General features: G+C 59.8%; 52 protein-coding genes and 1 tRNA gene (1 of these 53 only partly in view). 33 read left to right on the top strand and 20 right to left on the bottom strand.

Features of this window, described 5'->3' with window-relative positions; all coding sequences use genetic code 11:
• Positions 1-149, top strand: partial view of a type II 3-dehydroquinate dehydratase gene (aroQ, locus tag ACP90_RS21405; protein ID WP_055658186.1) — the end only. 295 nt of this gene lie to the left of the window's left edge; the window shows 149 of its 444 coding nt (coding positions 296-444); its start codon lies off the left edge, out of view; it ends in the stop codon at positions 147-149.
• A gap of 45 nt (positions 150-194) precedes the next feature.
• Here the strand turns inward: aroQ and ACP90_RS21400 are convergent, their stop codons facing one another.
• The 8 genes from ACP90_RS21400 to urtA all read right to left on the bottom strand — a co-directional run bounded on the left by ACP90_RS21400 (position 195) and on the right by urtA (position 10270).
• Positions 195-947, bottom strand: coding sequence for a sugar transferase (locus ACP90_RS21400; RefSeq protein WP_023001732.1), 753 nt, complete (start codon positions 945-947; stop codon positions 195-197).
• Positions 948-1226: 279 nt separating this feature from the next.
• Entirely contained in the window at positions 1227-2534 is a 1308-nt protein-coding gene (locus ACP90_RS21395) for a UDP-glucose/GDP-mannose dehydrogenase family protein (RefSeq protein ID WP_055658191.1), read from the bottom strand.
• Between the two features lie 328 nt (positions 2535-2862).
• Complete coding sequence (locus ACP90_RS21390; protein WP_062489928.1) at positions 2863-4149, bottom strand: ArgE/DapE family deacylase; 1287 nt, start codon at positions 4147-4149, stop codon at positions 2863-2865.
• Positions 4150-4324: 175 nt separating this feature from the next.
• The gene (gene urtE, locus ACP90_RS21385) at positions 4325-5020 is read right to left on the bottom strand and encodes an urea ABC transporter ATP-binding subunit UrtE (protein WP_023001729.1); all 696 of its coding nucleotides are present in this window, start codon (positions 5018-5020) and stop codon (positions 4325-4327) included.
• A 114-nt stretch (positions 5021-5134) separates the two neighbouring features.
• Positions 5135-5881: an urea ABC transporter ATP-binding protein UrtD gene (gene urtD, locus ACP90_RS21380; RefSeq protein ID WP_062489926.1), complete on the bottom strand. Its 747-nt coding sequence runs from the start codon at positions 5879-5881 to the stop codon at positions 5135-5137.
• A 4-nt stretch (positions 5882-5885) separates the two neighbouring features.
• Entirely contained in the window at positions 5886-7124 is a 1239-nt protein-coding gene (urtC, locus tag ACP90_RS21375; protein WP_062489924.1) for an urea ABC transporter permease subunit UrtC, read from the bottom strand.
• Positions 7121-8743, bottom strand: coding sequence for an urea ABC transporter permease subunit UrtB (gene urtB / locus ACP90_RS21370; protein WP_062489922.1), 1623 nt, complete (start codon positions 8741-8743; stop codon positions 7121-7123). The genes urtC and urtB overlap by 4 nt, the downstream gene beginning before the upstream one ends.
• A gap of 240 nt (positions 8744-8983) precedes the next feature.
• Positions 8984-10270: an urea ABC transporter substrate-binding protein gene (urtA, locus tag ACP90_RS21365; RefSeq protein ID WP_031269634.1), complete on the bottom strand. Its 1287-nt coding sequence runs from the start codon at positions 10268-10270 to the stop codon at positions 8984-8986.
• Positions 10271-10570: 300 nt separating this feature from the next.
• Between urtA and ACP90_RS21360 the strand changes: the two genes are divergently transcribed.
• The 3 genes from ACP90_RS21360 to ACP90_RS21350 all read left to right on the top strand — a co-directional run bounded on the left by ACP90_RS21360 (position 10571) and on the right by ACP90_RS21350 (position 15785).
• Positions 10571-13960 carry an ATP-binding protein gene (locus tag ACP90_RS21360; protein WP_062489920.1) on the top strand — a complete coding sequence of 1130 codons (3390 nt, stop codon included), beginning with the start codon at positions 10571-10573 and terminating at the stop codon, positions 13958-13960.
• Complete coding sequence (locus ACP90_RS21355; protein ID WP_062489919.1) at positions 13950-14864, top strand: response regulator transcription factor; 915 nt, start codon at positions 13950-13952, stop codon at positions 14862-14864. Before ACP90_RS21360 ends, ACP90_RS21355 begins: the two co-directional genes overlap by 11 nt.
• Before the next feature lie 198 nt (positions 14865-15062).
• Entirely contained in the window at positions 15063-15785 is a 723-nt protein-coding gene (locus ACP90_RS21350) for a FadR/GntR family transcriptional regulator (RefSeq protein ID WP_062489917.1), read from the top strand.
• A 109-nt stretch (positions 15786-15894) separates the two neighbouring features.
• Here the strand turns inward: ACP90_RS21350 and ACP90_RS21345 are convergent, their stop codons facing one another.
• The 8 genes from ACP90_RS21345 to ACP90_RS21310 all read right to left on the bottom strand — a co-directional run bounded on the left by ACP90_RS21345 (position 15895) and on the right by ACP90_RS21310 (position 23806).
• Positions 15895-16665, bottom strand: coding sequence for a sulfotransferase family 2 domain-containing protein (locus tag ACP90_RS21345; RefSeq protein ID WP_158514209.1), 771 nt, complete (start codon positions 16663-16665; stop codon positions 15895-15897).
• A 139-nt stretch (positions 16666-16804) separates the two neighbouring features.
• Entirely contained in the window at positions 16805-17515 is a 711-nt protein-coding gene (locus ACP90_RS21340) for a ThuA domain-containing protein (RefSeq protein ID WP_062489914.1), read from the bottom strand.
• Positions 17512-18387: an NAD(P)-dependent oxidoreductase gene (locus ACP90_RS21335; RefSeq protein ID WP_062489913.1), complete on the bottom strand. Its 876-nt coding sequence runs from the start codon at positions 18385-18387 to the stop codon at positions 17512-17514. Before ACP90_RS21335 ends, ACP90_RS21340 begins: the two co-directional genes overlap by 4 nt.
• A complete protein-coding gene (locus ACP90_RS21330) occupies positions 18387-19898 on the bottom strand; it encodes a sugar ABC transporter ATP-binding protein (RefSeq protein ID WP_023001718.1) in 1512 nt (503 codons plus the stop codon). Before ACP90_RS21330 ends, ACP90_RS21335 begins: the two co-directional genes overlap by 1 nt.
• Positions 19895-20896: an ABC transporter permease gene (locus tag ACP90_RS21325; protein ID WP_023001717.1), complete on the bottom strand. Its 1002-nt coding sequence runs from the start codon at positions 20894-20896 to the stop codon at positions 19895-19897. The genes ACP90_RS21330 and ACP90_RS21325 overlap by 4 nt, the downstream gene beginning before the upstream one ends.
• 11 nt (positions 20897-20907) lie before the next feature.
• The gene (locus ACP90_RS21320) at positions 20908-21939 is read right to left on the bottom strand and encodes an ABC transporter permease (RefSeq protein WP_228869438.1); all 1032 of its coding nucleotides are present in this window, start codon (positions 21937-21939) and stop codon (positions 20908-20910) included.
• A gap of 29 nt (positions 21940-21968) precedes the next feature.
• The gene (locus ACP90_RS21315) at positions 21969-22766 is read right to left on the bottom strand and encodes an SDR family oxidoreductase (protein WP_062489912.1); all 798 of its coding nucleotides are present in this window, start codon (positions 22764-22766) and stop codon (positions 21969-21971) included.
• 80 nt (positions 22767-22846) lie between these two features.
• Complete coding sequence (locus ACP90_RS21310; protein WP_031269629.1) at positions 22847-23806, bottom strand: sugar ABC transporter substrate-binding protein; 960 nt, start codon at positions 23804-23806, stop codon at positions 22847-22849.
• Between the two features lie 300 nt (positions 23807-24106).
• On the opposite strand from ACP90_RS21310, the gene ACP90_RS21305 reads away from it, so the two are divergent.
• The 8 genes from ACP90_RS21305 (at position 24107) to ACP90_RS21270 (ending at position 33800) form a co-directional block, all read left to right on the top strand.
• A complete protein-coding gene (locus ACP90_RS21305) occupies positions 24107-25861 on the top strand; it encodes an extracellular solute-binding protein (RefSeq protein ID WP_228148059.1) in 1755 nt (584 codons plus the stop codon).
• 12 nt (positions 25862-25873) lie between these two features.
• Entirely contained in the window at positions 25874-26680 is an 807-nt protein-coding gene (locus ACP90_RS21300; RefSeq protein ID WP_062489909.1) for an SDR family oxidoreductase, read from the top strand.
• A 66-nt stretch (positions 26681-26746) separates the two neighbouring features.
• Positions 26747-28045, top strand: a complete 1299-nt coding sequence (locus tag ACP90_RS21295; protein WP_006933717.1) for a Xaa-Pro peptidase family protein — start codon at positions 26747-26749, stop codon at positions 28043-28045.
• Positions 28046-28099: 54 nt separating this feature from the next.
• Positions 28100-29095: a thiamine pyrophosphate-dependent dehydrogenase E1 component subunit alpha gene (locus tag ACP90_RS21290; protein WP_062489907.1), complete on the top strand. Its 996-nt coding sequence runs from the start codon at positions 28100-28102 to the stop codon at positions 29093-29095.
• An 11-nt stretch (positions 29096-29106) separates the two neighbouring features.
• The gene (locus ACP90_RS21285) at positions 29107-30105 is read left to right on the top strand and encodes an alpha-ketoacid dehydrogenase subunit beta (protein WP_062489905.1); all 999 of its coding nucleotides are present in this window, start codon (positions 29107-29109) and stop codon (positions 30103-30105) included.
• Positions 30095-31438: a biotin/lipoyl-containing protein gene (locus tag ACP90_RS21280; protein WP_062489903.1), complete on the top strand. Its 1344-nt coding sequence runs from the start codon at positions 30095-30097 to the stop codon at positions 31436-31438. The genes ACP90_RS21285 and ACP90_RS21280 overlap by 11 nt, the downstream gene beginning before the upstream one ends.
• 16 nt (positions 31439-31454) lie before the next feature.
• Positions 31455-32885, top strand: a complete 1431-nt coding sequence (locus ACP90_RS21275; RefSeq protein WP_062489901.1) for an NAD-dependent succinate-semialdehyde dehydrogenase — start codon at positions 31455-31457, stop codon at positions 32883-32885.
• A 9-nt stretch (positions 32886-32894) separates the two neighbouring features.
• On the top strand, positions 32895-33800 hold the full coding sequence (locus ACP90_RS21270; protein ID WP_062489900.1) for a 2-oxo acid dehydrogenase subunit E2: 906 nt from the start codon (positions 32895-32897) through the stop codon (positions 33798-33800).
• A 266-nt stretch (positions 33801-34066) separates the two neighbouring features.
• Here ACP90_RS21270 and ACP90_RS21260 read toward each other — a convergent pair whose 3' ends face one another.
• The gene (locus ACP90_RS21260; RefSeq protein WP_062489896.1) at positions 34067-34705 is read right to left on the bottom strand and encodes a TetR/AcrR family transcriptional regulator; all 639 of its coding nucleotides are present in this window, start codon (positions 34703-34705) and stop codon (positions 34067-34069) included.
• A gap of 145 nt (positions 34706-34850) precedes the next feature.
• Here ACP90_RS21260 and ACP90_RS21255 point away from each other — a divergent pair, with 145 nt between their 5' ends.
• The 6 genes from ACP90_RS21255 to ACP90_RS21230 all read left to right on the top strand — a co-directional run bounded on the left by ACP90_RS21255 (position 34851) and on the right by ACP90_RS21230 (position 41628).
• Entirely contained in the window at positions 34851-35684 is an 834-nt protein-coding gene (locus ACP90_RS21255; protein WP_062489895.1) for a xanthine dehydrogenase family protein subunit M, read from the top strand.
• The gene (locus tag ACP90_RS21250) at positions 35681-36181 is read left to right on the top strand and encodes a (2Fe-2S)-binding protein (protein ID WP_062489893.1); all 501 of its coding nucleotides are present in this window, start codon (positions 35681-35683) and stop codon (positions 36179-36181) included. Before ACP90_RS21255 ends, ACP90_RS21250 begins: the two co-directional genes overlap by 4 nt.
• A complete protein-coding gene (locus ACP90_RS21245; RefSeq protein WP_055658238.1) occupies positions 36178-38559 on the top strand; it encodes a xanthine dehydrogenase family protein molybdopterin-binding subunit in 2382 nt (793 codons plus the stop codon). Before ACP90_RS21250 ends, ACP90_RS21245 begins: the two co-directional genes overlap by 4 nt.
• A gap of 48 nt (positions 38560-38607) precedes the next feature.
• Complete coding sequence (locus ACP90_RS21240; RefSeq protein ID WP_023001700.1) at positions 38608-39663, top strand: C4-dicarboxylate TRAP transporter substrate-binding protein; 1056 nt, start codon at positions 38608-38610, stop codon at positions 39661-39663.
• Positions 39664-39739: 76 nt separating this feature from the next.
• Entirely contained in the window at positions 39740-40303 is a 564-nt protein-coding gene (locus ACP90_RS21235; RefSeq protein WP_062489891.1) for a TRAP transporter small permease, read from the top strand.
• Positions 40300-41628, top strand: a complete 1329-nt coding sequence (locus tag ACP90_RS21230; protein WP_062489890.1) for a TRAP transporter large permease — start codon at positions 40300-40302, stop codon at positions 41626-41628. The genes ACP90_RS21235 and ACP90_RS21230 overlap by 4 nt, the downstream gene beginning before the upstream one ends.
• 151 nt (positions 41629-41779) lie before the next feature.
• Here the strand turns inward: ACP90_RS21230 and ACP90_RS21225 are convergent, their stop codons facing one another.
• Entirely contained in the window at positions 41780-42679 is a 900-nt protein-coding gene (locus ACP90_RS21225) for a LysR family transcriptional regulator (protein ID WP_062489888.1), read from the bottom strand.
• A 179-nt stretch (positions 42680-42858) separates the two neighbouring features.
• Between ACP90_RS21225 and ACP90_RS21220 the strand changes: the two genes are divergently transcribed.
• The 5 genes from ACP90_RS21220 to ACP90_RS21200 are packed head-to-tail and all read left to right on the top strand — an operon-like array spanning position 42859 to position 47567.
• A complete protein-coding gene (locus tag ACP90_RS21220; RefSeq protein ID WP_062489886.1) occupies positions 42859-43869 on the top strand; it encodes a hydroxyacid dehydrogenase in 1011 nt (336 codons plus the stop codon).
• A gap of 2 nt (positions 43870-43871) precedes the next feature.
• Positions 43872-44552 carry an RraA family protein gene (locus ACP90_RS21215; protein WP_173017421.1) on the top strand — a complete coding sequence of 227 codons (681 nt, stop codon included), beginning with the start codon at positions 43872-43874 and terminating at the stop codon, positions 44550-44552.
• A 26-nt stretch (positions 44553-44578) separates the two neighbouring features.
• Entirely contained in the window at positions 44579-45532 is a 954-nt protein-coding gene (locus ACP90_RS21210; protein WP_062489884.1) for a tripartite tricarboxylate transporter substrate binding protein, read from the top strand.
• A 59-nt stretch (positions 45533-45591) separates the two neighbouring features.
• A complete protein-coding gene (locus ACP90_RS21205) occupies positions 45592-46053 on the top strand; it encodes a tripartite tricarboxylate transporter TctB family protein (RefSeq protein WP_023014641.1) in 462 nt (153 codons plus the stop codon).
• Between the two features lie 5 nt (positions 46054-46058).
• Complete coding sequence (locus tag ACP90_RS21200) at positions 46059-47567, top strand: tripartite tricarboxylate transporter permease (RefSeq protein ID WP_023001692.1); 1509 nt, start codon at positions 46059-46061, stop codon at positions 47565-47567.
• 192 nt (positions 47568-47759) lie between these two features.
• On the opposite strand, the gene ACP90_RS21195 is transcribed toward ACP90_RS21200, so the two are convergent.
• Positions 47760-48662: a LysR family transcriptional regulator gene (locus ACP90_RS21195; RefSeq protein WP_062489883.1), complete on the bottom strand. Its 903-nt coding sequence runs from the start codon at positions 48660-48662 to the stop codon at positions 47760-47762.
• A gap of 111 nt (positions 48663-48773) precedes the next feature.
• Between ACP90_RS21195 and ACP90_RS21190 the strand changes: the two genes are divergently transcribed.
• On the top strand, positions 48774-49526 hold the full coding sequence (locus ACP90_RS21190; RefSeq protein ID WP_062491849.1) for a glucose 1-dehydrogenase: 753 nt from the start codon (positions 48774-48776) through the stop codon (positions 49524-49526).
• 91 nt (positions 49527-49617) lie between these two features.
• The gene (locus ACP90_RS21185) at positions 49618-50226 is read left to right on the top strand and encodes an NAD(P)-binding domain-containing protein (RefSeq protein WP_062489881.1); all 609 of its coding nucleotides are present in this window, start codon (positions 49618-49620) and stop codon (positions 50224-50226) included.
• Positions 50227-50389: 163 nt separating this feature from the next.
• Here the strand turns inward: ACP90_RS21185 and ACP90_RS21180 are convergent.
• Positions 50390-50479: transfer RNA gene (locus tag ACP90_RS21180), tRNA-Ser, on the bottom strand.
• Between the two features lie 633 nt (positions 50480-51112).
• Between ACP90_RS21180 and ACP90_RS21175 the strand changes: the two genes are divergently transcribed.
• The 8 genes from ACP90_RS21175 (at position 51113) to ACP90_RS21140 (ending at position 57477) form a co-directional block, all read left to right on the top strand.
• On the top strand, positions 51113-51712 hold the full coding sequence (locus ACP90_RS21175) for a 50S ribosomal protein L21 (RefSeq protein ID WP_023014642.1): 600 nt from the start codon (positions 51113-51115) through the stop codon (positions 51710-51712).
• A 50-nt stretch (positions 51713-51762) separates the two neighbouring features.
• The gene (gene rpmA / locus ACP90_RS21170; protein ID WP_006933726.1) at positions 51763-52032 is read left to right on the top strand and encodes a 50S ribosomal protein L27; all 270 of its coding nucleotides are present in this window, start codon (positions 51763-51765) and stop codon (positions 52030-52032) included.
• A gap of 138 nt (positions 52033-52170) precedes the next feature.
• On the top strand, positions 52171-52776 hold the full coding sequence (locus ACP90_RS21165) for a GNAT family N-acetyltransferase (protein WP_031269624.1): 606 nt from the start codon (positions 52171-52173) through the stop codon (positions 52774-52776).
• Positions 52773-53342 carry a GNAT family N-acetyltransferase gene (locus ACP90_RS21160; RefSeq protein WP_062489879.1) on the top strand — a complete coding sequence of 190 codons (570 nt, stop codon included), beginning with the start codon at positions 52773-52775 and terminating at the stop codon, positions 53340-53342. Before ACP90_RS21165 ends, ACP90_RS21160 begins: the two co-directional genes overlap by 4 nt.
• The gene (locus ACP90_RS21155) at positions 53342-53884 is read left to right on the top strand and encodes a GNAT family N-acetyltransferase (protein ID WP_062489877.1); all 543 of its coding nucleotides are present in this window, start codon (positions 53342-53344) and stop codon (positions 53882-53884) included. The genes ACP90_RS21160 and ACP90_RS21155 overlap by 1 nt, the downstream gene beginning before the upstream one ends.
• A gap of 46 nt (positions 53885-53930) precedes the next feature.
• Positions 53931-54977, top strand: a complete 1047-nt coding sequence (obgE, locus tag ACP90_RS21150; RefSeq protein WP_023001684.1) for a GTPase ObgE — start codon at positions 53931-53933, stop codon at positions 54975-54977.
• Positions 54977-56101, top strand: a complete 1125-nt coding sequence (proB, locus tag ACP90_RS21145) for a glutamate 5-kinase (protein ID WP_023001683.1) — start codon at positions 54977-54979, stop codon at positions 56099-56101. The genes obgE and proB overlap by 1 nt, the downstream gene beginning before the upstream one ends.
• A gap of 95 nt (positions 56102-56196) precedes the next feature.
• On the top strand, positions 56197-57477 hold the full coding sequence (locus ACP90_RS21140; protein WP_062489875.1) for a glutamate-5-semialdehyde dehydrogenase: 1281 nt from the start codon (positions 56197-56199) through the stop codon (positions 57475-57477).
• Positions 57478-57485: the final 8 nt, after the last annotated feature.

Raw genomic sequence — 57485 nt, 5'->3', positions numbered from 1 at the left:
AGGTTCATGTCTCCAACATCCACAAACGGGAAAGCTTCCGGCACCATTCCTACGTTTCAGCCCGGGCGGATGCGGTGATTGCTGGCTGCGGTGTGGAGGGTTACCTGCTTGCCCTGCAGCGCATGGCGACTTTGTGCGCAGACGCATGATCCCGCGTCTCTGCCCATGACACTGTTTGAGGATTTTCCGGCGGTTCAGTAGCCGTTGCCGTTGAAGAATTCCCTGGCGACCGTCGTCGCGAGGATTTTGACATCAAGGATAACCGACTGACGCTCGATGTAGGCAAGATCATAGGCAAGCCGCATGCGGGCCGCATGAGGGTTTTTGGTTTCCCCGCGAAAGCCGTTAACCTGTGCCAGGCCTGTGATGCCCGGAAGCACCTTGTGGCGGTCCATGTACCTGGGGTGGAAGTCTTCATAAGGCATTCCGGCGGCCAGCATGCCGGGCACATGCGGCCGAGGACCTACCAGGGACATTTCTCCCCGCAACACGTTAATGAGCTGCGGCAATTCATCGAAATTGCTCTTGCGCAGGAAGGCGCCGATCAATGTGACGCGCGGATCGTTGGCAACGGTTTGCGAAATCCCGGAGCTGTCGCACTGGTTGGCATGCATCGTCCGGAACTTGAGAACGGCAAACTTCTTGCCATTCAAACCGTAGCGCCACTGACGGAAAAATACCGGTCCGCGGCTTGTCAGTTTTATTGCAACCGCGAGTGCAACAAATAAGGGAAAAAGCAGTAGAAGGCCGGCACTTGCACCGGTCAGGTCAATACATTTCTTCAGTCCGGATTGAATCACTCCGCGTGCCGGGCGGAGGTCGCGGGAGGCACGGTTTGTCGCATCGAGCAGGTCGGGGTGCGGATAGCCCCACGTCGCGAAACCGGCAATATTCATCGCTTCGCGGCCGTGATCATCTGCTTCGTAAGATACTGTTTCGTCTGCCAAGATATGCCAGCCTCAACCCGATTTACGAGACCACTTGATGTGCGCCAGCATCCTGTCTGGAGGCAGTCGCAATCACCATCGTATCGTTAATATTTGGGTAACAAGATCGGGAAAATTGTTATCCATTAAGGGTTTGGTTACCATAGTGACGCGACGGGAGCAATGTTCCGGCGTCAAAAGTGATGTGAAATTTAATTAATTTTTAAAAAATTGAACGCCGGGCTAGGGTTAGCCCGACGTTCGCATAGGATATTAAATTCTGGAGTGGAAACCGGCCGCTTAGTAGCTGCGGCCGACGCTGGTGTACTCGAAGCCACGGGCTTCCATGTAGTCCGGCTTGTAGATATTTCGCAGGTCGACAACCTTGGGTGCAGAGACCAGAGTTTTGACGCGGTCGAGGTCAAGCGCACGGAACTGATCCCACTCCGTAACGATTACAACCACATCTGCGTTCTCGATGGCATGATAGGGGCCATCGCAGAACATCACACCCGACATGACCTTCTCGGCTTCTTCCATGCTGGCCGGGTCGTAGGCACGGATCTTGGCACCAGCAGCCTGCAGTTTTTCCACGATGTCGATGCTCGGAGCTTCGCGCATGTCGTCCGTATTGGGCTTGAAGGCGAGGCCGAGCAGCGCGATCGTCTTGCCGCTTACGTCGCCGCCCATGAATTCGATCACCTTGTCGGCCATCTTCTTCTTGCGGGCTGCGTTCACCTCGATGACGGAATCGACGATCTTCAGATCGGACTGTGCATCCGCGGCAATCCGCGAGAGGGCAAGAGTGTCCTTCGGAAAGCAGGAGCCGCCGTAGCCAGGGCCGGCATGCAGGAACTTGCCGCCGATGCGGTTGTCGAGGCCGATACCACGCGAGACTTCCTGGACGTTTGCCCCGACTTTCTCACACAGGTCTGCAATTTCGTTGATGAAGGTGATCTTGACCGCGAGAAACGCATTGGCCGCATATTTGGTGAGTTCCGATGTGCGGCGGCGGGTCACGATGATCGGGGTTTCGTTGAGATACAGCGGGCGGTAAAGCTCACGCATCACTTCGACCGCGCGCTCGTCATCGGTCCCGACCACCACCCGGTCGGGGCGTTTGAAGTCGCTGATGGCGGCGCCTTCGCGCAGGAATTCCGGATTTGAAACGACGGCGAATTCTGCGTCAGGGTTGGTCTTGCGGATGATCGCTTCCACTTCGTCTCCCGTGCCGACCGGAACGGTCGATTTGGTGACGATCACGGTGAAGCCCTCGATCAGTCGTGCGATTTCCTCTGCCGCGGCATAAACGTAGGAGAGATCGGCATGGCCATCGCCTCGGCGGGTCGGCGTGCCGACGGCAATGAAAACGGCATCCGCTTTGCGGATCGCTTCTTCAGGAGCAGTGGTAAAGAAAAGGCGTTCTTCGGCAACGTTCTTTGCAACGAGTTCCTGCAAGCCAGGTTCATAGATCGGGATCTGTCCGTTGTTCAGGGCGTCGATCTTGCTTGCATCCTTGTCGATGCAGGTCACGACATGTCCGAAATCGGCAAAACAGGTTCCGGACACCAGACCGACATAGCCGGTCCCAATCATTGCAACACGCATTTTAAATTTTCCTGCTTCTGGGTGGTCTTCAGGCGCTAGTCAATCACCATAAGCCCGCTAGGTGCTGCCCGAATTACATTGACCGGCAGCAAAAGACCAGTTCGTTGAAAACGTATTGTTTGAAATTTTGAAATTCTGCTCCGTACACTACTCTGAATAGGGACAGGATGAGGCGTCTGCAATTGCCTGAACGCGTCCCGGTCATGAAGACTAACGGAACGACACAAAAAACGGGAGCATTTTTCTGGCTAAAGAGGGGATGTGCTCCGCCGGAAGGAAGGCCCCTGTGCGAAGAAGGCCCCCCTCATTTCGGTGCAGCTGAACTGGCCTAGGTCGGTGCGATGCCGCACCAGGCAGCGGTAAACAGGGCGATCGTCTTCGTCACTCTTTTCAGCGACGGCAGGTTCACGCATTCATCGATGCCGTGAATGTTCTTTGTCAGCGGGCCATAGGTGAGGGCGGGAATGCCGCAATGGTTCACGTAAAGAGCCGCATCCAGATAGCAGGCCATGATCGACCGTTTGAGCGCAGTTTCGGCCGTGATCTTGTGTGCGGCGGCGAGCGCATTTTCCGCATCGCTGCCTTCGGCAAGAAGATATCCTGCCTGACATGTCCCGATCCATTCGAGCTTTGGATTGGCTTTTTCAAGTCGGGGATCCTTCGTACCAAGCGTTTTCAGCATCTGTTCCAGGCTGGCCATCCTGTCTTGCGGGGCGTCACCCGGATAAAACCCGATCCGGCCTTCGAAACGGCATTCAAACGGGATGGACGCCGGCCATTCGCCGCCGGTGATGGTGCCGATGTTGAGGCTTGCAGGATTGCGCAGGTCGTCGAAGCCTGGATGGCTGGTCTTTTCCTCATTCCAGCGAGCTTCCAGAACCTTCAACTCGTTGATGACGAGGAAAGCCGCCTCGATTGCGCTGAGGCCTGACTCCGGCTCACGTGGGTGAGCCGGCACGCCCTGGACGGAGATCCGGAACTTGATGACTCCGGAATTTGCATAGGTGACCTCTTCGTCTGTCGGCTCGGGAATGAGAACCGCGTCCGCTGTCGCACCATTCATGATCGCAGCTGCGGTGCCATTGCCCGTCACTTCTTCGTCGATGACGGACTGGAACTCGAGCGGTCCTTTCAAGCTGAACCCGGCAGCCTCGATGGCATCGACTGCGAAGAGATTGGCTGCGAGGCCTGCCTTCATGTCCCCCGCGCCCCGTCCGAAAAGCCAATCGCCCTCGCGCACGGCTGCAAACGGCGGATGGGTCCAGTTTGCCGGATTGGCAGTGGGCACGACATCGACGTGGGCATTCAGGATCAACGAACGTCCGCCATGGGCAGACTTCTTGCGACCACTGACGTTGAACGTATCGGTGTAGTCGATAGTGGCTGGAGAATAGGCCGGATGAGACTGCAGTTGCGCCACATCAAGTCCATAGGTCTCGACGTCATAGGCACGGTCACGGAGAGCGTCTGCAATGATCTTCTGGACACCGGCTTCCTCACCGCGAAGGGATCTTGCCCGCACGATCTCCTGCAGGAAAGCGATCTCGTCCTCGAATGCGGCGTCAACGGCAGCGGTGATTGCGGAAATGGCTTCGTTGGAAAGTGGTTCTGACATGACGATCCGGCTGGGAAGGATGATGAGGTGGGCGATTTGCCTGCACCCTATCAACTGCGCGGCCTGCGTCAAATTCGGGTAGCTGCACACCTAACCCCATCATCCTTCGCGGCGCCGCCGAAGCGGCTCCCCACGATGAGGCGGAAAAGTGAGCTTTGGGAGATGTACCCCTGGCCTAAACAGTGAGATACCGACGGACTTCCGTTTCAGAAAGGTCGGCCCCCGTGCCCGAGAGCACCACTTCGCCGCGGTCCATGACGGCATAATCGTCGGCCAGATCACGGGCGAACTCGAAATATTGTTCCACCAGCACGATGGCCATCGTGCCCTGGTCGCGCAGCCACGAGATTGCCCGGCCAATGTCCTTGATGATTGAAGGCTGGATGCCTTCCGTCGGTTCATCAAGCACCAGAAGTTTCGGACGGGTGACCAGGGCTCGTGCAATCGCGAGCTGCTGCTGCTGTCCGCCGGACAGATCACCGCCACGGCGGGACAGCATGTCCTTGAGCACCGGGAAAAGTTCGAAAATCGTATCGGGAATGAACCGTTCCTTGCGCGGGATCGGGGCATAGCCGGTCTCAAGATTTTCCTTTACCGATAGAAGGGGGAAGATCTCGCGTCCCTGCGGCACAATCGCGATGCCTTTCTTGGCGCGGGCGTGGGCTGCCAGCGAGGAGATGTCCTCGCCGTCCCACAGGATCTTGCCGGCGCTGATGCCGTGTTGGCCGGCCACGGCACGCAAGGTGGACGTCTTGCCAACACCATTGCGCCCCATCAGACAGGTTACCTTGCCGGTCTCGGCCTTCAGCGAAACCTTCTTCAGCGCCTGGGCGGCGCCATAGTGAAGATCGATGTTTTCAACTTGCAGCATGAGCTGACTTCCCTTGGCTGATCGCGATGCGCCTTGTGGCCGTTGGTTCGTTCGTTGTCGGTATCGCCGTATCACTTCCACGAGCGACGAGACGCGAAAGACAAAGCCTACTCCTCATCGTCCGAGATAAACTTCCACGACACGTTCGTCGGCTGAGACATGGTCGAGTGAGCCTTCAGCCAGGACCGAGCCTTCGTGGAGAACGGTGACTTTGACACCCAGGGAGCGCACAAACACCATGTCGTGCTCGACCACGACGACCGAGTGATCATTGGCGATATCCTTCAGAAGTTCAGCGGTTTCGGCAGTTTCGGCATCCGTCATGCCGGCAGCAGGCTCGTCTACGAGAAGCAGCTTCGGATCCTGTGCCAGCAGCATGCCGATCTCCAGCCACTGCTTCTGTCCGTGGCTGAGGTTGGCTGCGAGCTCGCTTCTCTTCGAACCAAGCCGGATCAGATCGAGCAGATATTCAACCCGCTTCTTCTCAGCACCCGAAATGACATGAAACAGGGTCGCAAATGGACCGCGCGGTGCCTTCAGGGCCAGTTCCAGGTTGTCCCAGACGGTATGGCTCTCAAAAACAGTCGGTTTTTGAAACTTGCGGCCGATCCCAAGCTCGGCAATTGAAGCTTCGTCCTCGCCGGTAAGGTCCACGGTGCCGTTGAAAAAGACCTCGCCACTGTCCGGTCGGGTCTTGCCGGTAATGACGTCCATCATCGTGGTCTTGCCTGCCCCGTTGGGACCGATGATGGCCCGCATTTCACCCGGGGCAATCGTCAGCGACAATTCGTTCAATGCCTTGAAACCGTCAAAGGAAACCGACACGCCGTCGAGATAAAGAAGACTGGAAGATCGTGCCATGGCTTTACTCCGCGGGCTGGGGTTCGGCATCCGCCGGAACGGTCGAGGCAGATTTTTTCGGGCTGACGTTGGCCGGAGAGGCGGGCGACTGCGGCGCCTGGCTCGGAGGTTGGTCCGACCCGGCTTCGAAGTCTTTGGAGACTTTCCGTTGCCGCAAGGCCGTCCAGCCCTGGGAAAGGGTGCCGACGATGCCCTTCGGCAGGAACAGGGTCACGACCACGAAGAGGCCGCCGAGCGCAAAGAGCCAGATGTCGGGCAGGGCGGCGGTGAACCATGTCTTGGCGAAGTTGACCAGAACGGCGCCGAGAACGGCCCCAACCAGCGTTCCGCGCCCGCCGACGGCAACCCAGATCACCACCTCGATCGAGTTGGCGGGTGCAAATTCACCCGGGTTGATGATGCCGACCTGCGGCACGTAAAGGGCACCGGCGATACCGGCCATCATGGCCGACAGGGTCCAGACGAACAGCTTGTAGTGTTCCACACGGTAGCCCAGGAAGCGTGTTCGGCTCTCCGCGTCGCGCACGGCCACCAGCACCTTGCCGAGTTTCGATCGGGTGATCGCCCGGCAGATGAGGAAACACAGGACCAGCGCGAGGCCTGAGGCTGCAAACAGGCCCGCGCGGGTCGTGTCGGCTTGAATATCAAAGCCGAGAATGTCCTTGAAGTCGGTCAGGCCGTTGTTGCCGCCAAAACCCATGTCGTTCCGGAAGAAGGCAAGCAGCAGCGCATATGTGAGGGCCTGCGTGATGATCGACAGGTAAACGCCGGTGACGCGTGAGCGGAAGGCGAACCACCCGAAGACGAAGGCCAGCACACCCGGCACCAGCAGCACCATGAGCGCCGCAAACCAGAACATGTCGAAGCCGTACCAGTACCAGGGCAGTTCTCCCCAGTTCAGGAACACCATGAAATCCGGCAGGATCGGGTCGCCGTAAACGCCGCGGGTCCCGATCTGGCGCATCAGGTACATGCCCATGGCATAGCCGCCAAGCGCGAAGAAGGCCGCATGACCGAGCGAGAGAATGCCGCAATAGCCCCAGACCAGATCTACCGCCAACGCCAACAACGCGTAAGTCAGGTATTTGCCCATCAGCGTGACCGCGTAGGTCGGTACATGGAAGGCAGAGCCTTCCGGGACAAGCAGGTTGCCGGCAGGAACCAGAACAATCACGGCCGCCATGATGGCGAGGAAGATCCCTGCTCGGGCGTCCATGGCGCGGAAGAGGAAAGAGGTCATCATGCTTCAACTGCCCGGCCCTTGAGGGCGAACAGGCCCCTTGGACGCTTCTGGATAAAGAGAATGATAAAGATGAGCACGAAGATCTTGCCGAGCACGGCGCCGGCATAGGGCTCCAGGAACTTGTTCACGACACCGAGGGTCATGGCGCCTACCAGCGTGCCCCACAGATTGCCGACCCCACCGAAGACCACCACCATGAAACTGTCGATAATGTAGCCCTGGCCAAGGTTCGGCGAAACGTTGTCGATCTGGCTGAGCGCGACGCCCGCGATCCCGGCAATACCAGAGCCGAGCCCGAAGGTGAGGGCGTCGATCCAGGGAGTGCGGATGCCCATCGAGGCGGCCATGCGCCGGTTCTGGGTCACGGCCCGGGTATAGAGTCCGAACGGGGTCTTCTTGAGGACAAGCATCAGTCCGGCGAAGACCAGCATCGCGAAGACGATGATCCACATGCGGTTATAGGTGATCGTCATCTGGCCGATCTCGAAGGCGCCGGACATCCAGTCCGGGTTGCCAACCTCACGGTTGGTCGGACCGAAGATCGAGCGCACTGCCTGCTGCAGCACCAGCGAGATGCCCCAGGTCGCAAGCAGTGTTTCCAGCGGGCGTCCGTACAGCCAGCGGATCACGCCACGCTCGATGGCAACGCCCACCAGTCCTGAGGTGAGGAAGGCAAGTGGCAGGGCGATGAACAGGGAATAATCGAAAAGACCAGGTGCGGAGGAGCGAATGAATTCCTGAACCACGAAGGTGACGTAAGCCCCGATCATCACCATCTCGCCGTGCGCCATGTTGATGACGCCCATGACACCGAAGGTGATGGCAAGACCAATGGCAGCGAGCAGCAGCACGGATCCAAGCGACAGGCCGTACCAGACATTTTGTGCTGCATCCCAGGCGGCGATGGATTTCTCGATCTTGGTGATTTCCGTGGTTGCCCCTTCGCGCAAGGCGCCTTCGGAGGAAGATTGCACGGCGATCAGAAGCGACAGAGCATCACGGTTGCCCATCGTGCCGAGCGTCGAAACCGCCTGGAGTTTCGCTGCCTCGTCCATATCTGAGTTCAGAACGGCCGCGGCCCGGGCTTCTTCCATCTTCTTGCGCACGCCGTCGTCCGCTTCTGCGGCAATGGCGGCATCCAGGGCTTCGATACTGTCCGGATCCTTCGCCTTGAACACGGCTTCGGCAGCCGCCATCCGCACCTTCGGGTCGGGCGCCATCAGGGTCAGCGACCCGAGCGCGGACCGGATCACCCGGCGCAGCTTGTTGTTGACCTTGATCTTGTCGATTTCGCCCTTGGCCGCTTCGCCGGTCGTTTCCATGGTCAGCGGGTCGATCAGGGCAAAGTTCTTGCCGGCCTTCCTGGTGATGAAGACTTCGCCATCGGCCTTGCGCACGTAGAGGTCGCCGTCGCTCAGGGCCTCGAGGGCAGGAGCCACCTGCGGGTCACCGGTCGCGACAAGGGCACCGATCTGCTTTTCAGTTTCGGAATATTTGCCCTTGGCCAGGTCGTTGATCAGCGGACGGAGTGCCTCTGGATCGCTTTGGGCCAGTGCCGGTGCGGCAAGGAGGCTGGCAGCGAGGCTGAGGAGGAGTAGGAAGGATCTCATCAAGGACATCGTGTCCACCGGTGTTTAGAACTTTCACCTGACGACCTCATCCTGGGGAGTCGCATTGCGGCGTCTCGACGGATGGGTCACTTGCTTCCGGGGTTGCCGCCCATCCATCGAGACGGACCTTGTGGTCCTCCTCAGGATGAGGGGAGAGCTAAGAGCGTCTCTCCAGGCAAACCTTTCCGGTTGGAAAACCGGGGAAAGAGGACGGGTCTCGTAAGACCCGCCCGAACTCCGTCTCCTCCCTTAAGACCCGGAGCCGCCGCACTTGCCGGTGGCAGTGTTGAAGTTGCCGCAGGAAAGCGGTGCGCGCCAATCGGAGATCAGGTCCTTGGAGCCGTCCAGATAGTCGGACCATGCGTCGCCGACGACGAGGCCGGAGGTTTCCCAGACGGTTTCGAACTGGCCGTCTTCCTGGATTTCACCGATCAGCACCGGCTTGGTGATGTGGTGGTTCGGCATCATTGCCGAGTAGCCGCCGGTCAGGTTCGGTACGCTGACACCGACGATGGCGTCGATCACGGCATCCGGCTCGGTGCTGCCCGCCTTCTTGACTGCTTCAACCCACATGTTGAAGCCGATGAAGTGCGCTTCCATCGGGTCGTTGGTCACGCGCTTGTCGTCGCCGATGTAAGCGTGCCAGGCATCGATGAATTCGGCGTTGGCTTCGGTATCTGCGGACTGGAAGTAGTTCCAGGCAGCCAGGTGGCCGACGAGCGGAGCGGTGTCGAGACCGGCGAGCTCTTCTTCACCAACGGAGAAGGCGACAACCGGAATGTCTTCAGCCTTGATGCCCGCGTTGCCCAGTTCCTTGTAGAACGGTACGTTGGCATCGCCGTTGATGGTAGAGACCACAGCGGTTTTCTTGCCGGCAGAGCCGAAGGTCTTGATGTCGGACACGATCGTCTGCCAGTCGGAATGACCGAACGGCGTGTAGTTGATCATGATGTCTTCTTCAGCCACGCCCTTGGACTTCAGGTAGGCTTCAAGGATCTTGTTGGTCGTGCGTGGATAGACATAGTCGGTACCGGCCAGAACCCAGCGTTCGACGCCTTCCTCGTTCATCAGGTAATCGACGGCCGGAATGGCCTGCTGGTTCGGTGCAGCGCCCGTGTAGAAGACATTGCGCTGGGATTCTTCACCTTCGTACTGAACCGGATAGAACAGCAGCGAGTTGAGTTCTTCGAAGACCGGCAGAACGGACTTGCGCGAAACGGACGTCCAGCAGCCGAACACGGCGTCGACGCCGTTGACTTCGATCAGCTCACGCGCCTTTTCAGCAAACAGCGGCCAGTCGGAAGCCGGGTCGACGACGACCGCTTCCAGTTTCTTGCCAAGCAGGCCACCCTTCTTGTTCTGCTCTTCGATGAGCATCAGCATGGCGTCTTTCAGAGTGGTTTCCGAAATGGCCATGGTGCCGGAAAGCGAGTGCAGGATGCCGACCTTGATCGTGTCTTCCTGGGCGGATGCGCCGCCGATCATCGTGGAGGCCATCAGGCCTGCCAATGCGAGTTTGGTGAATGTGTTTTTCATGGATGTTCCCCTTTGCTTGACGTCACCGGTTCCCACGCCGGCGATTGGCGGCTGGAAGGTGTGCCGCTGTCAGGAAGGGATCGTGCACTGGCACCACTGCACCGCAACATACGTCAATTGACGTAACCGGGTTGAAAGCCTGCCACGGCGTTCCAGAAGCAAAGACGGCATGAAATGTGCTGAAGAGAAGAGCTGAATAAAAAAACGGGGTGGAAAACGGGCGATGAAGAACGGCATTTGCCGAATAAATAGTCATATGTCCAGTTATTGGGCATTCGGTGCCGGTGTGGAGGCGGACGCGTGAGGGCGCGCCAACGCATTCTGCCTGTTCGGCGCCAGTACAACAAATGGGTCAACAACCAGACCCTGGAAGACTATGCGCTCAGGTTCACCGCCAAGAGCGCTCGCCGCTTTTCCTCACGTGCGATTTCCCAGACGGCGATCGGGGCCATCTCCTTTCTGGCTCTGGAGGCGATCGGTGGTGCGATCACCCTGTCCCACGGAACCGCCAACGCGTTTCTCGCCATACTGGTCGGCAGCCTGGTGCTGTTGATCGTCGGTCTGCCGATCAGCCGCTATGCCATGCGCTACGGCGTCGACATAGACCTGCTCACGCGTGGTGCCGGGTTCGGCTACATCGGCTCGACGGTCACCTCGCTGATCTATGCCAGCTTCACCTTCATTCTTTTTGCGATTGAAGCCTCCATCATGTCGAGCGCGCTGGAATTCGCTTTCGGTGTGCCGCTCTGGCTGGGGTATGTCATCAGCGCGGTTGCGGTCATTCCGCTGGTGACCCACGGCATTACCTGGATCAGCCGCTTTCAGCTCGCAACCCAACCCTTCTGGATCATCCTGAACATCCTGCCGTTCGTCTTCATTGCCTTCACCGACTGGCAGGCCGTCGGCGAATGGTTGACGTTTTCCGGCATCGACCCGGTTACACAGGCGCCGCGTACGACAGCTGGCGGCTGGGACAGCATCAACCTGGTCAGCTTCGGCGCAGCCTCCGCAGTCATTCTGGCGCTGATGGCACAGATCGGTGAACAGGTGGACTTTCTGCGGTTTCTTCCGGCGCAGGATTATGCCCGCCGCCGGCACCGGCTTGCCCTGTTTCTGGCCGGGCCCGGCTGGGTTGTTCTCGGTGCCCCCAAGATGATTGCAGGCTCCTTCCTGGCAGTCCTCGTTTTGTCGCACGGTGTTCCGGTTGATCATGCCGACGAACCCTCGCGCATGTATGCGGTCGCTTTCGGCTACATGATCCCGAACGAAACCGTCGTCCTCTTGCTGATGGCGGCATTCGTGGTGGTGGCGCAGCTCAAGATCAACGTCATGAATGCCTACGCCGGGTCGCTTGCCTGGTCGAATTTCTTCTCGCGCCTCACACACTCCCATCCTGGCCGGGTCGTCTGGCTCGTCTTCAATGTCGGAATCGCTCTGCTGTTGATGGAACTCGGCATCTATCGGTTGCTGGAAGAAACTCTTGGCGTCTTTTCCATCATTGCGATGGCCTGGCTTTCCGCCATTTCGGCTGACCTATTCATCAACAAGCCGCTCGGGCTGTCGCCTCCGGGAATCGAATTCAAGCGTGCGCATCTTTATGACATCAATCCGGTTGGTACCGGTGCAATGCTTCTGGCCGCCGGTCTCGCATTGGCCGCGCACTTCGGCGAGTTCGGCAAGACGGCGGAGGCCCTCGCCACCTTTCTGGCGATGGCCATTGCCTTTGTTGCCGCGCCCCTGATCGCTTATGCGACCAGGGGTCGGTTCTACCTGGCTCGCAAGCCGCGCCAGAGCTGGCAGACGAAGGAGCACATCGCCTGTTCGATCTGCGAAAACCCGTTCGAGCCGGAAGACATGGCTTATTGCCCGGCCTATCAGTCGCCGATCTGTTCGCTGTGCTGTTCACTCGATGCCCGCTGCCACGACAGCTGCAAGCCGAAGGCACGTTTGTCCTATCAGGTCGGCACCGTCGCGGGCCGCATTCTGCCGGAAAACGCGATGGCGTTCCTGCAGTCCCGGCTGGGGCGCTATGCGTTCATCTCTGTTCTGTCGAATGCTGCAATCGGCCTGGTGCTCTGGATCAGTTATGCCCAGGCGGAAAATCGTCTGGGAGATCCGACCGGCATCATCGGCCAGACGGTGCTGTTGATTTTCTTTGTTTTTGCCATCGTCGTCGGTATTGCCTGCTGGTTCCTGGTGCTTGCTCACGACACCCGGCGGGTCGCCGAAGAGGAATCCATGCGCCAGAACGCGCTGCTTCAGAAGGAAATCGACGCTCACGGTGTTACCGACGCGGCTCTGCAGAAGGCCAAGGAAGATGCCGAGGCCGCCAACCTTGCCAAGAGCCGCTACGTTGTCGGCCTCAGTCACGAACTCAGAACACCCTTGAACGCGGTCATGGGCTATGCCCAGGTGCTGGAGCGGGACGACAGCGTGCCGACAGCCCGCAGGCCTGCGATCAGCACCATCCGGCGCAGTGCCGAGCATCTGTCAGGGCTGATCGACGGCCTTCTGGATATTTCGCGGATCGAGGCTGGCAGGCTGCAGATCTATTCCAACGAGATCAACATTCACGAGTTCCTGGATCAGATCGTCGACATGTTCCGCATGCAGGCGGCTGCCAAGGGGCTCGGCTTCAACTATGCGCGCGCACCCAACTTGCCGGTGTTTGTACGAACCGACGAAAAACGTCTGCGGCAGATCCTGGTGAATCTCCTGTCGAATGCGATCAAGTTCACCTCCGAGGGCATTGTTTCGTTTTCGGTCAGTTACCGGTCACAGGTGGCCAGCTTTGTCGTGTCGGACAGCGGACCGGGCATCGCGCTTGACGAACAGGTCAAGATTTTCGAACCATTCGGCCGCAGCAAGACCGCCGACGGGGCGAAGACACCGGGGTTGGGGCTCGGGCTGACCATCACCAAGCTTCTGACGGAAACCATGGGTGGAGCCATTGCGCTGTCCAGCGAACCGGGGAAGGGCGCTTCCTTTGAAGTGCGGCTGATGCTGGCGGCTGTCGACCGGCCGGTCGATACCATCCGCCTGGAAAGACAGGTGCGAGGCTACGAAGGCGAGCGGAAGACGGTTGCCGTGATCGATGACAATCCGGATCACCGAGCGCTTGTCTGCGATATCCTGAAACCGATCGGATTTGCCGTCGTCGAGGCGGATACGGGCAGGGTTTGCCTGGAGACGGTCGAGCCGCTGCGGCCGGATCTCTACCTGATCGATATCCTGATGCCGGGAATGAACGGTTGGGAACTGGCCGAGGACCTGAGGGACAGAGGCGTCAGCGCGCCGATCATCATGCTGTCGGCCAACATCGGTGACAAGGCTTTGCGGCCGGACGGTCCGGCTCACCATTCGGCAACCCTTGCAAAGCCCTTCGGCATCGGCCAGCTTTACGACCTGCTGCAAAAACACATGGGTGTTGTCTGGACCGAACAGCCGGTCGAGCGAAACCAGGAACCTGCCCGAAAGGATCCCTTGAAATCGCCCGGTGCCGATCACGTCGCCGATCTCATCTCGCTTGCGGAGATCGGTTATGTGGAAGGCATCGAGGCCAAATTGAACGAACTGGCGAAAACGCCGGAAAATCTGCCCCTGATCGATGCATTGAATGTCCATCTCGCCCGGTTCGATTTCGATGCCTACAAAAACGTCTTGAGTGAATTGGAAACACATGACGGATGATCGTCGCGATACGGTCCTTGTGGTCGACGACAGCCCGGAAACGCTCGGCTTCGTCACCGAAGCCCTGAAAAAGACCGGCGTAGCCGTTCTGGTGGCGACCAGCGGCGAAACGGCTCTCAACATCTGCAACAAGGTGACACCGGATACGATCCTGATGGATGCGATCATGCCCGGCCTCGACGGTTTTGAGACCTGCCGGCAGATCAAGGAAAATCCGGCGCTCCAGCACGTACCGGTGATTTTCATGACCGGGCTGTCCGAAACGGAACATGTGGTAACGGCGCTGGAATCCGGTGGGGTCGATTTCCTCACCAAGCCGATCGACGTCGACGAACTGAAGGCGCGGATCAAGGTGCATCTGAAGAATGCTCGGTCGGTTCAAAGCGCGCATGTGGCGCTGGATGCAGCCGGGCGCCATCTGGTGGCCGTGTCGCAGGAGGGGACAGTGCTGTGGTCGACACCGCAGATCCACAACCTGCTGGCAAAGACAGGGGCTGCCGAAACCAGTCTTTTCCGGCTGGGCCGAGCACTGGGGGACTGGCTGGACGGGCCGAATTCCTCGGGCGAGCGTCGCAAGAGTTTCATGCTCGGCTTATCTGAAAACCTGGCAGTGCAACTTCACCCGCTTGGCCGTGTCGGCCCTGATGAAAACCTGTTCCGTGTCACCGCAGAAGACGAAGCCGGGCAGGTCCAGGCGCTTCAGGGCAGCTTTGAACTGACACAGCGCGAAGCGGAAGTCCTGATCTGGATCGCCAAGGGTAAGTCCAACAAGGATATCGGCGAAATTCTGGGTCTGTCGCCACGCACCGTGAACAAGCATCTGGAACAGATCTTCGTCAAACTTGGTGTTGAGAACAGGGCCTCCGCTGCCGTTCGCGCAGCAGAGGTGATCTACGCGCTTTAGGGTTTCATGGGAAACGGGTTCCTCGGCTCGATCTGCAATCTGCTTCCGTAATCGCGTTCGATCCGTGAGAATGGCGGGTTTCGGCCATCTGACCTCGAGGTGCCGACCGGCTCGACAAGCACCCGAGCTTGTCCTATGGATGCATTAAGCCGTTGAAGAACACGAATAACCCACCGGCAATGCGAAGAGGAGCCCGGCATGGCTGAGTTTCGGGAAGTGCGTCGGTCATCGCTGTTACCGGACCGCATCGCAGCAGACATCATGGCGAAAATTCAGGATGGTGAACTGAACCCCGGCGATACGTTGCCGACCGAACATGCACTCGCGGGAACCTTTGGCGTCAGCCGCAATGTGGTGCGCGAAGCCATTGCCAGGCTGCGGTCTGATGGCGTCATTGAATCGCGCCAGGGGCGCGGGGCAATCGTCAAACCTGTTTCGGAGCGCGAAACCTTCCGGGTCGATATCCGCACACTCGACAAGTCCGGCAACCTTGCGGACCTGTTCGAGTTGCGCGGCCTCCTGGAAATCGAAGCTGCGGGACTTGCCGCGATGCGTCGCACAGGGGCAGATCTCAGGGAGATGCGGGCGGCGGTCGCCGTGCTGGAAGGGCACAAGCGGTTCGACGAACAGCGGCTGGAAGCCGACGCCGTGTTTCACCGCGCAATCGGCAAGGCGGCCGGCAACTCCTATCTCTTCGCCATCATCTGCTACATCTCCTCCAGACTGAAGGAAACCACGCGGGTGACATCCGACATCTACGCCAAGGACGACCTGGTGGAGATCACTTTGGGTGAACATTGCAGAGTTCTTGAAGCCATTGAGGCAGGTGACCGGACAGGCGCCCGGGAAGCCATGGCGGCTCATGTTCAGGGCGCTGCGTCCCGTCTCAATGTTCAGGTCAAGCTGGGCGCCAGGGTTTAGCGCGTCCGGCCCTTTTGCCTGCAAGTGGATTGTTCGTGCGGTTGATTTCCACGTCCGCAAGCCGACGGTCTCTAGTGGGGGCTCTGGCAGACAGGGCCTTGGCAGCGGATCAGGTTCTGAACAGTCCTGTTCTTTTTAGGAGCCGTGTCAACTTGTTGGAATTGCGCTCTGCTCGCATTGCCTCATAGAGCTGCAGATCGAGTTGATTGTGTCTCCTGACGGTGTCGAGCTGACGGTCTGAAAGTGAAAGCGCAGGATAGCGGCTTGGATTGTCCTGCCGCATTGTCAGGGGCAGGCCGGTTTCTTGCGAGATCTTCTCATAGAGATCCGGCATTTCATCGGTAAATCCCATGATATCCACCGAGCGACCGGTCGAAACGGCACGTTTGAAAAGGCTGTCGTGATCGTCGATCGGATCAAATCTGGAGGCAAGGAAGCGGTCGGACAGCTCTTGTCCTTCGGCTTTTATTGGCGTTCCACCGAGATATCTGCACATTGTATTGTCGGGAATTGGTAATCGTCCCTGATCAAGGCTTTCGAACGCATCTGCCTCTGTAATTCGTCCGTCTGCGAGAAAATGTCGAATGTGGGAAAGGACACGCTCCACCGGCTCACGCAGAACCGCGATCGTTAGCGTATCTTTTGGAAGATATCTTCGGACCCAGAAGCCGTAGTGTCCTCGAAACAGGCGATAGTCCGGTTTCTCCTGAAGCTCCTGCAGGGCCTCGTGAAGCGGCGGATAGCGGCCACCATGACGAGAGATCAGCGCTTGAGAGGGAACAACGGCTGCGTCTCCGACAGCCTGTTCCAGAGATAGGCGCAATGACGTGCCGGCTGTTTTCGGGATGTGGCAGAAGAAGATCTTTCTATCAAACTTCAAAAACGTCTCCCTGTTCCTGCAGTGTATTAACTGCATTCGCGCAGATCAGCGCAGTCACAGGTGCGCCAGACGATCGTGAAAGTTTGAATATCCTATTGCAAAGCTGACGGTTCTTGAAGGGTGCGTTCTTTGCGGGTCACTAAGCGGATTTGCCTTCTGCTGCCCAGAGTGCACCGCGACGGATGATTTCCGTCACCTGGGGAACCTTCAGGTCATCCAGTTCGTGTCCGATGGAGCAGTAGAACACTCGGCCCCTGTCCCAGTGCCGTTTCCAGACAACGGGAATGACGGTGCCCTCGATCCACCACAGATGATCGCCTGAGAAGGTCGTGGTGGCCAGCACGTCGTTGGAGGGATCGACCAGCATGTAGTATTGCTCGGACCTGAGGCGGAAACTCCTGATGCCCTTGACGATCGGATCGTCCGGTTTGCAGATCGTCACGTCGTAGTCGATGTAGTCCTCCCTGGGCTGCAGGTTGTCCGGCCAACCGGGAGGATGGGCGACGAATTGGCCACCAATCAGGAAGTGGTAGGTCGGCCGGTCGCGGAAGGCATCTCCCATATGTCCGTGCCACCCGGCAATGCCGCAGCCGTTGGCGACGAGCTTCAGCAGCCCGTCCTCCTGCGGCTTGGTCATGTTGCCGAATTCCTGCTGGTGACCCGACCGGGCCGAGGACCAGATAGGCGTGATCAGGTCGACATCGGCAAGATCCTCCGGGTGTTCCAGCGGTTCCATCGTATCGTAGACGGTAACGCTGAAACCATTGTCGCGAAGCAAGGCCTCATACCAGTCGCTGAAATGGGTTGGTGTGTGGCCTTCCCAGCCACCGACAAACAGAACTGCCTTCATTTCAGACCCTTGTTCACGAAAGAAAGAATGGAAGCCATGTCGCGGTCGTCATATCCGGCTGATCCGGCGGCCTTCAGAACCGCATGATTGAGTTCCGCCTGCGGCATGATCACACCGCAAGTGGATGCAAGTTCCAGCGCCAGCCCGACATCCTTGCGGGCAAGTGCGACCGTGAAGCTGACGTCGTGCGCAGTCTCATCCAGATAAAGCCCCTTGCGATAAGCGAGAACCGGAGCGGCAGCCGCCGAATTTTCCACGACCTCATAGGCTTGTTCTTTTGGGATGCCGGCTGCCGTGGTCAGGGTAAGGGCTTCTGACAATGTCTGGTTGAGGCCATGAATGAGCATGTTGACGCCGAGTTTCATGGCAGCGCCTGCGCCGGATTTGCCAAGCCAGACGGTTTTCCGTCCAAGAACCTCGAAGAGGCGGGTCAGATCAGGCACATCAGTTGCTTCTGCTCCTGCCATGATGAGCAGCTTGGCATCCGCCGCCGCTTGTGTGGCACCGGAAACCGGCGCATCGACGAAGCGTCGGCCTTTCTCCCGTGCCAATAGCGCCAGACGTTCTGCCATGGGTACGGAAATGGTACCCATTTCGGCCAGAACCCGACTGCCCCCTGACGCCTGGAGCAAGCCATCCGGCCCGAGATAGACTGCCTCCGCAGCAGCATCATCGGCGAGCATGGTGATCACCACATCCGACCGCTCCGCCAGGTCTTTTGGGTTGGCTGCCGAAAAGGCGTTGTGGGTGGCGGCGAAGGCCTGTGCAGTTCCAGCTGTCCGGTTCCAGACGCTCACATTCAGACCGGCAGCAGCCAGATTGGCAGCCATGCGCACGCCCATCCGGCCAAGCCCCGCAAATCCGACCCGCATCAGGCGGCCTTGTCCGGCCGAATGCCGGAAATGGCCTGGATGAGGTTGTCTTCGGTAACTTCCTCGGAGGTGAAAGTCCGGATGATTTCGCCGCTGTACATGGCGACGATCCGGTCACTTACATGCAGGACTTCCGGCATTTCCGAACTGATCACGATGACCGCATAGCCCTGGCTTGCCAGTTCACGGATGAGGTTGTGGATCTCGGACTTGCTGCCGACATCGATCCCGCGTGTCGGTTCATCGACGATCAGAACGCTCGGGTGCATCGAAAGCCATTTGCCGATCACGATCTTCTGCTGGTTACCGCCGGAAAGGTTGCCGGCAAGCTGCTTCCAGCCGGGCGTGCGAATGTCGAGCCGGTCCCGGTACTGGTCAAAAATCGCGATCTCCGCGCCTTCGGCGACGAATGGGCCGGCTTTCAAGTCGTCTACTTGAGGCAGGGTCATGTTGTCCCGGCAGTTCATGCCCAGAACAAGGCCCTGCGTCTTGCGGTCCTCAGGCACCAGCGAGATACCCTTGGCAATGGCATCGGCCGGCGAGTGAATGGCAGTTTCTTCCCCGTTCAGGAAAATAGCGCCGCTGCTGGGTTCTCTGAGACCGAACAGCGTTTCGGCGATTTCCGTGCGGCCGGCCCCGACCAGGCCATAAAAGCCGACAACCTCGCCCTTGCGCACTTCGAAGCTGATGTCACGGAAAAGCGAACCACAGGAGAGCCCTCGCACCTCCAGCGCCACATCACCCAGTTCGTGATGGACTGCGTTGCGTGACAGGTCGAGCTTGCGGCCGATCATGAGCTGCGTGATCTCGTCCTCACTGGTTTCGGCGGTGTTCAGTGTCCCGCGATACTGTCCGTCCCGCAGCACGCTGATGCGGTCGGTGATCCTGAAGATCTCTTCCATCCGGTGCGAGATGTAGATGATGCCAACGCCTTCGGCTTTCAGGTTGTCGATGACATCGAACAGAACCACCTTTTCCGCATCGGTCAGCGAGGCGGTTGGCTCATCAAAGATGACCGCCTTGGCTTCCACTGTCAGGGCACGCGCGATTTCCACCATCTGCTGGTTGGCGATGGAGAGATCGCCGACACGCGTGCGGGCGTCGAAGCCGACTTTGAGCATCTCCAGAATGCGGTTGGTCTGTTCATGCAGCTTTTGCCAGTCGACCCGGCCGAAGCTCTTTCGCGGCAGTTCGCCGAGATAGATGTTTTCGGCAACTGTCAGTTCCTCGGCGAGGCTCAGCTCCTGATGGATGAAGACGATGCCCTTGCTTTTCGCTTGTAGTGGCGACGTCATGACAACCGGCTGCTCGCTGACGATGATCTTGCCTTCATCAGGTTGATAGATGCCGCCAAGCACTTTCATGAGGGTCGACTTTCCGGCGCCGTTTTCGCCCATCAGGGCATGCACTTCACCGGGCAGGACGGAAAAGGACACACCGTCGAGCGCGCGCACGCCGGGGAAGGTCTTGACGATGCCTTCCAGGCGCAAGGCTGGGGTGGTGCCGGTCATATTCTCAGCTCCTGTTTGCCTTTCAGGTTCAATTGGCGGTCGAGAAACAGGACGGCAATCAGGATCAGGCCGATCACCAGATTGACTGTTTCCGTGTCGGCGCCGATGTGTCCCAGGCCTTTTCGCAGAAGCTGGATGGCCAGAACGCCACCGAGCGTCGAAAGTACGGATCCCGCGCCTCCGGTAAGTTTGGTGCCACCCAGAACCACGGCGGTGATGACCCACAGCTCATAGAGTTCGCCGTCGTTGGGATTGACCGAGCCGGATTCCGAATAGAACACCACGGCAGACAGGGAGGCGAGAAAGCCGATGATCATGAAGTTGATCATCATGTGCGGCCCGACGCGGATACCCGCATTGATGGCCGCAGACCGGTTGTCGCCGATGGCATAGGCGTTGCGCCCGTGGATCGTGCGGTTCATCACGAACCAGATCACGGCGGTCACGACGATCAGGAACCAGGTGGCGGTGTGCAGTCCCAGGAAATGGGCTTCAGCGAAATCAACCAGCGTCCAGTTGAGATGAGATGTGGGCTGTTCGCCATTGTACATGAACACAAGGCCGCGATAGCCGAGCATGGAACCGAGCGTGACGATGAAGGCATCGACACCGGTCTTCCAGACGATCAACCCGTTCAGAGCGCCCAGAACGATCCCTGTCAGCAATGCCAGTCCCCAGGCAATGGGAATGACGCCGTCGCCGAGGCCGGCGAAAACCGGCCAGGTCATGCTGTCGAGCAGGACGACGGCGCTCAGGGCAAAGGTCGCTCCGACGCTGAGGTCGATATTGCCGTTGATCATGATGATCGTCATGCCGATGGCGATGATCCCGATGGGTGCTGACTGCTTGAACAAAAGCAGCATGTTGTCCACGTCCATGAAGGCCTTGTCACTGAGCGACAGGAATTCGCCCGCGACCGAGAAGAAGACCAGCTCGACGAGAATGAAGCCCCAGATCGCGCCGCGTTTCAGAAAAGTGCTCAAGGTTCCCGGTTCCATCAATCCCTCCCTCACGCGATCGGCGACCAGAGCTTGCCGCGTTTGGCGGCAATATCCAGCCACACGGCAAGAATGATGATGATCCAGGTCACCACATACTGGACATAGAACTGCAGTCCGACGAGCAAGAGGCCATTCTGGATAAAGCCGAGGATCAGGACACCGATAACGGTCTTGAAGATCGTGCCGGAGCCGCCCATCAGCGATGCTCCGCCGAGGATGACCGCAGCCAGGACTTCAAGCTCAAGCCCCTGACCAACCGTGTTCTGGCTTCCCAGTGACCGGCTGGCCTGGATGAGACCGGCAGTACCGACGCAGAAAGCGGACATGAGGTAGCAGGTAAAGACGACACGGGCTCTGCGAATGCCCGAGAAGGTTGCCGCGGTGCCGTTGCCTCCAACCGCGTAGACCTTGCGGCCGAATGGTGTCTTGGCAAGGACGATCCCCAGAACCGAAGCGACCAGCGCGAAAAGCAGGATCGGTACCGGAATGCCGAGGACGGTCGACTGGCCGAACACGCTGAACCAGGTGCCTTCCTTGTCGGCAATATCCATGTTCTTGCCGCCGGAATAGGTGAGGGTCAGTCCGTGGATCGCCGACAACATGCCAAGGGTCACGATCAGGGAATTCAGCTTCAGATATCCGACGAGGAAGCCAATGAAGGCGCCCAGGCACAGTACCATGGCGTACATGGACGGGATGGCGAGCAAAGGCCCCAGCTTGTCGTGCAGATCGAGGACGACGATGGTGGCAAACGACATCATCGACCCGACGGACAGGTCGAGATTGCCGCTGATGACGACAAAGGTGACGCCGAGGGCCATCACGCCCAGGATTGCAGAGGAGCGGACAACGCCCATGATGTTGTCTGGGTCGAGAAAGCGCTGGTTGGCGATCGTGAAGCCGATCATGAAGACGGCGAAGGCGATCAGAATGCCCTGTTTCGCCAGAAATCCCCCAACGCCCGACAGACTGAAGGGCTTCATGGATTTTTCCTTGGAACTGCCGGGACGGCTGGCAGCCTTGCTTGATATGTCGGACAACAGACCCTCCCTCATCCTGTTGTAAAGTTTCAAACGAGCGTCATGCCACCATCGATCATCACCACCTGACCGGTCATGTAATCGCTTTCTGGTGACGCCAGGAACGTGGTCGTTCCCGTGATGTCGGACGGTGTCGCCACCCGGCCGCGCAGGATCTCGGAGGAGAATTCCTCCATGGCCTGTCCGGGCCGCTCGGCAGCGCCGATATCCAGAAGATCCCGGTCCACCTGTTCCCACATTTCGGTAGCCACGACACCCGGCGCAAAGCCTGTGACGGTGATGTTGTGTCTGGCAAGGTCTCTTGCGCCGGATTGCGTCAGCGAGACCACGGCCCATTTCGAGGCGCAATAGGGCGCGACATTGTCGAACCCCTGTCGACTGGCGATCGACGCGGTATTGATGATCTTGCCACCGGTGCCCTGGCCAATCATCTGGCGGGCAGCCTCCTGCATGCCGATCAGGCAACCAAGGCCGTTCACTCCCATGATGAAGTTCCAGTTGTCCTCCGTGACATCGAGAAAGTTCATGGGCTTGTTGACGCCGGCATTGTTGAACTTGACGTCCAGCTTGCCGAAAGCCGCGACGGTTTTCGCGATCATGGCACGCACCTGGTCACGATCGGTCACATCGACCTGAGCCCATGTCACCCCAGCGCCGTTTTCGGCAGCACGGTCGCGGTTGGCTTCGGCAACGGCACTTGCCTGTTCGCCGTTGATGTCCGCAAAGCAGACATCCGCTCCCTCGTTGATAAGGGCTTCGCCAATGGCACGTCCGATCCCTCGGGCAGCACCGGTGACGATACAGGAACGCCCGGACACTCGGCCCATGGTTTCCTCCCGGTCAATGTATTGGGAAAAAATGGGGCGCAAGGCTTGGCTCGCGCCCCAGTCGGGCTTGACCTTCAGGCTCAGAAGACAGGCTTGTCGAATTCGGCCATGTTGTCCTGAGTGATCTTCGGTGTGTCGAAGTAGTTCAGGAACGGAACATCCTTGCCGGACAGGATATCGATTGCCGTCTGCAGGGCAGCTTCGGCATCGTCAACGGGCGACTGGTAGATCGAACCCCAGTATTCGCCGCGCTCCATCGCCTCGTAACCGACGGAGAAATTGGTCGCGCCGACGAAGATGATGCCCTCACGACCGGCGGCCTTGGCGGCATTCAGCGCGCCGACACCCATGTTGTCGTCTCCAGCGTAAACGCCGTCGATGTCGTCATACTTGACCAGGAACGCTTCCATGACCTTCTGGGACTTTTCGCGGTTCCAGTCGCCCGGCTGGGTCTCCACCAGGGTCACATTCGGGCAGACTTCCGGCAGGCGGTCTTCGAAGCCCTTGGCGCGCTCGATCGCAGTCGTGTAGCCCGGCTGGCCGGAAATCTGAACGATCTGGGCTTCGTTCTCGATGCCCATGGCCTTGAACTTGTCGCACATGATCTCGGCGGAACGGGAGCCCTGGGTGATGTTGTCCGGACCGGAGAAGGATTTCACGAACTCGAAGCCCTGTTCGGCGATGTTCGAGTTGGTCACAATCACCGGAATGTCGGCCTTGAAGGCCTTGCGGACGGCCGGGATGACGGCTTCACCGTTCGTCGGCCAGATGATGATCGCGTCCACTTCCTGCTGGATCAGGTCTTCCATCTGGGCGATCTGCCGGGCAACGTCGCCGCCGGCGTCCAGAACGACGGTCTCGACATCCGCATTGGCATCGGCTGCCGCGATGAAGGCCTTTTCATAGGTGGTCTGGTAGCTGTCGACGCCGACGTTGTTCTGCGTGATGCCGATCTTCATCGTTTCTGCACCGGCTGCACCAGACAAGGTCAGGCCTGCGACGGCCGTCGTGGCGACAAGCAGCGAACGGAAAGTGTTCATCGTTTCATTTCCTCCCTGAGAGACCATTTCGAATGGTCTGAATTCTGAACCGTGCCTCCTCCTGACACGGATATGCGCCCACCGTGAGCGTCACTCAAAAGCCTGCACGCCTCGGCAGAACGACGCCCCCTCGAAAATATCCAAAATGGATGTTCTTATATCCAAAATGGATTTTTTGGCCGTTTTTCTAATCGGCCACGTCGCTCACGCTTAGGAGGACATTCAATGTCGATCCAAAAAATATCCAAAACGAGGAAACGCAGCAGTGGTTCATCCCGTCCGGAAAACTGGAGCCGAGCGATGAACCAGCAAGAGGGAGAGTTGGTTCGCGAAAAGACTTATCTGACGCAACAGGCCAAGACGGAAATCCTCCAGGTTCTCAGCTTTCTGGAGAACTTTGAAGAAGAGATGGATGGTCTGTTGGAGATATCTGCTCCGAACCCCTATGTCAAAATGTCGACCTATCTGGTGAAAAGGCATCTGGAAGCGAAGGCGGTGACCCCGACCTCGCTCATTGGCGCGTCGGGCGTTCCCTACGCGACAGCCAGCCGCCGCATGCGCGAGATGATCGACAATGGCCTGATCGAGCAAAGGCCGAGGACGTCTTCCGGCAGAAGCTACTCCCTCCATCCGAGCGCCGACATGCTGGAGGCATGGACCCAGTTCAGCAGCCGTGTCCGCAGGATGGCGGCACAATCGTTCGGGTCTGCCGATCTGCGCTCCGGCACACAAGACTATTATTTCGGCGGGTCCTATCTGGAAGCCCAGACAATCCAGCCGCCCCAGGTCCTGCTTGAACCCTTGAAACTGTCTGGCGATCTTCGCGTCCTGGTCCATGGCGACCCGACCTTCATGGTGATGCACGGCCTCAAGCGCCAGTTTGAGCAGGTGGTCGGGTGTTCCATTCAGCAGCGGGCCTTTTCCATCGACCGGCTTCACGAAGAAGCGGTCAAGAACGCCCACAGGGCGACAAGCCGCTATGACCTGATTGCCCTGGACCTGCCGTGGCTGGGCGAGTTTGCCGAGAACGGGTATCTCCTGCCGCTGGACGAAGTGCTGGATGTCGAGCGGCTTCAGCCGAGCGATTTTCACACCGCCGGCTGGCAGGCAGCTCACTGGGGAGGCAAGCCATACGGTGTGCCCTCGCAGACCACGCCGGAACTGCTGTTTTACCGGAAGGATCTGCTGGCGGAAGCAGGGCTTGAACCGCCCCTCACGACGGACGCGCTGCTCAAGGCCGCCGCCCGGCTCAACGACCCGGTTCAGGGCAGATACGGAATTGCCTGGAACGCGGCACGCGGGACCGCGCTTGGCCATACATTCATGATGACTTGCGCGGACTTCGGCCAGCCTATTCTGGATTTGCCCAAACAGGCCGGTGGTTACGACGCCTCGCGACTTGCGGACGGGGGCTATCGGCCGGTCATCTATTCCGAACGGGCGTTGGACGCAGCCGAATACCTGATGGCGCTGTTGCAATATTCGCCGCCGGACATCCTGTCGATGTCCTGGTACGAGCGCGTCCGTCCGTTCGCAAGCGGACGTGTGGCGATGGCCTACGGCTATACTTTGCTCGCTCCTTACTTCGAACAGAATCCGGCCTGCGCGGCTCATGGCAAGGTCGGTTTCCTGCCACATCCTTCCGGCCCGAATGCGCAGAATATCGCCCCGGTCGGCGGCTATCTGCTCGGCATTCCGGCCAACATCGCACCGGAACGGCTGGAGGCGGCAGCCGAAGCGCTGATCGTCTTCACGTCGCCTGAAGCGCAAAAGCTCTACGTCGAACACGGTAGCCGCACCAATCCGCGCTATTCGGTTGGCGCGGACCCGGAAGTCCGGCGCCTGTCTCCGATCTTTGAAGCGGTGGACGCCATGTCCTGGCGGGACGAGTTGCAGTTCTGGCCACGACCGCCGATCCCGGAAATCAACGACATCATCCGCATCTGCGGGGAGGAATGCCACGACATGTTGCGTGGCGTGAAGACGCCAAAAGCCGCGTTGCAGATGGCTCAAGATCGTGCCGACCGACTTCTGCGGGAGGCTGGAAAACTTTAATGGGAGGAATTCATGGACCCCAATCGGCTCAAGGGAAAAAACGTTCTGATTACCGGTGCCGCACGCGGCATGGGCGCAACCAACGCCGAGCATTTTGCAGCTCAGGGCGCCAACATCTGTCTTGGTGATCTGGACTTCGACGAGGCCCAGGCCGTCGCGGAGCGGATCAATGCGGCCGGTAACGGCAAGGCGGTTGCGGTCAAGATGGACGTGACCCGCCGCGAGGACAATGCCGCGGCGGTGGCGGCAACTGTCGAAGCCTTCGGCAGCATCAATGTGGGCCTCTTCAACGCCGGCCTCAACAAGCCCCGTTTCTTCATGGATATCGATGAGGACAACTGGGATCTCATCATGGGCGTCAACACCAAGGCAATGTGGCTGGGCATGCAGGAAACCGCCCGGCAGATGATTGCGCAAGGGCCACAGGATTTTCCCTACAAGCTGATCAATGTCGGCTCCATCGCCTCGCGCAAGCCGCTGGTGGATGTGACCGTCTATTGCGCGTCCAAATACGGCTGCCTGGCTCTGACCCATTGCGGGGCCGTTGCGCTCGGCGAACACAACATCACCGTCAACGGCTATGCCCCCGGCGTGGTGGTGACACCGCTTTGGGAACAGCTCGACAAGGATCTTGTCGAAATCGGCTTCAAGGAACGGGCAGGACAAGCCTACGAAGACATCGCCAACAACGAACTGGTGATCAAGCGTGTCTCCTATCCGGATGACATCAAGGGCACCGCGTCGTTTCTCGCCAGCCCCGACAGCGATTACATGACCGGCCAGATGATCCACATAGATGGCGGCTGGTGCATCCAGTAACACTCTGAAAAACAATATTCTTTTTCACATGACGGATGTGCGCAGGTGCATCCGAAGGAGAGAGCCATGTCTCGCGCACTGTTACCCAACCTCCTGACGCCGCAGGATCTCGAACCGCATTGGCGCTGGGAGGGGCGTTTGCCTGCCTGGGGGCACACATCCGTCGATTTCGAACGCCGTATCGACCATGATCGGCTGCGGCGGTATCGCCTTGCCAGAACACGGGAGGCGCTGAAGGCCTCTCCCGCCGGTACGCTGCTGCTATTTGACGTCAACAACATCCGCTACGTCTCGGCCACCAAGATCGGCGAATGGGAGCGGGACAAGATGTGCCGCTTCTGCCTGCTGACGGGCGATGATGCCCCTTACGTGTGGGACTTCGGTTCAGCCGCCGTCCACCACAAGAAGTTCTCCGACTGGCTGGTGCCGGATCATTGCCGGGCAGGTGTGGTCGGCATGCGCGGCACCATTCCGCCGGAATTCGGCCTGATGCGCAAATATGCCCGCGAAATTGCCGGGCTGATCCGGGACGCCGGCATGGCGGACATGCCAGTCGGTGTCGACTATGCCGAAACCGCCATGTTCCATGCGCTGCAGGCAGAGGGACTTAACGTGGTGGACGGTCAGCAGATCATGCTGGCGGCGCGCGAGATCAAGAACTGGGACGAGATCCAGCTTCTGACGCAGGCGGCTTCCATGGTCGATGGCGTCTATCACATGATCTACGAGGAACTGAAGCCGGGCGTGCGCGAGAACGACATTGTCGCCCTGTCCAACAAGATGCTCTACGAGATGGGATCGGATGATGTCGAGGCGATCAACGCCATTTCCGGCGAGCGCTGCAATCCGCATCCGCACAATTTCACCGACCGCTATTTCCGTCCGGGCGATCAGGCGTTCTTCGACATCCTGCAGTCCTATCAGGGCTATCGGACCTGCTACTACCGCACCTTCAACATCGGCCGGGCAACCCCGGCGCAGCGTGATGCCTACGTCAAGGCGCGCGAATGGATCGATGCCTCCATCGCCATGATCAAGCCCGGCGTTTCCACCGACAAGGTGGCGGAAGTCTGGCCCAAGGCGGAGGAGTTCGGCTTCCCCAACGAGGAGACAGCCTTCGGTCTGCAATTCGGCCACGGCCTGGGTCTTGCGCTGCACGAACGGCCGATCATCTCGCGTGCGGTCTCGCTCGACCATCCGATGGAAATCAAGACGGGCATGGTGTTCGCGCTGGAAACCTACTGCCCGGCCGCCGATGGCTATTCCGCCGCCCGGATCGAGGAGGAAGTCGTGGTGACGGATACGGGCGTCGAGGTGATCAGCCTGTTCCCGGCCGAAGAACTTCCGATCGCCAACCGGTACTGACCTGCCCATCGTGCCCGGCCGCGCGGCGGCCGGGCCCAGTCAAGAGACAACAAGATGAGCGCTGCGAAGAAAAAGAAACACAACACGGAAGAGTATCTGCGCATGTACACGCAGATGGTGCGGATCCGTGCCTTCGAGGACAACGCCAACCAGCTTTACCTGTCGGCCAAGATGCCGGGTCTGACCCACATGTATTCCGGTCAGGAAGCCGTGGCCGTCGGCATCTGCGAAGCGCTGACGCCCGAAGACAAGGTCACGTCGACGCACAGGGGGCACGGTCACTGTGTCGCCAAGGGCGCGCATTTCAAGGAAATGTTCTGCGAGCTTTTGGGCAAGGAAGAGGGCTATTGCCGGGGCAAGGGCGGGTCGATGCATATCGCCGATCAGGCCAACGGCAACCTTGGCGCCAACGCCATTGTCGGCGGCTCCATGGGCATTGCCACCGGATCGGCACTCACCGCCAAGCGTCTGGGCACCGGGCACGTCACCGTGTGTTTCTTCGGAGATGGCGCGACGGCACAGGGGCTCTGGTACGAGGTCATGAACATGGCCGCGCTCTGGAAGCTCCCTGTCATCTACGCCTGCGAGAACAACGGTTACAGCGAATACACCAAGACCGAGGAAATCGCGGCCGGTTCGCTGACTGCCCGAGCGGAAGCCTTCGGCATCGAGAGCTTCAAGGTCGATGGCCAGGATGTGCTGGCCGTGAACAAGCTGGCGGGAGAGCTCGCCGCCAGATGCCGAAAGGGCGAAGGCCCGTTCTTCATCGAACTCGACACCTATCGCTATCACGGCCACCACGTCGGCGACATCAACCGCGACTACTACCGCGCCAAGGATGAAGAGACGGAGTGGAAGTCTGCGCGCGACCCGATCACCAACTTCGGCAACTGGCTGATCGACCAGAAGATCATGACCGCCGACGAACTGGTGGCCATCGACAATGAAATCTCCGCCGATGCGGAAGCTGCCGTCAAATATGCGCTCGACGCGAAATATCCGGATGTGCGGGAAGTGGACATGCATGTCTACGCCGACACGGCCGCCTGAGGAGGGACGCCATGACACGTGAAATCACCCTGTCCAGGGCCGTCAACGAGGCCATCGCGGAAGAAATGCGCCGGGATCCGTCGATCATTCTCCTGGGCGAAGACGTCGCGGAGGCCGGAACGCCGTTCAAGGTGCTGTCCGGCCTGGTGGAGGAGTTCGGAACGGACAGGATCATCGACACGCCGATATCCGAACCCGGCTTCATGGGCATAGCCGTTGGTGCGGCGATGACCGGACTGAGGCCGATCGTCGACCTGATGTTCGGCGACTTTCTCTATCTGGTCATGGATCAGCTCTGCAATCAGGCCGCCAAGACCCACTATATGTCCGGCGGCAAGCTGAACGTGCCGCTGGTCCTGCGGACCAACATGGGGGCAACCCGCCGCTCGGCCGCCCAGCACAGCCAGTCGCTGCAAGCGCTTGTCGCCCACATTCCGGGGCTCAAGGTCGCCATGCCGTCTTCGGCTTACGAGGCCAAGGGCCTGATGAAGACGGCAATCCGGGACAACAATCCGGTGGTCATCTTCGAAGACAAGCTGATGTACAACGACAAGGCCCCGGTGCCGGAGGAAGAATACCTGATCCCCTTCGGTCAGGCGCACATCAAGCGCGAGGGTCGGGACGTCACGCTGGTGGCGACCTCTTCCATGGTGCAGGTGGCCGAGGAAGCAGCGGAAACGTTGTCGCGCGAGGGCATCAGCGCGGAGATAATCGACCCGCGCACGATCGTGCCGCTGGATGAGGAAACCATCCTGCGTTCAGTCCGCAAGACGTCGCGCGCCATCGTCATCGACGAAGGCCACCAGAGCTACGGCGTGACGGCGGAAATCGCAGCGCGGATCAGCGAGAAAGCTTTCTACCACCTCGACGCGCCGGTCATCCGCATGGGCGCCATGGACGTGCCGGTGCCGTTTTCGCCCGCTCTTGAAGACATCACCGTGCCGAATGCCGCAAGAGTTGCCGACAACGCGCGCATGATCTGCCGCGGGGAGCTGGTCCATGCCGCATGAGGTGATCATGCCCGCGCTCGGCATGGCCCAGGACAGCGGCCAGTTGCTGGCCTGGCACAAGAAACCGGGAGAGGCGGTCGCCGCTGGCGATGTGCTTTTCGAGGTGGAAACCGACAAGGCTGCCATGGAAGTGGAGGCGCAGAAGGAAGGCTATCTGACCGACGTCTCCGTGGAAGCAGGCAGCGATGTTCCGGTTGGACAGGTGATCGCGATGATCTCTGAAACCCCGGAAGGGGCTGGAAAAACAGGCAATGCGCCTTCACCGGAGAAGACCGCCGATACGGCAGAACCCGCACCGGGCGGCATGGAGGCCGGGGAGGATGAGCTTCCGGACGGACATCAGGTGATCATGCCGACACTCGGCATGGCTCAGGACACGGGCCTTCTGGTTGCCTGGTGCAAACAGCCCGGAGAAGCCGTTGCGGCTGACGACATTCTCTTCGAAGTGGAAACGGACAAGAGCTCGGTTGAGGTCAATGCCGGCCGCGACGGTTTCGTGGCCGCGCTTCTGGCGGAAGCGGGAGAGGAAGTGCCTGTCGGCCAGGCGATCGCGGTGATTTCGGCGCAAAAACCGGACAAGGCAGTGTCGCGAAAGGCGGCTGGAGCACGAACTTCTGCAGCCGATGAAACAGCGCCGGAGCAGCAGGAAAAGACGGAACCTGCCAACACGCCTGCACCTTCTCCTGAAAAACGGGTGGCGGCCAAGACAGCGCCCGGGGTGGCCGGGAGAGTTCTTGCGTCCCCCAAGGCACGGCGATTTGCGCAGGAACAAGGGCTGGACCTGCAGCATCTGGCCGGTGCCGGCCACCCCCAGCCGTTTCACGTCAAGGATCTGGAGACCCTCAAGACCCTGCGCGCGGAAACGCCGGCGGCAAGTGCCACGGCGCAGCGCTTCGAACTCAGGGCAGAGGTATCGGGTACCGGATTTGCAGACTTCGTGGCCTGGGCGAAGGACAACGGCGGGCAAGCCGATCAGGCAGCTCTGCTAGCCGGATTTGCGGCTGCCAGTTTCGGGAACTTTCCCGCCAAAGTCCGCGTTGAGAATATGTGGCAGTCGCAAGCCTACTCCGCTGCTTCGCTATGGCTTGGTCAGGTCAAACCGGCGGACGATGATCAAGAAGTGGATCTGCTGGTGCGTGACCTGAGAGCAAGCCGCATCTCGGCGCTTCAGCTTGATGCAGGCAAATGCCCTGTCATCAGTATCCTGCGGCAGGGGGAGGATCTCGCTCTCGTGCTGGAATGGACCGGTGACCGAGTGACCACGCCTCAGGCGATCGACCTGCTTTCCAATTTTGCGGGTCGGATGGAGCAACCGCTTCGCCACCTGCTTTGAACCGATGGGGACCATTATGGACCATACCGATCTTTACATTAACGGCGCCTGGTGCACGGGAGCGAGCGGCGAAAGGTTCGACGTTCTGAACCCGGCAACCGAAGGGGTGCTTGCCTCCGTTGCCTCCGCAGATATCAAGGACGCGGAAGCCGCGCTGGATGCCGCAGAAGCCGCGATGGCAAAATGGGCCGCCAAAACGCCGCGCGAACGTTCGGAAGTGCTGCGCAAGGCGTGGGAATTGATGACGGCGCGGCTGGAAGACTTTGCCCGCATGATCACGCTGGAAAACGGCAAGGCGCGCAGTGACGCCATGGGCGAGGCGACTTATGCCGCCGAATTTTTCCGCTGGTTTGCCGAAGAAGCCGTACGCGCCGACGGCCTCATCACCCATGCGCCTGCCTCTGGCGCGCGCATCATCGTGCAGCACAAGCCTGCTGGACTTGCGGTTCTGGTCACGCCCTGGAACTATCCGGCAGCCATGGGCACCCGCAAGATCGCTCCGGCTCTGGCCGCCGGCTGCGGGGTTATCATCAAACCGGCCTCCGAAACGCCGCTGACCATGCTGGCGCTCATGCCCCTATTGGAAGAAGCCGGCGTTCCGGCTGGCCTTGTCAATGTGCTGCCTTCCAGACGCACCGGCGCGCTTGTCGATCACATGCTGCACGACCCGCGCGTGCGCGTCGTCTCCTTCACCGGATCCACGGCGGTTGGCCGCAAGCTGCTGCATTCTGCGGCTGATCAGGTCCTCAAGCCGGCGATGGAACTTGGCGGCAACGCGCCGCTGATCGTCTTTGACGATGCCGACCTCGAAGAAGCAGTGCAGGGCACGATGCTGGCCAAGATGCGCAATCTCGGTGAAGCCTGCACCGCTGCCAACCGGATCTATGTACACGAAGCCGTTGCCGACGACTTTACGCGCCGTCTCGTCGAGGCCATGAAAAAACTGAAGGTCGGAGACGGATCTGACCCGGACGTGGATGTCGGCCCGCTGGTCAATGCGGAAACCCGCGACAAGGTTGCGGATTTCGTTCGCGATGCCGTTGAGAAGGGGGCGAAGATCGAAGTCGGTGGCGACCTGCCGGGGGGAAAGGGCTTTTTCTATCCGCCCACGGTTCTGTCGGGTGTGCCCGAGACGGCCGACTGCGTGCACGACGAAATCTTCGGGCCCGTCGCCGCCCTCCAGACCTTCACCGATCAGGACGACGTGATCCGCAGGGCCAACGACACGGAATACGGTCTGGTTGCCTATGTCTTCACGAAGGACATGAAACGCGGCCTGCAGGTCTGCGAGAAGCTGGACTACGGCATGGTCGGCTTCAACCGCGGCCTCGTCTCCGATCCGGCGGCTCCCTTCGGCGGCACCAAGCAGTCCGGCCTTGGCCGTGAAGGCGGTCATGAAGGCATGCTGGAGTTCATGGAAACCCAGTATATTTCGGCAAGCTGGTAGGAGGTGGAGATGTCCGACGTGATCGCACCGCCTTCGGTCAGGGCGCTGGCCCGGCAGAAGGGCATAGACATAGAGAAACTCGCGCGCGACATCGGACGCACGTCCATCGCCCGCGAGGATGTGGAAGGCGAAGGCGATACTGGGATGTCGCCTTCGGTCTCAGCTTCTCCAGTTGAAACAGGAGACCGCGGGTACTGGGACGTCGACCACGCGCTTTCCGGCCCCATAACGGAAGAACCGGTTTCAAGGTTCGCGCAGGTTGCCGCACAGAACATGGCCGCGGCCCAGCGGCTCATTCCTGCTGTCACGCATCATGACCGCGCGGAGATGACCGCCATTGAAGCCCTGCGCAAGGAATTGCGATCGGAAGCCGGCGAGCGCGGCGTGAAGCTGACGGCGCTGGCCTTCCATGCCAAAGCCTTGTCGAAGGCCTTGCGGGAGTTCCCGAAGTTCAACGCTTCTCTCAGCTCGGACGGCAAGACGCTGTTCCTGAAGGACTACGTGCACCTTGGCATCGCGGTCGACACCGCCCACGGCCTGATGGTGCCGGTGATCCGGGACGTTGACCGGAAAGGCCTCTGGCAGATCGCGGCAGAAATCGCCGACCTTGCCTCCAGAGCACAGGAGCGCAAGGTGCGCCCTGATGAAATGGGCGGCGCGTCCATGACCATCACCAACCTCGGCGGGATCGGCGGCACCGCCTTCACCCCCATCGTCAATCCGCCCGAAGTTGCCATTCTCGGCATCACCCGCACGGAAGTAGCCCCCGTCTGGGATGGGGAGACTTTCCAACCCGTCCAGATGGTGCCCCTCGACCTCAGCTACGACCACAGGGTCATCAACGGCGCCGACGCCGCGCGCTTCCTGAGCTATTACGCGGGTCTTTTGAAAGAGCCTCGGCGGATGTTGATCTGACGCGTTGTTTGTGGATTTACCTCACTGCAAGATTGAGGTTCCCGGAATGTGTGTAGCTGCCTGGGAGCTTGTGGACGCTTTGCGGTCCTTGAAAAACCTGAGGAATAGCCGGAACGACGTTATCTCTGTTCTCCACGAAGTTACCGAAATCGGGTTTCCGATTGTCCAGCTGCGCTTCGAACAGGATTGGAGCCTTGCCTCGCGTGTGCCTCTCCGGGGGTGGTGAATGAGCCGCTTGAACAGCGGACAACCTCTTCAGCACCAGCTCAAGGGCAGGGACTGATTCCGAACGACAGCAGGAAACGGTCGATCGCTCTTGATATGGCCTCGGACGGATCGTCCGGGCAGGGGGTTCGGTAGATGTGCTGTCGGATGCCGATGTAGACGATGCCGCCGTGCAGGTTCCAGATATCTTCCATGACCGGTGAGACGCCGGAACTGGCCTCGTGCTCGATCTCGCCCAGGAGCGGCAGCAGGATGACGTCACCCAGATGTTTGAGATAGCGGCGGTTGAGTTCTGCGCCATAAAGGCCGGAAAACATGAAAATCCGCATCCACTCGTACTGGAAGATGAGTGTGCTGTATTCGGTGTAGAAATCGAGCAGGCGACGACGCAGCGGCACTTCCCGGTCGGTCAGCCGTTCCGGCCAGTCGGGAGAAAGACGCCCGAGGTACACCTTTTCGTAGACCGCCTCTATGAGGTCGTCCTTGGTGGCGAAATAGTTGAAAAGCAGCGATTGCGTGACGCCGATACGCTTGGCGAGATCGCGGGTGTTGCCGTCAAGGCCGACCTCGGCGAAGAAGGCGACGGCACCTTCAACGATCTGCTGGCGGCGTTCGGAAGGGGGCAGCCTGCGACGGCTGGAAGTGTCCCCCGTTTCGGCGACATCGGTCATTCCATTCATGTTCCTTTTCCTGCCTCCCTCATACGGCACGCAATAATCTACTTGCAATCTTCCGATTTTTATAGATCATCTGATCAATAAAGTTGAGCAGATGCTCAATAAGCGATGCTGGAGGGCGTCGCGATGACATCGGGAGGGAGACGCCATGAAGGCATCGGCGGGCGGTTATGCCCGGGCATCCAGTTTGCGCAACGCGCTGGAAATGCTGGCCGCGAGCGACGGCAACGGCCGCGTGCTTGCAGGTGGCCAGAGCCTGGTTGCGGCCTTGAACCTGCGTCTCTCCGCAGGCGACGTCCTAATCGACATTTCCCGCCTGAGCGAGCTTTCCCGGGTAACCGAAACGCAGGATGGTCTGCGGATAGGTGCGCTGACTTCGCATGCGGAGATTGGTCGCAACCCGCTGATCCGGCAGTCTGCTCCGCTTCTTTCACAGGCAGTGGAATTCATCGCCCATGCTGCGATCCGCAACCGCGGCACCATAGGTGGTGCGCTGGCTCATGCCGATCCGGCTGCGGAGTTTCCAGCCTGCGTTCTGGCCCTTGGCGCCACGCTACATGTGGAGGGCCTCAACGGCCCGCGGGACATCCCGGTGGAAGATTTCTTTCAGGACATATTCGAAACGGCCATCGAGGAGGGTGAAATCCTGACCGGCCTCTCGGTCCCGAAGGCAGAGCCCGGCGAAAAGCAGGTCATCGTCGAGGTTGCCAGGAGATCCGGCGACTATGCCCTTGCCGGAGTGTGCCTCGTCAAGCGCGCCGATGGACACCGGCTGTCGCTTTTTTCCGTCGGGCCCAAGCCGGTCCTTGCCGAAGGGGCCATGGCCGCTCTCGACCAGGGCAACATTAATGGCGCCGTTCAGGCTCTGCAGGCGGAAATCGACCCACCGTCGGACACCCAGGCAAGTGCCGCTTACCGCCGCCACCTTGCCGGTGTCCTCTTACGCCGCGCGGCCGCCAGGATCGAGGGAGGAAACGCATGACGGAGATGTTCCGCGACAAGATCGACATCAGCCTGACCGTGAACGGGGAGCCCGTCGAGGCGCGTGTTCCGGCAGGTCAGCATCTCGTTGATTTCCTACGCGGCGAGCTTGGCCTTACCGGCGCCCATGCAAGCTGCGAACACGGTGTCTGCGGTGCCTGTACGCTGAAGGTCGATGGCAAAGCCGTGCGCGGCTGCCTGATGCTGGCCGCCCAGGCGGACGGTGCCGACGTCTGGACAGTGGAAGGCCTGTCGGACCTGGGCACGATAAAGGATCTTCAGGACGTCTTTGTCGAGCGCAATGCGCTCCAGTGCGGCTTCTGCACGCCCGGTATGCTGGTTGCCATTAACGAGCTGCTGGAGGCCGGCGGCATGCCGTCACGCGATCAGATCCGCGAACATCTGTCGGGCAATTACTGCCGCTGCACCGGCTACGAAGCCATCGTGGATGCGGTTGAATCGGTAGCGCGTGTCCGCGCACAGAAGGGGGCCGCATGACCATTCAATTCGGTAATCCGGACCGGCCCAATTCCTATATCGGCAAGACGGTCCCCCGGCCCAATGCCCGGCGTCTGGTCCAGGGGCGCGGCGTCTATGTGGACGACATCGTGCTGCCGCGCATGGTCCATGTCGCTTTTGTGCGTTCGCCCTTCGCGCACGCGAAGATCAACCGTATCGACGCCGAGGATGCAAAATCGGTGAAGGGTGTGCTCCGGGTCTTCACGGGCCAGGACATCGCCGAGGTCTGCAAGCCGTGGGTCGCTGTGCTCGCCCATCTGAAAGGCCTGAAATCCCCGCCGGAGCATGCGATTGCCGTTGACCGAGCCTGCTGGGTCGGCGAACCGGTGGCAGCCGTTGTCGCGACCTCTCGCGCTGCTGCCGAGGATGGCGCGGCTCTTGTCGATGTTGACTACGAGCAACTGGACGTCGTCACCGACATGATGACCGCGCTCGATCCTGAAACGCCGGTGCTGCATCCGGATATGGGCGACAACCTCGCCTTCCGGCGCCTGCACGAACAGGGGGACGTGGACGAAACCTTCCGTACCGCGCACAAGGTCGTCTCGGCGCGCTTCGTCACCGGACGGCACACGGGCGTGACGCTGGAGCCGCGCTCGATCCTGGTCGACTGGAACCCGGCCGAGGAACAGATGACCGCCTGGCATGCGACGCAAGCGCCCCACATGATCCAGACAGTTCTGGCCACTCATCTCGACCTGCCGGAAAGCCGGGTCCGTGTCATCTGCGAGGACGTCGGCGGCTCCTACGGCATCAAGGTGCATGTCTATCCGGACGAAATGGCGACGGCTGCAATCGCCAAGATCATGAAACGGCCGGTGAAATTCATTGCCGACCGGCTGGAAAGTTTCTCCAGCGACATCCACGCCCGCGATCATCAGATTGAGGCGAAGATTGCAGTTGGAGAAGACGGCCGGATCCTCGCCATGGATGTCGATGACTGGACGGCGATCGGCCCATATTCGGTCTATCCGCGCACCTCCGCCATCGAAGGCAACCAGGTGGTGAACCTCTGCGGTGGCCCCTATGACTTCCAGAATTACCGGGCCAGGACCACGGTCGTCTTCCAGAACAAGACGCCGACCTGCCAGTACCGGGCAGTCGGCCATCCGATCGCGGTCGCGATCACCGAAGGGCTGGTGGATATGGCGGCCGCCGAAATCGGCATGGACCCGGTCGAGATCCGCCGGCGCAACATGTTCAGGGATGATGCCTATCCGGTGACGTCTCCCGCGAACATGCGCTTCGAGGGGCTGTCGCATCACGCCTCCATGGACAAGCTTCTGGAGCTGATGGATTACGACGGCTTGCGAGCCGAACAGGCAGAGCTCCGCAAGAAGGGCATTTACAGGGGCATCGGTATTGCAAGCTTCATCGAGCTGACCAATCCCTCGCCCTTCATGTACGGTATCGGCGGCGCGCGCATTTCGGCACAAGACGGTTGCACGGTGCGGATGGATCCGGACGGATCGATCGTTGCGCTGTCCGGCGTAACCGAACAGGGACAGGGCACCGAGGCGATGCTGAGCCAAGTGGTTGCCGAGGGGCTTGGCGTGTCACCTGCGCGTGTACGCGTCATTACCGGTGATACACAAGTGACGCCCTATGGTGGCGGCACCTGGGCGTCGCGCGGGGCTGGTATCGGCGGCGAGGCTGCGCTGCAGGCGGCGCGGGCGCTTCGCGATTCCATCCTTGAGGTGGCCGCTTCCATGCTCCAGGCCGATCAGGCGCAGCTCGACATCCGCGACGGCGCTGTGGTCGACAGCACCTCGGGCGAAGCCCGCATGCCGCTCGAGGAGCTCGGCCGGATCGTCTACTTCCGCGGCGACACATTGCCGAAGGGCCTGCCGCGGGAACTCGTCCAGACACGGCACTTCATCACGTCCGAATATCCCTTTGCCTTCACCAACGGCGTCCAGGCCTCCTACCTCGAGGTCGATACGGAGACCGGCATCGTGAAGCTGCTGAAGCATTGGTGCGTCGAGGATTGCGGGCGAGTGATCAATCCGCTTCTCGTGGACGAGCAGATCCGGGGTGGCATCGTTCAGGGACTCGGTGGAGCGCTCTTTGAGGAAATCCACTACGACGCGGAAGGCCAGCTCCTGAACGGCTCGATGGCAGACTACCTCGTGCCGATGGCAGCTGAAATGCCCGACATGATCATCGGTCACGTTGAAACGCCGACGGGGGAGAGTTTGCTCGGGGCCAAGGGCGCGGGCGAGGCGGGCACTGCCGGGTCTCCGGCCGCCGTCATGAATGCGATCAACGACGCCCTGCGGCCCATGGGCGCGCAAGTGACAGAAATGCCGTTCACGCCTGAACGGATCGTGAGAGCACTTGGAACCTTGAATGACTGAACCAGAGGAGCCTGGGAGGATAAGGCTCCGAATGCAGGGAGGAAAATCATGAAGTTCGTAACATTGGCAACCGCAACGGCCATGCTGGCCAGTTCTGCCGGCCTCGCCGCCGCGCAACAGGCGATCACGGTCAACATCGGTTCGTCGCATCCGGAACAGAACATCTGGGTCTATGCGATGAAGAACACCTTCCAGCCGGAAGTGAACCGGATCCTGGAAGCCGCCGGCGAATACAAGGTCGACTGGGTGGAGTCCTATGCCGGCACGCTCTACAAATTCACCGACACGCGTGAAGCCGTCATGGACGGCATCGTCGATGTGGGCATGGTCGGCACCGTCTGGGAAGGTGCGAACATGCCGCTCCAGAACGTGACCTATTTCACGCCGTTTGCCACGGAAGACCACAAGATGATCATCGAGATCTTCGATGATCTTTCGGCAAACCTGCCGGAGCTGCGTGACAGCTGGGCGGAAAACGGCATGGTTCATCTGTCATCGCTCATCACCGACAGCTACGACATCTATGCCACCTTCCCGGTCAACTCCATGAAGGATCTTGAAAACCGCAAGCTCAACGCCCCGGGAACCTCGGCCAACTGGTTGCGCGGAACGGGGGCAACGCCGGTCGATGGTGCACTGACGACCTACTACACCAACATCCAGACCGGCGTGACCGAAGGTACGCTGTCCTTCGCGTCGGGCATTCTGCCGACCCGCGTCTATGAAGTCGCGCCTGAACTCACCCGCGTGGGCATCGGCTCGATGTATTTCGGCGGCATCGCGGCCAACAAGGACTTCTTCGACGGTCTGCCGGAACCGGTCCAGGCCGCCTTCCGGGAAGCAGCAAAGGCAACTTCCGCGGCACACGGTCAATATGTCGAGGATCTTGCCACGCGAGCACTCAAGGAAATGCAGGAAGCGGGTCTGACGATCCACGAACTGCCGGAAGCAGAAAAAACCGCCTGGGTGAACGGACTGCCGAATATTGTGGAACCGTGGCTGGAACAGACCGGCGATGCCGGCCGTGTCGTGCTGAAGGCCTATTTCGACGCCCTGCGCGCACGTGGTGCGGAACCGCTGAGGTCCTGGGACGAAGGGCTCTGAGAGCGGCCTTGCCTCACACCTCTCCCGCCCGGCATCTTGTCCGGGCGGGTTTATTGAGAGCGAACTGGACGTAACGATGACGGATGAGACCAGAACCGAGGCCGACGACGCCTATGTCCCGGCTTTCTCGGGAGCGCCTTTCGGCGCAATGCTCGGCGGCACGGCCGCCATCATGTCATCGGTCGGTACACTTTCCATCGGCGCGCTCATGATACTGATCGTCGCCGATGTCCTTGGTCGAAATTTCTTCAACGCGCCGATTACCGGCGTTGCGGAAATCGCTGCGCGCACCGTTGTTGCCATCGTCTTCCTGCAGGTTGCCGCTGCCATTTTGCAAAAGCGCCTGACCCGGGCCGATTTTCTCGTCCGGCGTCTTGAAAGCGTGTCGCCGAAAGGTGTCTGCCTGATTGAGGCCCTGTTCTCCCTCTGCGGCGTCATCGTGTTCGGTCTCATTCTCTGGGCTTCCTGGCCGAAATTCGCCAGTGCCTGGGCGACGTCCGAATTTTTCGGCGTCCAGGGCGTCTTCACCATTCCGACCTGGCCCTTCCGGGGCATAACGGTCCTGGGCTCGGCGGTGGCTGTTCTGGCCGCGTTCTACCGGGCTCACACAGAAATTCGCATGTTCCGGAGCTTTTCATGACGACGTTGACCATTGGCTTCCTGCTTGTCGGCGCGTTGATCGTTCTGGTTCTGCTCGGCATGCAAATAGCCTATGCGCTGTTCCTGGTGGCCTTTGCCGGGATCTGGATCATCCGCAATAACATCGACCTTGCCTTCAGGATGCTGGAGCTGACCGTCTACAGCGGCATTGCCGATTATCTGTTTGCGACCATTCCCCTCTTCGTCCTGATGGGGCTGCTTGTGAGCGTTTCCAACGTCGGGCGGGACACCTTCGAAGTTGCAGAGGAACTGCTGCGCCGGGTCATCTGCGGTCTCGGGGTCGCGACTGTCGCGGCCAACACGATCTTCGCTGCGGTCACCGGCGTTTCCATTGCCTCGGCGGCGGTATTCACGCGCGTCGCAGTCCCTGAAATGGAGCGTCACGGGTATCGCCCGGCCTTTGCTGCCGGTACCGTCGCGGGCTCATCGGTACTCGGTATGCTGATCCCGCCGAGCTTGCTCCTCATTATTTACGGGGTTCTGGCAGAAGTCTCCATCGGTGGCATGTTCATCGCCGGCATCGTGCCGGGGCTGATGCTTGCCGGTGGCTTCGTGACAATGCTCGTTGCCGTCACCGTCCTGTTCCCGGGTTTCGTTCTCACCGATCCGGCTGCTGCGAAGGAACGCCGTCGCGACAGCGCCATCGAACCGATGCCGCTTGGCCGGATGATCGCCAAGCTGGTGCCGATCATCCTGCTCGTGGTTCTGGTGCTCGGCGGACTTTATTCGGGATATTTCACACCAACAGAGGCGGGCGGTGTCGGCGCCTTCGGTGCGCTGCTGGTTGCGCTTTCACGCCGTTCCCTCAACCGCCATAACCTGTGGCGGGTGATGAAGCAGACCGGCGTGATCTCGGTATCGATCCTGCTGCTGCTTATCGCTGCCAGTTACTATTCGCGCATGTTGTCGATCGCCGGCCTTCCCAACGCCATTGCAAGCCTCGTCAACGAAACCGGCCTCGGCCCGATGGGCTTCATGGTTCTGTGCTCGGCGCTCATTCTCGTCATGGGCATGATCCTCGACAGCACGTCGATCCTCCTGATCATGGTACCGATCGCAGCGCCCATCGCGCAGCACATGGGCATAGATCTCAGCCAGTTCGGCATCGTCATCGTGATCGCCGTTGAAATCGGCCTCCTGACGCCACCCTTCGGCATCTCGGTCTTCACGGTGCACAATACGCTCAACGATCCGGACGTTTCCGTCGAACAGATCTTCGCAGGCACGATGCCATTCATCGCGGTCATGCTGCTGGTTTTGCTGCTCGTTATTCTTCTGCCCGGCATTGCCACCTTGTTCTTGTGATAGAGAAAACAACGCGACGATATTCCGTTCGTCCAGGCAACGCCTTCTTTCGTGGCCCCGAGACCGAACGACCTCGCTGGTAACAGCCATTTTGACAAGACACATCTATGAGGTGGCGCAGCCTACCAGCTGGTGATCCTCCGGAGGATGGTCAAGACACGTCCTCTATTCTGCTTACGCCATGCGGGGCGCAAAGCTCGGCAAGTACCGTGTGGATACGCGCGATGATTTCAGCCCGCGGCGATACGATCCGCTCCACGATGCCGATTTGCCTTGTCACTTGCGGATTGCCGAAAGGGAGTTTTGTCAGCCGCTGGTGATCCGGCTCCTGCAAGGCGACATGCGGTACAACGGAAACTCCCATGCCTTGCCGTACACATGTGACGATGGATCCGATCGTGTCGATCTCGGCAATGTCGTTGGTTGCGATCCCCATGCGAGAGATCTCCGTGTCGATAAGGTTGGCAAGCGGCACGGCGCTGCGAAATCGAATGAACGGACAGGTGGCAAGCAGGTCGGCGGGGTCGGTGGATTTTGTGTCCTCCGGTGCGATCAGCCAGAGCGGCTCACGAAGAAAGGGGCTCCAGCGCAAGGCGGGCGGAATGCCGACATGCTCTGCAACCACTGCAGCATCGAGCCGACCGGAAGCCACATCGGCAATCAGGGTTGAAGACAGTGAAACTCTCAGATTGGTTTTCAGATCGGGATACTGGTTTCGCATCTGGACAATGGCTCTCGGCAGCAGATTGAGTGCACTGGAACGAACAGAGCCCAGCATGAGGGTGCCGGCGAGCTTGTCTCCCCGCAGATTTGCCTTGGTATCGTCTTCGAGACGTAACATCTCCTGAGCCATTTCAAGGACCTGAAGCCCCTGCGAGGTCAACTTTGGAGGGCGGGACGACCGTTCGAACAGGGAGATGTTCAGTTCGACTTCCAGCGCCTGGATCTGTTGACTGACTGCCGATGGCGTCAGGTTTACGATCTCCGCCGCCTTGGTGAAGGTGCCATGGGTTGCGATAGCGACCAGGGTCTTGAGTTGACGGGTGTCCATACCTTCATCCAGTTTTTCTTAATATAAGAACCAGATTAATTCGCTTTTGTTAAGTCATTCTATCCGTTACCCAAGATGGCGGAGGAATTCAACCGTGCAAGCTGGGAGGCGGACGCGGTCACTCATCCCCTATCAAAGAACAATCACTTTCCGCTTGCGGAGAGCAGAGAGACGTACGCATGAGCAAGAAAATCCTTGTGACCGGCCCCGACCTCGACCCAAGTGCTGTCGCGCTTGTGAAAGACCACGGATACGAAACCGTTCATACTCCGGCCTATGCAGACAGTGATGTGATCTCCACGCTTCTGGTCGAGACCGGGGCGGAAGGGATCGTCTCGCGGATGGGCCGACTGGATGCCGACGTCCTTGAAAAGGCTCCAAAGCTGCGCGTCATTTCAAAGCATGGTGTTGGCGTCGACAACATCGATCTCCAGGCAGCCGCATCCCGCGGCATTCCGGTACTTGTTGCAACGGGCGCGAATGCAGTTTCAGTCGCCGAACATGCGATTGCACTCATGCTTGCCACCGTGAAGCGCATCCTGCCGCTTGACGCAGGGCTTCGTGCCGGCCGCTGGGAAAAGGCAGGTTTTCTTGGCCGCGAGCTGGCAGGAAGCCGACTGGGCTTGTTGGGGATGGGGTCTATTGCACAGGCGACAGGCCGAATTGCCAAGGGCATTGGCCTGAACCTGATCGGCTACGATCCCTATGCCGACAACGACGTATTCGAAAGACTGGGCGTAAAACGCTGCAGCTCGCTCGAAGAGCTGCTGGAACAATCCGATGTCCTCAGCCTTCATTGTCCGCTGACCGATCAGACACGCCAGATCCTGAACGCCGAAGCCATCGCGCGCATGCCGGAAGGCAGCTACGTGATCAACACGGCACGTGGTGGGCTGATTGACGAAGACGCGCTGCTCGCTGCAATTCAATCAGGTCATCTTGCAGGCGCGGGACTTGACACCTTTGCCGTGGAACCACCCCAGGCGAACCATCCGTTCTTCAGTGAAAACCGCATCATTGTCACTCCGCATATCGGCGGCGTCACGCGCGAAGCCGGTGCACGTGTCGGAGTGGAGGCCGTGCGCGGCATCTTCCAGGTTCTGGATGGCCAGCCTGTCGCCCGCGAACGCATAGCAAATCGTGCACTTCTGGCCGACGCCGGTGCCATGTACGCCAAAGCAGGAGAATGAACATGTCGGTTGGCTTTCGTATTTGCAGCCGAAAACAAGCTGCGCCGCTGGAACTCGTTGCTGAATTTGCCAAGCTTCCGGTTGCCAATGTCTCCGACTGCATGGGACGCCTCGCAGCCGCCGGTCCGCGCCTGCGGCCGATGCATGCCTCCGGCGGCCTGGCCGGCGTGGCGCTGACCGTCAAGAGCCGTCCGGGTGACAACCTGATGCTGCACAAGGCGATCGACCTGGCCAAACCCGGTGATGTGATCGTTGTCGATGCCGGTGGGGATCTTTCCAATGCCCTCATGGGTGAGCTGATGCTTGCCTACGCCGTCAAGCGAGGGGTTGCGGGCTTCGTCTTGAATGGCGCAATCCGCGATGTCGATGCCTTTCTCAAGACCAACCTGCCGACCTTCGCAGCGGGGGTAACCCATCGCGGCCCTTACAAGGACGGCCCGGGTGAAATCAATGTTCCGATCAGTCTGGACGGAATGGTGATCGAGCCAGGTGACATCGTGCTGGGCGATTCCGATGGCGTGCTCGCGGTTCCCCTGGATGGGGCCGAGAAAATTCTTCGTCAGACCCTGGCGAAACAGGATGCCGAAGAACGGCAGATGAAGGCAATCGCTGAAGGCAAGAACGATCGCAGCTGGGTGGACGCAGCCCTCAAGGAACGCGGTTGCGAATTTCCGGATTACTGAACAGTCTCAACAAAGGGAGGAGACAAATGCTTACTTACCTGAAGGCTTCTGCAATTGCAGGTGCGCTGGTTATGGTCGCTGGGGCTGCCATGGCCGACTATCCCGAAAAACCCATCGAGGTCATTGTCGGATATTCCGCAGGCGGCGGCACGGACGTTATGGCTCGCACCGCTGCACCGTTCATCGAAAAATACCTGGGCGAAGGGGCAAGCCTCGTCGTCAAGAACATGCCGGGTGCAAGTGGGCAGATCGGCATTACGGAAACGGCGAGATCTTCTCCGGATGGCTACACGCTCGGCACCTTCAACCTTCCGGGCATGATGGCGCGCACGATTGATCGTGAAGCGGAATATGATGCCGACAGCTTCACCTATCTCGCCAATGTGGTGAACGATCCCAACGTGATCGTCACCTCCAAGGCGAGCGGTCTCGACACGCTCGACAAGCTGATCGCGGAAGCCAAGGCCAATCCCGGGGCCATCACCGTCGGGATGTCCAGCCTCGGAGGCGATGATCACTTCGCGCTGATCAAGCTTGAAGGCCTGACCGAAACCGAGTTCACCATCGTACCGTTTAAGGGCTCCGCCCCGGCGCGAACCGCACTCATGGGCGGACACGTGGCGATGGGGATCCTCAACATTTCCGAGGTGGCCGAGTTTCAGGAAGAACTGAATGTACTTGGCGTTGCGACGCCGGAGCGCTCTGACTTTGCGCCAGACCTGCCAACCTTCAAGGAGCAGGGGCTGGACCTGATAAACGGATCCATGCGGGGGTTCGTTGCGCCTGCCGGCCTGCCTGAGGATGTACAGGCAAAGCTTCTTGCCGCATTCGAACAGCTTGCTTCTGATCCGGAGTTCCTCAAAGCCATGAAGGAAACCGCAAATCCGGTCGAGGTGGTAACCGGGGACGATTTCAAGGCATTGACCGAGGATCTGCATACCCTTGCAAAGCAGGTCTGGGATACGACTCCCTGGAACTGATGCGCGTTGCGCGGGGCACGCCCCCGCGCGGCCTCTCTTACTCAGATAAAGCCAGTGCCATGTCCGACCATCGTACACACCGCCTTCTCCGGCCCGAGACACTGACCGCTCTTGGCATCGCCGCGGCCGCGTTTGCTTTTCTCTACCCGACCTCGACATTGAGGCCGATATCTGCCCTGCTGCCAGCCGTGATGCTGGTCGGGCTGATCATCCTCTCGCTACTGCTTCTGATCGCCGATCAACGCAAGGCGTCGGCTGGTGAAGAAACCGAGCCCATGAGCAAGTCACCCGGCCGGGTTGCAGGTGCCTTTCTGCTGATCCTTGGCTACGCATTGGCCACCGACCTGATCGGCTTTTACCCGAGCACAGCCATAACCATTCCGCTCGTTGCCTGGCTCTTCGGCTATCGCAACCCACTTGGACTTGCAGTGGCAACCCTGGTCGTTGTCGGAGCCATCTGGCTGATCTTCGATTACGGAATGTCGCAAGACTTTCCGGCAGGACGCCTCTGGCAGGAGTGATCTCAATGTACTCCGATCTTCTCAGCGCACTTCCCGAAGTTTTCGGGCTGGCCAACTTTGCCGCTGTCGTCATCGGCGTGATTGCGGGCATCGTTGTCGGTGCAATGCCCGGCCTGAGCGCCACAATGGCCATCTCCGTGCTTGTGCCATTCACGTTCGGTCTCGAACCTCTGGTCGCGCTCGGTCTGATGGCCGGCATCTACAACGGTGCAATGTATGGCGGTGCCATCCCCGCAGTTCTTCTGCGCATTCCCGGCACCCCGGCAGCCGTTGCCACAACGTTCGACGGTTATCCGATGGCGCAAAAGGGCGAGGGCGGATTTGCGCTGCAAGTGGCCGTCGTCTCATCTTCGATCGGCGGCATCGCAAGTGCCTTTGCCCTGATGCTGCTCGCGCCTCCGCTCTCCAAGGTCACGCTCCTGTTTGGCCCTTCGGAAGTGTTCTGGGTTGCCGTGTTCGGCCTTGCCAGCATCATCTTCCTGCTGGGAGGCAACCCGGTAAAAGGGCTGATCAGCGCCTGTTTTGGTGTCTTCGTCTCAGTGGTGGGTTCGGACCCGATCTATGGAAATGATCGCTACACTTTCGGACAGCTGGAGCTTCTGGACGGCGTCAATATCGTCATTCTGCTCGTCGGCCTCTACGCGCTGCCTCCGGTCATCGATCTGCTCGAAACGCCTTTGAAAACGGACGGCGTCAACAGTTCCAAACTGGGAACGGAGCCGATCTGGCGTGCTCTGCCTCGCATGTACCGCTTCTGGAAGACATGGATCCGTTCATCAATCATCGGGATCTGGATCGGAATTCTTCCGGGAGCCGGCGGTTCGATGGCTGCTTTCATGTCCTATAACGAAGCTCGCCGGGCCTCGAAAACACCGGATACCTGGGGCAATGGTGAACCCGAAGGCGTTGCGGCCGCGGAAACAGCAAACAATGCCGACACCGCTTCCGCGCTCATCCCGGCCCTGACACTTGGCATCCCGGGAACTGCTGTCGCTGCGGTCATGCTGGGTGGGTTGCTGGTGCATGGTCTGCAGCCGGGGCCCATGCTGTTCCGGGACAATCCGGACGTGGTATTCGGCTTCATGTGGCAGTTCCTGTTCGGCGCGATCCTTCTGGTGCTGCTTGGCGGGGCTCTGGCAACGAACAGTTTTGCGCGCCTTTTGAATCTCCCGCGTCCTCTTCTGGGGTCGGTCATTATCGTCTTGATGCTGATCGGGGTCTATTCGATCCACGGACGGATGTTCGATGTCTATCTGATGCTCGGCTTCGGTGCGATCGGCTGGGTAATGGACAAGCTCAAGTTCCCGCTGCCACCGGTTGTCCTGGGTCTAATCCTGGGTGGGTTTGCCGAGGAAAACCTTCGTCTTGCCTTGCGGATCGGACGTGGCGACTGGCTGGTCCTGTTCTCGAACACGACCAGCCTGGTTCTGGTCGCCCTGACGGTCGCGGTTGTCGTCGGGCCGATGATCAAGCGTCGGTTTCAAGCCGCCAAAAGGGAAGAGGCTACCAACTGACAAGACCTTGAGTGTTTGACGGGAAACATGCCTGAAAAATCAGGACCCCGGTGCAGAGCGATGAGTTCGCATCGGGGTTTTCCGCCGGTTCCATTCCTTTCCGTGAAATCTGTTTGCTTTGGTTTCTCGTGGATCCCCCACATGTGTCTTTCGAAGGACTGAAGCAGTCGCAACATGGGTAGGTTTCGACTGCTATTCGTAGCTCAGTGCATCCTTTGGAAAACAGCGGGCAAGATGGTCGATGAATGATCGGACAGCTGGCGGCAGCCCGCGCCGCGTCGTGAAGACCAGATGCACGATCCCTTTCTGACTTCGCCATTGCGGGAGGACACGCACAAGATCCCCGGTAGCCAGTTCCGCGCTGCAGACGTGGTCGGGCAAAAGCGCTACACCGAGACCCTTCTTCACGGCCGTTCGTGTTGCCGAAAAATCCGCGCAGCCCATCCTGGCCTGCTTTCGAAACGCGCGGGTTTCGCCCATGTCGGTTTCGATGTGCCATTCGATTTCATCCGCGCTATCGCTCGTCGATAGCAAAGGAACTTTGTCCAGGTCATCGACCTCATGAACGGACTGCGCAAGGCTTGGGTTTGCAACCAGAATTCTGATTGAAGTACCGATCGTACGCATTGTCAGCGATGCATCGCTGGTCAACGCCGTGCGCACACGCAAGGCGAGGTCAATGCGTTCCGAGATCAGGTCCAGCGCCCGATCGGCAGCTACCAGTTGTAGCCGTACCTTGGGGTGACGAGACAGGAACTCGCTTATCAGCGGGGCAACAACTTCAACGAGGCCGGTTGGGCATCCGAAGCGGATCAGCCCGTGCGGTTCTGCCCGGGATTCCGCAACCAGGGCATGGGCGTGTTCAGCTTCCGACTGCATGCTGCGGCACCGCTCATAGAATTGCTCCCCGATGTCGGTGACCCGAAACCGCCGGCTTGATCTTTCGATCAGCCTTACGCCCAGGCGCTCTTCCAGCTCCGCTATTCGCCGGCTGAGCTTTGACTTGGGAACGCCGATCGCCCGGCCCGCCGGCGCAAATCCGCGATGCGCCACCACCTCGGCGAAATAAGCCAGGTCATTCAGGTCTTGCTGCATCTATCGTTCTTCCTATGGAACGCTAAGTGTTGAAATTGCCCACTACAGAAACGATCGTTCCATTTGCATCTTCATGTCAACGGCAATCGTGCCGTCAGACAGGAGAATGAAATGACACAGAACTTCGAGAACAAGGTTGTGGTTGTCACCGGCGGGACCAGTGGCATCGGTCTCGCGACGGCAAAAGCATTCGCATCTGCGGGGGCATCCGTCTTCATCACCGGTCGCCGCCAGACAACTCTTGACGAAGCCGTCAAGTCCATTGGCGGGCGAACGACCGGCGTGCAGGGGGATATGTCCGTGCTTGCAGATATCGACCGGCTGTACGACGCGGTCCAGCAGCAGCACAGCCAGATTGATGTACTCTTCGCCAATGCCGGTGGAGGTGAATTTGCCCCGCTCGGCGAGATCAGCGAAGAGCACTATCAAAAGACCTTCGATACCAATGTGAAAGGTGTCCTTTTCACCGTGCAAAAGGCGTTGCCGCTGCTGCGGGACGGAGCCTCGATCATCCTGACGTCGTCGACCACGGGCACCGCGGGGACACCGAACTTCAGTGTCTATTCGGCAACCAAGGCGGCAGTGCGCAATTTCGCCCGCAGCTGGATCCTCGATCTGAAGGACCGCAATATCCGGGTGAACGCCATCAGCCCAGGGCTGACCGAGACCGCCGGCCTCAACGATCTCTTCGGCGGCGGTGAGCAGGCCGAAGGTGTCAAGAACCACATCCTCGGCAATATTCCCTCGGGCCGGATCGGCCGGCCGGAAGACATCAGCAACGCAGTGCTCTTTCTTGCTTCAGAGGCGTCGAGCTTCGTCAACGGCATCGAGCTGTTCGTCGATGGCGGCATGAACCAGATTTAAGTCCGCGGTTGACCAGACGGTCCGGGCCGACAACCGGTTTGGCCGTCTGGCCCACGCGCTCACTTCAATACGCTCTCAAGGAGTCTCTTCGATGGAAATCGGAATTCTGGGCGCAGCGTCGCTCGGGCAGACCCTCGCCAGCCGGCTGGCTGCTGCCGGTCACAACATAGTCCTGGCCAACAGCCGCGGGCCGGAAAGTCTGCGTGATGTCATCACGCGACTTGGAAAAGGGATTACCGCCGGCCATGCGGCGGAGGCCATGAACAAACCGGTCGTTGTCCTGGCCATGCCATGGACGAAACTCAGCGACGTGCTTGCGCCTGATATCAATTGGGACAACCGCGTCCTGATCGACGCGACAAATATCTTCACCAGCTATGCACCGTCGTTCGAGATCGATGATCTGGGGGAAGAGACCGGCAGCGAGATTGTCGCCCGTCTGGCCCCCGGCGCTCGTATCATGAAGGCGTTCAACACTCTTCCTGTCGCCACAATGATCGCGCCTTTACAGGAAGAACGTTTGCGCCGTGTCCTGTTCGTGGCCGGTGACGACGAAGATGCTGTCGCCATCGCACAGCATCTGGTTTCAGACATCCATCTGCACCCGGTGTACATCGGCTCGCTGGCGACAGGGGGGAGGCTAATGGAACTCGGCGGCGCGCTGAGCGGCCTGGAACTCTTCATTGATGGCGGCAGGTGATAAAGCTGACCCGACGACCCACACGTGTGGCACCGATGACGACCCGGTCCTCGAGTAGCCGAAGGCGGTAGCGCAGGAATAGATATGGCGGAGGAGCGAGGACAAGGTCCGAACCCGTAGCCATGCGCTCAAGTAGCCGAAGGCGGTAGCGCAAGGATAGATATGGCGGAGAGAGAGGGATTCGAACCCTCGGTACGGTTACCCGCACAACGGTTTTCGAGACCGTCCCGTTCAACCACTCCGGCACCTCTCCGCGGTACTTGCGATGTACGGGTCTCAAGTGGCGCGGAACATAGACACACTCTGCGCGCCCTGCAAGCCCGGAAATGAGTTCTTTTTTCAGTTTGTGGATTGGTGATGTTTTTGCCCGGTTTGTCGGCTTCCAGGGCGCGAATTGACCGCCTGCAGACGTATTCGCACGACGCGAAAAGCGGTCTGCAGGGAGCTCGGGGAAGGGGAGGAAGGAACGCCATGGAGATTCGGATTGACCCTATGTCGGCTTGCCTCGATAACGGCCGTCAACGCTGATTGGCGTTTCCCTGTTTGCGGGAATCGTGGTGACCACGAGAGAAACCGCCGCGAATGCGAGGGCGCCAGGGAAACGAAAACAAGCGGTTTTGCGGCAGAAAGGCCAGATTTCCGTTTGACAACGAGAACCGGCCGACTATATTGCGCGGGCTCGAAAAGGTTCGCTTTTTCGAGTTATGTTTGTCGTTCAAGGCCTGCCGGGCTTTAAAAGCTTCACGCTCAACCCGACACAAAGACTTGTCAGCCAGGGTCAAGACCTGGAGAGACAGGCGCCTCGGTTCGACCTGAAAAGCAGCCGGTTCGATGGTTTAACAGCCCGTTCCGGTGTGTCAAAAACGAAAAGAAGGACGTGCGAGACATGTTCGCAGTGATCAAGACGGGTGGCAAGCAGTACACTGTTGCCGCCGATGACCTCCTGAAGGTCGAAAAGCTCGATGCCGAAGCCGGCAGCACCGTCACCTTTGAAGAGGTTCTGATGGTCGGCAATGGCACCGACACCACCGTTGGCGCTCCGCTTGTCGAAGGCGCAACCGTGGTTGCCGAAGTGGTCGAACAGGGCCGTAACCGCAAGGTTATCATTTTCAAGAAGCGCCGGCGTCAGAATTCCCGCCGCCGCAACGGCCATCGTCAGGCTTTCACCCTCGTGAAGGTGACCGATATCCTGACCGGTGGTGCAAAGCCGGCCAAGAAGGCAGCGCCGAAGAAGGCAGCGCCGAAGGCTGAAGAAACCGCTGAAGCCGCACCGGCTGCAGCAGAAGGCGCCGACGACCTGAAGAAACTCGATGGCGCCGGTCCGGCAGCTGTGAAGAAGCTGAACGAAGCAGGGATCACCACCTTCGCTCAGATCGCAGCAATGTCCGCTGACGACGTCGCACGCGTTGAAGAAGAAACTGGCCTGAAAGGCAAGTTCGAACGCGGTAATTGGGTTGAGCAGGCCAAGGAACTGGCTGGCAACTAAGCCGCCGCTCCCGAACCTAAAAAGTATTCGAAGAACGAGGAGTTCTAACGATGGCACATAAAAAGGCAGGCGGCTCGTCCCGCAACGGCCGCGACTCAGCTGGCCGCCGTCTCGGCATCAAGAAATTCGGCGGGGAAGCTGTGATTCCCGGCAACATCATCGCGCGTCAGCGCGGCACTACCTGGCACCCGGGCACCGGCGTTGGTATGGGCAAGGACCATACCATCTTCGCAACCGTGGAAGGCAAGGTAGAGTTCCAGGCGAAAGCCAACAAGCGAACCTACATTAACGTGCTCCCGGTAGCGGAAGCAGCGGAGTAAAGCCGACGTGAAGTTTCGAAACGCCGGCGTCCCGTAAGACCCCGGCAATTCGAGACAGGTCAGCAATCCGACCAGTCAAGATCCAAGGGGGAGATGGGGCGCCATCTCTCCCTTGATTTGTTTTGGCTGGAGGAAAAGATGGTTGTTGAAAGTGACGGTTTATTAGACGAAAGCAGTCTGGCTGCGGCCCCATTGCCGCAGGAAGCGGTTCGTGTGCGGCTCGACAAGCCGCGTATGGACGATTTGGCCGATATGGTGTTTCTGGCCAACAACAAGAAAGTGGCGGCAAACCTTTCCACCATGCCGCATCCTTTCGCATTGGACGATGCCCGGGCGCTGGTCGCCAAGGCCGCGATCAACCAGCCCCGTTCTGCAAGCTTTGCCATCCGCCTGAAGTTAACCGGCCGGCTGATCGGCATCGCGCGGTATGCCAATGTCGAGCCCGGCGGTCCGGTGCATGTCGGCTATTGGCTGGGTGAACCCTTCTGGGGCCAGGGTCTGGCGACAGAGGCGGTGCATGCACTGGTCGACCATGCCTTCACCTATCACGACATCGGCGAGCTGCAGGGATCCTGCAGGGTCACCAACCCGGCATCGCGCCGGGTGCTCGTCAAATCCGGATTTCAGTATCGCGACCAGGCCATGATCCGCTCTCTCGGGGCGGGGGGCTCGGTGCCCATCGAGCGCTACACGCTGGAGCGGGCTGTCTGGAAGTCATTGAAAAGATGGGGGCAGGGACGATGAGCATGTTGCCTGAGCTGAAAACAAGACGCCTGATCCTGCGGCCGATCGAGATGTCGGACGCCGAAGCCATGGTTGCGCTGGCGGGCAAGGATTTCGAGGTTGCCCGCTGGATGACGTCGTTCACCTGGCCTTATGAGGACGGGGCTGCGGAAGCCTTCCTGAAGACGGTGGTCGGCAAGGATCCGTTCGAAACCGAAGCGCTGTTTGCCATTACGCTCGGTGGGGTGTTCATCGGGGTGGTTGCCATCGAACCGCCGGGTGACCTGGATGATCTGCCGGACCTGCCGACACTCGGCTACTGGCTCGGCCGGGCGTTTCAGGGGCACGGCTATGCCAGCGAGGCTGTAGAGGCTGCTCTCGCCTGGGCGTTCGAAGCCTTTGAGACGGACGCCATAGCCGCGCGCGCCTTTGAGGACAACTTCCGCTCCCGCGGTCTGCTGCGGAAAATGGGTTTCAAGCCTTACTCCATGACGGAACGTTTTTCGAAGGCACTGGATCGCAGGGTTTCCAACGTGATCGTCCGCCTGGCGCGCACCGATTTCGATGCACGCAAGGAAGCGGCCTGATGCCGCCCGTTCTGAAGACCGAGCGTCTGGTCCTTCGAGCCCCGCGCCCGGAGGACCTGGATCGCTGCGCCGAGCTTCTGGGTGACTACGAAGTCGCCAAGATGCTGTCGCGGGTTACCTACCCTTACGATCTGGAGCAGGGCCGGGCTTATCTGGCGCTGTCTGTCGAGCGCTGGTCGACATGGCAGGAGGCGGAAGAACTCGGTTTCCAGATCGACTACGACGGCCTGATGATCGGTGGCGTCGGCTTCAAAAAGTTGCGGGAGACCCCGGAGATCGGCTATTGGCTGGGGCGCGCCTATTGGGGCAAGGGATATATGAGCGAAGCAGTGCAGGCGGCGGTCGCCTGGCTGCTCGGCAATACGGATCACAAGTTGGTCGCCTGCGAAGCCATGACAGAGAACCCGGCTTCGCTCGGCGTTGCCCGGAAATTGGGTTTCCGGGAAGTTGGTGAAGTGGGCTGTGCCAGCGTGTCGCGAGGCTGTACGATGCCCGCCATTCGCACCGAGATGACACGAACAGACTTTCTGAACGGCCATTGATCCGATCGGGATCCGGCCTGAAACAGGACGAAAAGAGAAAAAGAAAATGAAATTCCTAGATCAGGCCAAGATCTATGTGCGCTCTGGCAATGGCGGAGCGGGCTGCGTATCGTTCCGGCGCGAGAAATACATCGAATATGGCGGACCGGACGGTGGTGACGGCGGCAAGGGTGGTGATGTCATCATCGAATGTGTCGACGGCCTGAACACGCTTATCGACTATCGCTACAAGCAGCACTTCAAGGCGGAAACCGGCATTCACGGCATGGGCCGCAACCGCACCGGCGCGCACGGCGGCGACGTTGTGCTGAAGGTTCCTGTCGGTACCCAGATCTTCGAGGAAGACAACGAGACGCTGATTGCCGACCTGACCGAGCTTGGCCAGAAGGTGATGCTTCTGAAAGGGGGCAACGGCGGCTTTGGCAACGCCCATTTCAAGTCGTCGGTCAATCAGGCGCCGCGCAGGGCCAACCCTGGTCTTGAAGGCGAGGAAAAATGGATCTGGCTGCGGCTGAAGCTGATCGCCGATGCCGGCCTGGTTGGCCTGCCCAATGCGGGCAAGTCCACCTTCCTTGCAACGGTATCGGCTGCAAAGCCGAAAATTGCCGACTATCCGTTCACGACCATTCACCCCAATCTTGGCATCGTGCAGATCGACGGTCGCAGCTTTGCCATGGCCGATATTCCCGGACTGATCGAGGGGGCGCACGAAGGCACGGGCCTTGGCGACCGCTTCCTTGGGCATGTCGAACGCACCCGCGTTCTGCTTCATCTGGTTGACGGCTCCGGCCAGGAAGACCCGGGCGAAGCCTATCGGATCGTGCGCGGCGAGTTGGATGCCTATGGCGCCGGGCTTACGGAGAAACCCGAGATCGTGGCGCTCAGCAAGTGCGACGCTCTCAATGAAGACCTGATTGCCGAAAAGGCAGCGAGCCTTGAGGAAGCCTGTGGTCAGAAACCGCTGATCCTGTCCTCGGCCAGCGGCCTCAATGTCGACCGGGCGCTGCGCATGATCGTGCGCGCGATTGACAGGGACAAGGAAGAAGAAGCCAACCAGGTGCCTGCACCCGAACAAGAGGGCTGGCATCCCTGATGTCCCGCAGTCTGAGAGACTTCAGCCGCATCGTTGTCAAGATCGGCTCCGCCCTGCTTGTCGAGCAGGGCGAACTCAAGCGTAGCTGGCTCAACGCGCTGATCGCCGATGTGGTCAAGCTGTCCGATGCCGGTGCGGAGGTGCTGCTTGTCTCCTCCGGATCGATTGCGCTTGGTCGCGGTATTCTCGGGCTGCCTGGTGGGCCGCTGAAGCTGGAGGAAAGCCAGGCGGCGGCCGCAGCCGGACAGATCGCGCTGGCCCAGGCCTATGCGGATGCCCTTGGTGCGCATGGCAAGAAGGCTGGTCAGATCCTGCTCACCCTTGGCGACACGGAAGAAAGGCGGCGCTATCTCAATGCGCGCGCCACTATCGGCACTCTGTTGAAGCTTGGTGCGGTACCGATTATCAACGAAAATGATTCCGTGGCGACTTCCGAAATTCGTTATGGCGACAACGACCGGCTGGCAGCGCGTGTTGCCACCATGGCCAGCGCCGACTGCCTTGTGCTGCTGTCGGATATTGACGGGCTTTATACCGCACCGCCCCAGCAGAACCCCGATGCAGTGTTCCTGCCGGAAGTGCCGCGCATTACCCATGAAATCGAATCCATGGCCGGCAGCGCCGGATCGGAGCTTTCGCGCGGCGGCATGAAGACGAAAATCGATGCCGGCAAGATCGCGACCGCGGCCGGAACGTCGATGGTGATCACCTCCGGCAAGGAACTCAACCCGCTTCAGCGGCTGGATCAGGGCGCCCGCGGCACCTGGTTCCCGGCGCTCAGTTCACCTGCCAGTGCCCGCAAGGCCTGGATTGGCGGCCATCTGGAGCCGCGCGGCGAAATCCGGCTGGATGCAGGTGCGGTCAAGGCGATGACGTCTGGCAAGAGCCTCCTGCCTGCCGGAGTGACATCTGTATCGGGAAGTTTTTCGCGCGGCGACGCCGTGACATTGCTCAACCCGGAAGGCCGGATCATCGGCCGGGGGCTGATTGCATATGACGCGGACGAAGCGCAGTTGATTGCAGGCCGCAACAGCCGCGAGATTGAAGCCATCGTCGGCTATCCGGGCCGGGCGGAAATGATCCACCGGGACGATCTGGTTCTGGAACTGCCCGCGCTCGAGTGAGTGTGAGCGAACCGATGGATGCCTTTTGAGGCAGAACGCGCTAAAACGCGGAAAGACTGGCGGCGGTGAACGCCGCAAAACGGGAGCAAGTGAGTATGCTGGAAGTAGTCGAGGCAAAGACGACCGAGGACTTGATGGCAGAGATCGGGCAGCGCGCCCGTGCTGCCGGCCGGATCCTTGCCATCGCTCCAGCAGACCAGAAGAACAAGGCCCTGGCCGAAATGGCAGCCGCCGTTCGGGTTGCAACACCGGATATTCTTGCAGGCAACCGTCTCGATCTCGAAGCGATGAAGGCAGGCGGCCAGACGGCAGCGTTCCTGGATCGTGGCACGCTTACGGAAGAGCGGATCGAGGCGATTGCCAAAGCCCTTGAGGACATTGTCGCGCTGGACGATCCCGTCGGCAGCGTGATCGCCGCCTGGGATCGGCCGAACGGCCTGAAGATCGAACGTGTGCGCACGCCCCTGGGTGTTATCGGTGTCATTTACGAAAGCCGCCCGAACGTGACCGCGGATGCAGGCGCGCTGTGTTTGAAAGCCGGCAACGCCGTTGTTCTGCGTGGCGGCTCCGACACCATCAATTCCAACCGGGCGATCCATGCGGCCCTGCAGAAAGGCCTCGTCGCCGCCGGTCTGCCGGAAGATGCGATCCAGATCGTTCCGGTGACCGACAGGGCCGCTGTTGGCGAAATGCTGCGCGGTCTTCAAGGCAACCTCGATGTCATCGTCCCGCGTGGTGGCCGCAGCCTTGTCGAGCGTGTGCAGACCGAAGCTCGCGTGCCGGTCTTTGCCCATCTGGAAGGCCTGGTGCATATCTTCGTCGACAAGGCGACCGATCTTGAGAAATCCGTCGAGGTGATCGTCAATTCCAAGCTTCGCCGGACCGGCATCTGCGGGGCGCTGGAAACATTGCTGGTGCATGAAGACGTGGCCCACAGCCACTTGCCGGTGATCGTGAAGGCACTTCAGGAAAAGGGCTGCGAGATCCGGGGCGGTGCGATTGTGCGCGACATTTGCGAAAACATCGTGCCGGCAAGCGAGGACGACTGGTCGACGGAGTATCTGGACAAGATCCTTTCGGTGAAGGTGGTCGCGGATCTCGACGCTGCCATGGAGCATATCGCGCGCTACGGTTCCAACCATACCGATTGCATCCTGACCGAAGATCAGGCGACTGCCGACCGGTTCCAGCGGGAAGTGGATTCAGCCATCGTGCTGCACAATGCGTCGACCCAATTTGCCGATGGTGGAGAATTCGGCATGGGTGCGGAGATCGGCATTGCCACTGGGCGCATGCATGCACGCGGACCAGTCGGCGTGGAGCAGCTGACCAGCTTCAAGTACAAGGTGCGCGGCACCGGCCAGACCCGCCCGTGACGACCGCC

Origin of the sequence: Labrenzia sp. CP4 (genome assembly GCF_001579905.1) — a bacterium.
Lineage (GTDB): Bacteria > Pseudomonadota > Alphaproteobacteria > Rhizobiales > Stappiaceae > Roseibium > Roseibium algicola.
The sequence above is the reverse complement of the archived record's forward strand: the minus strand, read 5'-3'. Positions and strand labels throughout refer to the sequence as shown.

What these genes read in the sequence shown, in the direction of transcription:
- ACP90_RS21245 (WP_055658238.1), top strand. Translation starts at nt 36,178, where the DNA reads ATGACCATTCAATTCGGTAATCCGGACCGGCCCAATTCCTATATCGGC.
- ACP90_RS21340 (WP_062489914.1), bottom strand. Translation starts at nt 17,515, where the DNA reads ATGAAGGCAGTTCTGTTTGTCGGTGGCTGGGAAGGCCACACACCAACC.
- proB (WP_023001683.1), top strand. Translation starts at nt 54,977, where the DNA reads ATGTCCCGCAGTCTGAGAGACTTCAGCCGCATCGTTGTCAAGATCGGC.
- ACP90_RS21160 (WP_062489879.1), top strand. Translation starts at nt 52,773, where the DNA reads ATGAGCATGTTGCCTGAGCTGAAAACAAGACGCCTGATCCTGCGGCCG.
- ACP90_RS21215 (WP_173017421.1), top strand. Translation starts at nt 43,872, where the DNA reads ATGTCGGTTGGCTTTCGTATTTGCAGCCGAAAACAAGCTGCGCCGCTG.
- ACP90_RS21200 (WP_023001692.1), top strand. Translation starts at nt 46,059, where the DNA reads ATGTACTCCGATCTTCTCAGCGCACTTCCCGAAGTTTTCGGGCTGGCC.
- ACP90_RS21175 (WP_023014642.1), top strand. Translation starts at nt 51,113, where the DNA reads ATGTTCGCAGTGATCAAGACGGGTGGCAAGCAGTACACTGTTGCCGCC.
- urtB (WP_062489922.1), bottom strand. Translation starts at nt 8,743, where the DNA reads ATGTCCTTGATGAGATCCTTCCTACTCCTCCTCAGCCTCGCTGCCAGC.
- ACP90_RS21300 (WP_062489909.1), top strand. Translation starts at nt 25,874, where the DNA reads ATGGACCCCAATCGGCTCAAGGGAAAAAACGTTCTGATTACCGGTGCC.
- ACP90_RS21240 (WP_023001700.1), top strand. Translation starts at nt 38,608, where the DNA reads ATGAAGTTCGTAACATTGGCAACCGCAACGGCCATGCTGGCCAGTTCT.
- ACP90_RS21290 (WP_062489907.1), top strand. Translation starts at nt 28,100, where the DNA reads ATGAGCGCTGCGAAGAAAAAGAAACACAACACGGAAGAGTATCTGCGC.
- ACP90_RS21355 (WP_062489919.1), top strand. Translation starts at nt 13,950, where the DNA reads ATGACGGATGATCGTCGCGATACGGTCCTTGTGGTCGACGACAGCCCG.
- ACP90_RS21350 (WP_062489917.1), top strand. Translation starts at nt 15,063, where the DNA reads ATGGCTGAGTTTCGGGAAGTGCGTCGGTCATCGCTGTTACCGGACCGC.
- urtC (WP_062489924.1), bottom strand. Translation starts at nt 7,124, where the DNA reads ATGATGACCTCTTTCCTCTTCCGCGCCATGGACGCCCGAGCAGGGATC.
- ACP90_RS21220 (WP_062489886.1), top strand. Translation starts at nt 42,859, where the DNA reads ATGAGCAAGAAAATCCTTGTGACCGGCCCCGACCTCGACCCAAGTGCT.
- ACP90_RS21225 (WP_062489888.1), bottom strand. Translation starts at nt 42,679, where the DNA reads ATGGACACCCGTCAACTCAAGACCCTGGTCGCTATCGCAACCCATGGC.
- ACP90_RS21315 (WP_062489912.1), bottom strand. Translation starts at nt 22,766, where the DNA reads ATGGGCCGAGTGTCCGGGCGTTCCTGTATCGTCACCGGTGCTGCCCGA.
- ACP90_RS21250 (WP_062489893.1), top strand. Translation starts at nt 35,681, where the DNA reads ATGACGGAGATGTTCCGCGACAAGATCGACATCAGCCTGACCGTGAAC.
- ACP90_RS21280 (WP_062489903.1), top strand. Translation starts at nt 30,095, where the DNA reads ATGCCGCATGAGGTGATCATGCCCGCGCTCGGCATGGCCCAGGACAGC.
- ACP90_RS21140 (WP_062489875.1), top strand. Translation starts at nt 56,197, where the DNA reads ATGCTGGAAGTAGTCGAGGCAAAGACGACCGAGGACTTGATGGCAGAG.
- ACP90_RS21230 (WP_062489890.1), top strand. Translation starts at nt 40,300, where the DNA reads ATGACGACGTTGACCATTGGCTTCCTGCTTGTCGGCGCGTTGATCGTT.
- urtA (WP_031269634.1), bottom strand. Translation starts at nt 10,270, where the DNA reads ATGAAAAACACATTCACCAAACTCGCATTGGCAGGCCTGATGGCCTCC.
- ACP90_RS21190 (WP_062491849.1), top strand. Translation starts at nt 48,774, where the DNA reads ATGACACAGAACTTCGAGAACAAGGTTGTGGTTGTCACCGGCGGGACC.
- ACP90_RS21390 (WP_062489928.1), bottom strand. Translation starts at nt 4,149, where the DNA reads ATGTCAGAACCACTTTCCAACGAAGCCATTTCCGCAATCACCGCTGCC.
- ACP90_RS21210 (WP_062489884.1), top strand. Translation starts at nt 44,579, where the DNA reads ATGCTTACTTACCTGAAGGCTTCTGCAATTGCAGGTGCGCTGGTTATG.
- ACP90_RS21310 (WP_031269629.1), bottom strand. Translation starts at nt 23,806, where the DNA reads ATGAACACTTTCCGTTCGCTGCTTGTCGCCACGACGGCCGTCGCAGGC.
- ACP90_RS21165 (WP_031269624.1), top strand. Translation starts at nt 52,171, where the DNA reads ATGGTTGTTGAAAGTGACGGTTTATTAGACGAAAGCAGTCTGGCTGCG.
- ACP90_RS21325 (WP_023001717.1), bottom strand. Translation starts at nt 20,896, where the DNA reads ATGGAACCGGGAACCTTGAGCACTTTTCTGAAACGCGGCGCGATCTGG.
- ACP90_RS21270 (WP_062489900.1), top strand. Translation starts at nt 32,895, where the DNA reads ATGTCCGACGTGATCGCACCGCCTTCGGTCAGGGCGCTGGCCCGGCAG.
- ACP90_RS21330 (WP_023001718.1), bottom strand. Translation starts at nt 19,898, where the DNA reads ATGACCGGCACCACCCCAGCCTTGCGCCTGGAAGGCATCGTCAAGACC.
- urtE (WP_023001729.1), bottom strand. Translation starts at nt 5,020, where the DNA reads ATGCTGCAAGTTGAAAACATCGATCTTCACTATGGCGCCGCCCAGGCG.
- ACP90_RS21195 (WP_062489883.1), bottom strand. Translation starts at nt 48,662, where the DNA reads ATGCAGCAAGACCTGAATGACCTGGCTTATTTCGCCGAGGTGGTGGCG.
- ACP90_RS21295 (WP_006933717.1), top strand. Translation starts at nt 26,747, where the DNA reads ATGTCTCGCGCACTGTTACCCAACCTCCTGACGCCGCAGGATCTCGAA.
- urtD (WP_062489926.1), bottom strand. Translation starts at nt 5,881, where the DNA reads ATGGCACGATCTTCCAGTCTTCTTTATCTCGACGGCGTGTCGGTTTCC.
- ACP90_RS21305 (WP_228148059.1), top strand. Translation starts at nt 24,107, where the DNA reads ATGAACCAGCAAGAGGGAGAGTTGGTTCGCGAAAAGACTTATCTGACG.
- ACP90_RS21395 (WP_055658191.1), bottom strand. Translation starts at nt 2,534, where the DNA reads ATGCGTGTTGCAATGATTGGGACCGGCTATGTCGGTCTGGTGTCCGGA.
- obgE (WP_023001684.1), top strand. Translation starts at nt 53,931, where the DNA reads ATGAAATTCCTAGATCAGGCCAAGATCTATGTGCGCTCTGGCAATGGC.
- ACP90_RS21335 (WP_062489913.1), bottom strand. Translation starts at nt 18,387, where the DNA reads ATGCGGGTCGGATTTGCGGGGCTTGGCCGGATGGGCGTGCGCATGGCT.
- ACP90_RS21285 (WP_062489905.1), top strand. Translation starts at nt 29,107, where the DNA reads ATGACACGTGAAATCACCCTGTCCAGGGCCGTCAACGAGGCCATCGCG.
- ACP90_RS21275 (WP_062489901.1), top strand. Translation starts at nt 31,455, where the DNA reads ATGGACCATACCGATCTTTACATTAACGGCGCCTGGTGCACGGGAGCG.
- ACP90_RS21185 (WP_062489881.1), top strand. Translation starts at nt 49,618, where the DNA reads ATGGAAATCGGAATTCTGGGCGCAGCGTCGCTCGGGCAGACCCTCGCC.
- rpmA (WP_006933726.1), top strand. Translation starts at nt 51,763, where the DNA reads ATGGCACATAAAAAGGCAGGCGGCTCGTCCCGCAACGGCCGCGACTCA.
- ACP90_RS21235 (WP_062489891.1), top strand. Translation starts at nt 39,740, where the DNA reads ATGACGGATGAGACCAGAACCGAGGCCGACGACGCCTATGTCCCGGCT.
- ACP90_RS21260 (WP_062489896.1), bottom strand. Translation starts at nt 34,705, where the DNA reads ATGAATGGAATGACCGATGTCGCCGAAACGGGGGACACTTCCAGCCGT.
- ACP90_RS21255 (WP_062489895.1), top strand. Translation starts at nt 34,851, where the DNA reads ATGAAGGCATCGGCGGGCGGTTATGCCCGGGCATCCAGTTTGCGCAAC.
- ACP90_RS21205 (WP_023014641.1), top strand. Translation starts at nt 45,592, where the DNA reads ATGTCCGACCATCGTACACACCGCCTTCTCCGGCCCGAGACACTGACC.
- ACP90_RS21155 (WP_062489877.1), top strand. Translation starts at nt 53,342, where the DNA reads ATGCCGCCCGTTCTGAAGACCGAGCGTCTGGTCCTTCGAGCCCCGCGC.